Consider the following 57,671-nt stretch of genomic DNA (forward strand, 5'->3'; position numbering starts at 1 on the left):
AAACAATGACGGCATTGGCGATGATGGGATGCTTACTGATGGCGGCAGACGCCGGAAAACCGCTTTTCGACAGCGCGTTGATTTTCGATCCCGCTCAGGAAAGCCATGGCCATGTGCACGCATCGTGTGTCGTGTTGTGTCCCAACGGCGATTTGCTGGCGGCATGGTACGAGAACGGTCCCCGCCTGCCTGAACCGCATTTTTCGGGTGAACAGGACAAAAGCGATGACGTGCGCATTGCCGGCAGTCGTAAAACCGCCGGATCCAGCCATTGGGAAAAGCCGTTCATCATGGCGGATACCTTCGGCGTCTCGGACAACAACCCGTGCATGGTCGTTGATCGCGACGGGCGTTTGTGGCTGTTTCACGCAACCCTGCTCGGCGTGCCGAAAGTCGCATGGGGTAGCGCCCTGATTCAATTTCATGTCTCGTCCGACTACATGAAGGCCGGCCCACCCCAATGGGAGCGTTCAAGCATTCTAGCGCCGCATCCCTTGCCCGTTTCCTCGGACACGGCCCCCGCCGACGGCAAAACCCGGACAGAAAAACGTCCGGGCCTATTGCAGAACTGGTTTGCGGACCCGTACAAGAGCCGGCTGGGCTGGATGCCCCGCGCGCATCCGATCATCCTGCACGACGGCGCCATCCTCCTCCCGCTGGCCAACGAAAATGCGATGGCGGCGGCCATGGCCTTTTCGCGGGACGGCGGCCTTTCATGGAATCTGTCGCAACTCGTCCCCACACTGGGTCTTGAACAGCCCACCGTGGTCGAATATCCCGACGGTGCAATGACGGCCTTCTTCCGAAACGAACATCTCAAGCGCCGTATTCTGCGAAGCGATTCAACGGACGGCGGCCAGACATGGTCCGCCGCCGTGCTGACCGAACTGCCGCATCCCGGCTCGGGCATCGAGGCCATCGTGCTGAAAAACGGAAATCTGGCCATGATCTATAATGACAGCACGAAGAACCGGGACAGCCTTGCCATTTCCTTGTCCGAGGATCGCGGCGCGTCGTGGCGCTGGACCCGCCGTCTTGAAAACGAACCCGGACAGCGGTTCGATTATCCCTCCATCGTCCAATCCGCCGACGAAACGCTGCACGTCACCTATTCCCTCAACACCCAAACAATCAAGTACGTGCATCTGGACGAAGCATGGATCCGCCGGGGAAACTGACAAACGCGCCGCCGCCTGAAAAGGACACGTTGGCGGTCTCGGTGGTCATGCCGTGTTACAATGCGCGCGAAACGGTGTCGCAGGCATTGGATTCGCTTCGGGCGCAGACATTGCCGGATTGGGAACTGATCCTGGTGGATGACGGTTCGGACGACGGAACGCTTGCGGTGTTGCGGGAAGCGGCGTCGCGGGACGATCGCCTCCGCGTGATCGCACGGAACCACGAAGGCATCGTGTCGGCGCTTCAATACGGATGCCAGAACGCGCGCGGATCGTTCATCGCGCGAATGGACGCGGACGACTCGGCGCATCCGGATCGGTTTAGGCGGCAAGTCGAATTCATGCGGGCGCATCCGGACGTTGACCTTTGTGGAACAGGCGTAAAGATGACGGGCGGCCGCATCGGTTACGGACGCAGGCGTTATGAAAAATGGATCAACGCGCTGGTTTCGCACGAGGAAATCGTCCGGGACCTTTTCGTCGAATGTCCACTGGCCCACCCAACATTTTTCATGCGCCGGGATGCTTTCGAAGCGGTTGGCGGATACCAGGATCGCGGCTGGGCCGAGGACTACGATTTGATCATGCGCATGGCCTTGGCGGGCAAGCGGTTCGGAAAGGTGGCCGAACCGTTGCTGGATTGGACCGAGTCACCGAAAAGGCTTTCCATGCGCGATCCCCGGTATAGTCCGGAAAACTTTCGCGCCTTGAAACGGTATTACCTTGGACAGAGCCATCTGCGCGGGCGCAGCGCGTTTCATCAATGGGGCGCCGGCGAAGTCGGCAAGGCATGGCTACGGGAATGGGATGTCATGAAACCGTTGGCGGTTGCGGACATCAACCCACGCAAGGTTGGACGGCGGATTCACGGCATTCCGGTTATCTGGCCGGATGTACTGCCCGGACCGGGCGAGACATTCATCGTGGTCGCAGTCGGCGCCCCCACGGCCCGCGAAGAGATTCGCGCATGGCTGATCCCGCGCGGATACCGGGAACTTCGGGATTTCGTGTTCCTGGCGTGAGATTTAGCGAACAGGGTGTAAACCTTTTGGAAGAAAATCGCGTTTCCCAGATGAGACAGGACGTTCCGATAGACTGGAATTCACTGGACGACCAGACGTTGGCGGAGGCGCTCAAACGCGGCGACGAACGCGCGCTCGAAGCGTTGGTCCGCCGGCATCAGGGCCGGGTCTACGCGGTGGCGTACCGTCTCACCGGCAATCGCGAGGACGCGCTGGATGTCACGCAGGAGTCGTTGCTCAAGGCCTATCGCAAGATACACGCGTGGCAGCCGACGGGCGGCTTTCTCCCGTGGTTGTTGCGGTTGACCGCGAATCAGGCGATTGACGTCGTCCGCAAGCGAAAGCGGCGGCGTCAGGAACGGTTGGAAGAAGCCTATTTGCCGGATTCGGAGCACGCGCCGATCGAACCCGCCGGGCATGATACCGGCGTGGCGGTCCATGCGCGTGAAATTGACGAGCGCGTGCGCGCGGCGCTGACGGTTTTGTCGGAGTCGCAGCGAACGGTGTTTGTGTTGCGGCACTATGAGGGTCTGCAACTTTCGGATATCGCGGCGGAACTGGGATGCACCGTCGGCAGTGTCAAGGTGCATTTGTTCCGGGCGCTGAAGAAACTGCAACGGGAATTGGGCGATTTGCACGATGTGGCGCATTGATACGATTGCCGGACCGAAAGAAAGGGGAATGGCATGTTGACCTGCTGGCGGTTGCGCGGCGCGATGGCCGCATCGGTGTATGGTGAAGCGTCGCCGGACGAACAACGGCGGCTTGATGCGCATTTGAACACATGCCCGCGCTGCCGAGAGCGATGGGCGGCCTTCGCCGCACTGGCGGGCGCACGACCGGTTTCGCCCCCCGAACTGGATCGGGATCTTTCACCGGCAATCCTTGCGACAATCCGGGCGGATCGCCCATCACGGCGAATCCCGATGTTTGGACCGGCATGGGCCAGTGTCGCGGTGGCGGCCGTTGCCTTGGCCGTGGTGGCGATCCCTTACCTTTACCTCCAGCGCGGAGCCGCCGTGGTGGCCATCCCCCCCACCCCAGTCGCACAGAGTCCCGTCGAAAAGGCCATACTCCAGGCCGATTCATTGGCCGATAAACGCGACTTCGCCTCGGCATACCGCATCCTGAAACAGGCCATCGAGGCGCATCCCGACGATCCGGCCGCCGCCGAGGCCCAATCCCGCGGGGCCGACATCGCGTTTTCCGAGTTGCATTGGTACGCCGAAGCCCACGACGATTACGACCGCTTGGCCAAACAGTATCCGAGTCGGTTCCGAGAGGATCCCGGCGCCAGTGCGCGCCGCGATCTGCTGGCCGAAGCCCAAACCAACGATTTCGCGTCTTTGTACGCGCTCGATGCCGCGCGGCGCCATGGTGGGGAGGCTTTTGCGCGTTTGGAGCAGGTCATCGGCCGATACCCCGGCACCTTTGTTGCCTCCCTCGCCGCACACGACATGGCCCGTCTCACGCTCGACACTTCCACAAACGCCGACCGGATTCAAGCCTTCATGGCGGCGCGCGATCGTTGCACGGATCCTGCCGCGCGCGCGCAATTGAGCATGGAACTGGGCCATGTCTATTTGAAAGAACTCAAACAACCCGCCAAGGCCTCCGAACAGTATCGCGAAGCGGCGGCCGCCCCGAATGCCGTGCTGGCCAAACTCGCCGAGGAATGCCTCTCCCGCATAAGTTCGGGAAACTAACCCGAAAATCCGGCGGATCCGACCCATCGGCGAAAGGGCCGGTTGTAGAAACCCTTGGCGGATGGTAACATACCCTTTGGAGACATGGAGTACGCGGCCGTGTTGGCTCGAAAAGCGCTTGAGAAACAATTTATAACCGACGGCATTCTCGACGACGAAAAACTGGAACGTGCCCGGGCGGAAGCCCTGCGGACGGGGACCAGCCTGCTCGAAGTCGTTCCGATGCTGGGATATGCAACGCCGGAAGCCGTGTACCGTTCCTTGGCCAACTACTGCAAACTCCCCTTCGTGCAGCCCTCCAAGATGGACATTCCGGAAACCGTCATCAAGAATGTGCCGGCCCGGTTCGCCACCCATTATGGCTTCGTGCCTATCCAGGAAAAGAACGGCGGGTATGTGGTCGCCGTCTCGGATCCGTTGAATGCACAACTCCTCGACGATATCCGCCTGGTTCTCAAAAAACGAATCGAGCCGGTCGTGACGACGCCGGAAGAAATCGAACGCGCCACTAAAACCTTGTATGGTCTCGGAGCGGACACGGTCGAGCGCATTCTAAGCGAGCAGGACAGCGTCGCGTCGCTGTTGAGCCTGGACACGCAACAGATCGGATCGGATCTGGGTGACGAAAATATTGACGCTTCGATTATCAAATTCGTCAATGAAGTCCTGATGGAGGCTATTCAGTCCGCCGCGACGGATATCCATATCGAACCGTTCGAGGATCAACTCCGCGTGCGTTACCGCATTGACGGCATTCTGCATCAGGTGCCGACGCCGGCCACCATCCGCGGCTTTCAGTCGGCTATCGTCTCGCGGATCAAGATCATGGCGAACATGAATATCGCCGAGAAGCGGCTGCCGCAAGACGGCAAGATCCCCGTTTCGCTGGGGGATGGCCAGTACGATCTGCGCGTAAGCGTGTTGCCGACGGCGTATGGCGAAACGGTCAATATCCGTATTCTAAGCCGGACCTCGATGTTTCTGACGTTGGATCAATTGGGGTTTCTGCCCGACGATTTACGGCAATTCAACGCCTTTCTCGAAAAACCGCACGGGATCATCCTCGTAACGGGCCCGACAGGCAGCGGAAAAACCACGACGCTTTACGCATCCCTAAGCAAATTGAACAAGGTGGACCGGAAGGTCATCACGATCGAAGACCCGATCGAATACCAACTCAAGGGCATTACGCAAATGCAGGTGCAGCCCCGTATCGGCTTCGATTTCTCGATGGGCCTGCGATCCATGCTGCGGCACGACCCGGACATCATGATGGTCGGTGAAATCCGTGACTTCGAGACCGCCGAAATGGCCATTCGATCCAGCCTGACCGGCCATCTTGTGTTCAGCACGCTGCATACCAACGACGCGGCGGGCGCCGTCACGCGGTTGGTGGACATGGGCGTGGAACCGTTTTTGATAGCGAGCACGATGATCGCCTCGATTGCCCAGCGCCTGGTGCGTTGCGTATGCACACAATGCGCGGAACCCTACACACCGGATCCGGCGGCGCTGCGCGAATTCGGCGTGTCCCCCAAGGGAATCGAAACCGCGACATTCCGGCGCGGCCGGGGGTGCGATGCATGCCGCCATACCGGCTACCGGGGTCGAATCGCCATTTATGAAATCCTGACGTTTACTCCCACCATCAAGGAAATGACCTATCACCGTTCGCCTTCCACTGAAATCAAGCGGAAAGGTCGTGAACAGGGCATGCGGACGTTGCGCGAGTCGGGGTGGCAGCAGGTCTGCCTGGGCCGGACGACACTCGAAGAAGTGATGCGTGTCACCTCCGATGCCGATGTACTGGATGCGATCGAGACCGGCGATGCCTCAGTTCAAGTATGAAGTAAAGAAAAGCCCCGGATCCGCCACCGGGGGCATCATCGAAGCGGAAAGCCAGCGCGCCGCGGTGGCCCGGCTGCGCGACATGGGGTATTTTCCCATTTCGATCGAACCCTATGAGGGCGAGGAAACCAAGGACACGCTCAAACAAGCCTTGGCGCGCGTGAAACTGGCCGATCGGAATGTGTTTTTTCGCCAACTCGCCAATCTCTCCGAATCCGGCATGCCGATTACCCGCGCGCTGAACACCCTCGTTGAACAGACGGAAAACGCGAAACTCGCCAAGATCATCGCCGAAATCCGCGACGACGTTCAGAAGGGCGCCTCGTTCGCCGAGGCGCTCGAACGGCATCCGAAGATCTTTCCCGCCATGTTCTGCAACATGATCCATGCGGGCGAAACGGGCGGCATGCTCGAAGACGTGCTGTGGCGCATCGTAGCCTTCGGGGAACAAGAGGAGGAACTACGGGGCAAGGCCGTTTCGGCGATGATTTACCCGGCGTTTCTGCTGCTGATCGGCAGCACGGCCATTTTCATTCTCGTATCTTTTGTGTTTCCGAAGTTCGTAACGATTTTCGAGGATTTCAATGCCGCCCTGCCGTGGCCGACGGTTGTGGTGATGAGCCTCTGCGATTTCATGGGCAAGTTCTGGTGGGCGGTGTTGCTGGGACTCGCCGGAATAGTCGCCGCGTTCGTTTCTTTTGTGAAGACTGAGACGGGGCGCATGCAGTTCGACACATTTCTGCTGCGCATGCCGGTGGTTAGCGGCGTAATCCAGCGTTATGAAATGGCGAAATTCGCGCGGGTTTTGGGCACCCTGCTCGACAACGGCGTGCCGGTGCTGACGGCCATCAAGATCACCGTGGACACGCTGACCAACGCCGCGATCGCCCGGGAAGTGGACGCCGTGCATGCGCGCGTGCTTGAAGGCGACAGCATCAGCGACAGCCTCCGGCACACCAAGCATTTTCCCCCGATGGTCGTCAACATGTTCGCCATCGGCGAGGAAAGCGGCCGTCTCGGCGCGGTGGCCAAACGCATCGCCGATGCCTATGACAACGAAGTGGACCGCGCAGTCAAGGCAATGGCGGCATTGTTCGAACCCATTTTGATTGTCGTGATGGGCATTGTAATCGGATTTCTGGTGATTGCAATGCTGTTGCCCATGTTGACGTTGAGTTCGCATGTCGGATAAGGGAAAAAACGGGCCGGCACGCCTTTTGCATACGCCCGGTCGAGGAGATGGATTATGAGCGACAAAGGCGGGTTTACACTCATCGAGTTGATACTGGTGACGGTCATCATCGGCATTCTGGCCGGGATGGTCACGCTGACGTTTGCGGGACGGGCCGAGGAGGCCCGCCGGCGCGCCGCCAAGGGCGACATCGCAAGTTACGGCACCGCGATCGATCTCTACGCGCTGGATCACAACGACAAATACCCCAGTTCGCTGCAGGATCTAGCCAGCGGCAAGCGCAAATATGTCAAGGAACTGAACAAGGATCCCTGGGGTAACGACTATGTCTACAAGGTGTCCGGGGGCAGTTACACGGTGTCGTCGGCCGGCCCGGACGGCCAGCCGGGCACGGAAGACGACGTCACGCTGACATCGGCCGACAGCGTGGACACGGACACCGGCGGAGCCGCGCCGTAATTCGATGAGACGCCCCGGCTTCACGTTGCTGGAACTAATCGTCGTCCTTTCGATTCTTTCGATTATGTCGGCGGCGGTGGTTCCCCTGTTTCGCGGAACCTTGGAATCCGTCGAAAGCGACCATTCGTTCCGCGACCTGATCGCAACGATCAAATACGCCCAGGAACGCGCCGTGACGGATTGCCGCGAATACCGCCTGTACATCTCCAAGGAAACAAACGAATACTGGCTGATGAGCCTGGCCTGGAGCATGGGCAAGGACAGTAAAAAGTTCATTCCGGTCGAGGAGCGGCAGGGCGACCGGATGACGCTGTCGAAACGGCTTGAAATTCAGCGCCTGAACGCCAAGAAAGACCGCAGGGAAAAGGCTGCCTATATTTCCTTCTATCCGAGCGGCGCCTGCGATCAGGCGTCGCTCACGGTGGGACGCGATAATGGGAAACGCATGAAGATCCAGTTGCGCGGATCGCTGGGGGAAATAAAGGTTGATGCGGAATGACGGCCGGACGCGGAAAAAGTAGCGTGGGGCCGCTGGACATTTCGGCACACTTTGCAATAAGGGGGACGTCCACGGTTTCATCGAAAGAAAATCGGCCTGTACGGAATACGACGCCGGCTCGCCGAGGCCGCTCCGCAATCCGCGGGTATATTCTTTTCGAATCGGTCATGGCCCTGTCGCTGTTGAGCATGAGTCTGATCGTTATACACAATGGATTGAGGCAGACGATATGGGTTCGGGAACAGGCGCGCGACTACACCCATGCCCGTTTCCTGTTGTCGAACGTCATGGCAAAAGTGGAACTCCAGCCCATGCTGACGCAGGCCAGCGATTCAGGACGATTCAAGGGTGAATTTTCGCGGTTCAGTTGGAAGTGGAAAGTTTCCAAGGTGAACATTCCGCTTCCGCCGTTTCCGCCCAATGCGCCCAAGGAACTCGTCGCACGCTTCAAATTGAATGTGCCGTACCTGACGAAAATCGAAGCCACCGTAAGTTGGACACGCCGGGGTCAAACCTATGAGGTGAAAGCGGAAACCCTGTCCAACCCGGAAAAATTGTTCATCCCGCCTGAAGAACGCGCGGCATTGGGACTTCAACCATGACTCCCCGCCCAAAAGACCCGACGCGGGCCGGATTTACGCTGGCCGAGTTGATCGTAGCGACGACCCTCCTGACGCTGGTCATGACGGCGGTGTACACGGCTTTCGGATCGACCTTGCGCGCATGGCGGCGGGGCGAAACCAATCTTGAGGCCTACCAGGACGGACGAACGGCCATGACGATTCTGGCGCGGGAACTGGGCTGCATTTTGGGCGGCAGCGAACATTTATTCGAGGGCAAACCGCACGAACTGGAATTTTTCACAGTGGCGCCGCCCATGGACCTAAAAAAAGGGGAAGACGCACAGGTCTTATGGGTCCGTTACCGGTACAATGCGACCGGTCACACACTGGTCCGCCAGGAAGCCATCGTCGAAAAACCCTTGCCCCTGCAACCGGCGGATGGAAGCGAACTGGACAAGACAAGGGTCAAACTTGGCCGGAAACACTCCTTCGATCTGGTGTCGAAAAACGTGCGGGGGTTCGATATTACCTATTACTGGGTGCCGCCTCTGGAACGCACGAAGGACGAGCCGCCCGAATGGGTCGTGCCCATCGAGATGGAACAGAACCGGCAGGGATGGGGATTGCCGCAGGGACTCCGCGCCTCGCTGACCGTCACGGATCCGAACTCGGAATCGGGCAAGACAACCTTCACGTTTCGCACGGCTTTCCGCGGCCCCACCACCCCCTATGACGAGCAGCGACTCGGTTCGGTGGGAGGACTGTAATCATGACGTCTCCGCGTGGTTTTGTGCTGGTCACGGTATTGTGGGTACTGGCCATCCTGTCGTTGATTACGATTGGCTTCGGACGGCGCGCGATGCTCGATCGCAAAGCGGCCACCTATACGCTGGATCACGACCGGGCCATGTACCGCGCGCGGGGTGCGGTGGAACGCGGCATCGCGGAACTGCGCAACAAGGCCATTATTGACGCGCTGAACATGCAGCAGGGCCGGACCAGTTATGCGCAATCGTGGTCACGGCCGGTGGATATGCTGGCGGAAGGCGTCTATTTCGAGAAAACGGAAGGGGCAGACAACAAAAAAGAAGAGCGGGATGTCTGCCGCTATCGCATTCGCGACGAGGAAAGCCTGATTTGCATCAACGGCGTGGACGATACCTTTCTAACCCGCATCAAGGCGCTTACGCCCGGCGCCGTGCGCAAAATCATGCGGCGGCGCGGCGGCGATCCGGACACCAACGAACCGGGACAAGGCTTTCAGACCATCGAGGAATTACGCACCATCGAAGGCATTGACGACAAGGATTGGTTCGGCGACGACGACAGCCCAGGACTTCGCGATTTAATGACATGCTGGGGCGACGGTAAAATCAATATCAATACCGCTTCCCCGGAAGTGCTCAAGTGCATTCCCGATGTCCACGATAACGTCGTTGAAGGCATCATTGCGTACCGGGCCGGCAGTGACGGTGAACTTTACACGGCGGACGATCAGGATTTCCCCGATTTGGGCGCCGTCGCCAATCTTGCGGGTATATCCGGGCAGGATATGCAGCCCTTGGTTCAGTATTGCAAGGTAGATTCGCAATTCTTTACAATTCATGGCATTGCAACGTTTAGGCAAGGAAAAGTCCGGGCGACCTGCGTTGCAACGGTCGTGATGAACCCACCCTACGCCACGGTGATCAAGTGGCGGGAGGAGTTTCTTGGCTCGTAAGGCAAGTTATATCAGCATCTTACAATTCGACGAGCGCGCTATCTCGCGATTGCGCGTTCATCGTTCATCCAAAGGTGTCGTCGTGGCGTCGTTTGACCAGGAACGAGGGGATTGGTCGGGACGCGACAATTCGCTCGAAGCGGCGTTGCAGGTCTTCGCGCAAAAACACCACTTGGCTGACGATTTACTGTTTACGATTCTGCCCCGTTATGACATGACGGCCCGCATCCTTGAACTGCCCAGCCAAGATTTGGACGAAATCGCGGGGATGATACGGCTAAGCGCGGAAGAATACGTGCCGTTTCCCGCCGAAGAACTGATTACCGATCAGTGTGTGCTCGGCAAGACCGAAGACGGCGGATCGCGCGTGCTGGCGGTTTTTGCCCACCGCGACGTCGTGGACACGCATATCAAAATGCTGCAGGCCGCCAAACTCGAACCGGAACAGGTCTATCTGAGCACCGCGTGTCTGGCCACGGCGGCTTTGGCCGCGCGCGGCAATGCTCCGGGCCGATATGCCTTGATGAACTTGGCTTCGGGCGGCCTCGAAATCGTCGTCATGAATGAACAGACGATAGCCTATGGGCGTGCGGTTTCCTCGCAGCAGGACTGGCGCCTGCGCGAGGATGTCAAACAGGACATCTTGGAGGAATTGGGCGTGGAGTTGCGCGCCTCGGTGTCCGCCTACCGAAGGGAAGCAGAAGAAGGCGAAGACATCGAAGCCGTGTATTTGTGCTCGGAATGGACCGATGTCGCGTCCCATTGCGAGGCATTGTGCCATGAAACCGGCCAAGAATGCGCACCGGCGCCTTTCCTTGAAACATTGGTCGAGAGCGGACGCGACCGCTTGCCATCCATTCCGCTGGCCTCGGTTGGGGCGGCGCTGTTGGCGCAGGAACGCGGCGCCGTTTGTGTGCAGTTACTGCCCGAAGCCGTCAAGAAATCGCGTCAGCGCGCCGGTGTGAAACGCCGGTTCGCCTTGATGAGCGTATTGGCTGCCACGATCGTGCTGGCGCTGGCAGGCGTGTACTGGCAGGAAGTGCGGATGCGCCAAGCCTACATCGCGGAATTGACCCGGCGTGCGGCGGCCATGGCGCCCCGCGCGCGCGGCATCATGTCCAAACAGAAGCAATTGGCCATTTTACAGAACCAGGTCGAGCGTTCTGGAAATGCGATTGAAATGCTGGCGGATCTCTGCGATTTGTTTCCCGGCGCCGACATGAATATCACGCGGTTTTCCTTCAGCCATCGGGAAAAGATCGACCTTTGGGGCCGTGCGCGCAGTCTGCAGGCCATCGAAAAACTCGCGCAGGATTTGGGCGCGGCGGGCAAAAGCACCATCCCCCAATTTATCCGCGCCCAGCAGGTGTACGAGCAGAAGGTCATTGAACGCGGTGAGGAAGTGCTGGATTTCAAAATCAGCATTCCGTTCCCCGAAACCGAAACCCAGGCATCGGACGCCGAAGTGTCGGACGAGGATTTCGGCAATGAATAGCCTGTGGGAACGCCTCAACGAACGTGAACAACGGTTGACGATCGCCACGGCGGGGGTTGTGTGCTTGGCGTTGGCCGTGATGGTGGGCGTGCGGGCCGCGGGGTATCTTCATGAACTGGATCGGACGATAGCCCGGCTTGAACAGGACATCGTCAACTACGCGGAACAGGAGGCCCGGGGCGTCAGCGTGAGCAAAGCCTATGCAGGTGTTGCCGCCCAGCATTCGAGCGCATGGACCGAGGCAGAAATCCACAACCGCTTACGCCAGGAAATCTATCGGTTGGCGCTTGAAGACCCCGAAGGGTCCCCCGATTCGCCGAACAAACTGGTCGAAATCCCCACGTTGCGCCAAGGCGCATTACGCGACACGGGGCACGGTTACCGCGAATACCAACTGAGCATCAAGATTCCGCAGACGGATATTTATTCGTTGGCCTTATTTTTGATCCGTCTTCAGGCCAGCCCGCAGTCGCTTCGGATTGACGGCTTGGATATCGCGCGTTCGCCCGACGGCCCGCTGATCGGCGCCAATATCAATGTTACGCGCACGGTGGTTGCGGGAAGTCCGGACGAGGCAGAGGCCGGATCCCCCGAAATGCCGTCGGGCGATCCCGCGGCGTTGGCGTATGTTGCCAATTGGGATGGAACGGATGCGGCGGGATGGGAAGGCGACTCCTGTGACATGGCCCCCAGTCCGACAGTCGGTTCGCTGGTGGCGGATGGGGGCAGTTGCCTGAAACTGGCAGCGGGCAAACCGGACGCCACCGCCTATATGAGGCAGGAATTGGAGCCAAAAACCACCTATGAACTGTCGGTGCAGGTGGCCGCGGAAAAGCCGGTTCTCATTATGATTGCCGATGCCAAGGGCACCCGCTACGAAGGTACGGTTGACGTGCCGGGCGACGGACGTTGCCGGCGTTACAAGTTGGCATTTACGACTGGGGGCGACAAGGACAAGGTGAAACTAGGCGCTCCCGTGATTTTGTTCAAGGATGGCGGAACAGCCTATGTGGACAACGTGCTTCTGAAAAAGGCGATTGATTAGCCATGGAACGCATAATGACAGCCATCGGCATCGCGATTCTGGCCGGAATCATTGCCTTCGGCGGTTACCGGACGTACTCGAATCCCATGAATGCGCGAAAGGCGGCCCTTGAAAATCATCTTAAAAGCATCAAGGCCATTGACGTCAAATTCGAAAAACCCCCTTGGGACTTCGACAAATGGCAGAGTTCGATTGCCTCCAAGCCGGCTCTCTGGGAAGCATTGGTCGCCCCTCCCTTGCCGCCTCCGCCTCCCCCCAAGCAACCGCCGGACCTCAACGCCATGGTGCAATCACTCTCTTTTGGACGTCAGCAGATCGGCGCGAAGATCAAAATGATGGACGGCAAGGATTCCAAGGGCCGGTTTGTCGCCGAAGGCGACACCGTAAACGGACTCACCATTAAGTCCATCGGCAAGACAAGCGTATTATTGGCGCTTCCTTGGGAAGACCAGGAATTGACCATTGAACTTCCCCGGAAATAATGGACGAAATGCGGATGGCATTATGAACGTGGACAGGGAACCTTGAGGAAAAACAGACGAAACAGACTGCTCCGCAAACGTTCCATTCGCGTTCTGAAACCCGTTTGGCGTCTCGACTGGAATGTCGTCATTGCGCGGACGGCCAGCGTTGTTGATGTGAAGAGTATGGGTGGTATATCGTGCAGGAAGGTCCCATGGCTGTTTGCGTGGTGCGAAGGACAACGAAGAGGCCGTTTGTCAAATCGTTCTTCAATAAAACCAAAGAAACTGTATCGCCACAAGGAAGGGTTCGGACAATCAGCATGATTCCGACTGGAAAAATGACCAAGCGCATTGCCATCGGTCTGGCCGCGTTGGGGTTGGCGGTTGCCGGGATGGCTCATGCCCAGCAATCCCCCACTCAGCCCAAGGCAACCCCGGAATTGAACCGGCTTCGCCAGCAACTTCAACAAAGTTTGCGATCGGCTCAACAGGGAAGCCGGCAGACGGGAACCGCCACGGGTGAGGCCGAGGCGCCGCCCGGTCCGCGGGCCGGCCAGCCTGCCCAGGAACGAACCGTCACCGCAGGCATTTCAGGACCGACACAAGTGGTCCAAGGCGGGCAGCAGGGAGCCGCAAGTGCAGCCAGGGGAACGCTTTCCAGCCAGCAAACCGGCGCAGCGGGCAAAAGCGCCGGACGCCAAGGAGGAGCGGGAGCCGCGGCGCCAATGGTTCGAGTATTGGGCCCCAACACCTATGATCCGATTATTGAAAAACTCCTTGAGTACAAGGATGTCCCGGACGTGGGCGAACCGATGACCCTCAACGGCCCGTTGACCGTCAAGGATTTTCTGGAAACGCTTTCGATGGCCACCAATTGGAATATTTTGGTGACGGAAGAAGCCCAGAAGGTCAACCTCCAATTCTGGATTACCGACACAAAACCGCGCGATGCCTTGGAAATCCTCAAATTTCACGATCTCTATTATGAGTATAACGAAGAGAATAAATATCTTTACGTCACGACGAAAGTCGAGCGCCTGGACAAACAGTACGGGGCGCTTCAGGAGTATGAAATCAGCATACAACATGCGCCGGCTGATCACGTGGAATCGTTGATCGGCAGTCTGATGTCGCCAAAGGGCCGCGCCGTGACGGATCCCCGGACCGGCCACATTTTTGTCTGGGACACGGCCGAAAATATCGCCAAGATGAAGGAGGCGGTGGAACGCTTGGACGTCCCGATGGAGGAGGCCGAGTTCACCATCAAACATGCCGATGCCGCCGATATCGAGCCCATCCTCTCCACCATGCTATCCCCCAGCGGGACGCTCGTGGTCGATCCGCGTACGGGCCACGTGCTCGCGCGCGATTTGCGCGAAAACCTCGACCAGATGGCCGCGGCTGTCGAAAAGTTCGACGTGCCCATCGAGTCCAAGGTTTTCCCGGTCAAATATGTGAGCGTGGACAATCTTGTTGACAGCATCGAGAGCATTCTGAGCGCGCGGGGCAAGGCCATGGTGGATCCGCACACGAACACGCTCATCGTCTCGGACGTTGCCTCCCGGCAGGACATGGTCGCCCGTATGGTCGAGGCGCTCGACCAGAAACTCGACACGCGCACATGGGTGCTGAACTACATCAACGCGGAAGACGTGGCCGACCGGCTCGAACGCCTTGTGCCCGAGGAAATGGGCGACATCATCGTGGACGACGACGTGCACCAATTGACGGTCACGGCGCTCGTCGAACGCCTGGACGAAATTGATCGTCTAATCAAGTCGTGGGACGTCAAGCGACGGCAGGTTCAGATTGAAGCCTATATGGCGCAAATTTCGAGCGAACTGGCGCGCAATCTCAACGTCTCGTGGACCTTCATGGACTCGACGGGCAATGCTCCGCAGGCGCTGCAGTTCGGAGGCGGCGCCAAACCCGATTTCAGCAGTCTTTCCAATACGCTCACCATCGGACAACTGGCCTATCCGATTTATCTGCGCGATGCCGCGGGGGAAATCATCAAGGATGTAAACGGCAAACCGATCATCGAAAAGTTTTCCGGCAATCGGGTGGGCGCCGTCCTCAACTACCTCGACACACGCAACGAAGCCAAGATCATTGCCGCGCCGCGCGTGACCGTGCAGGATGGCGAGGAAGCCATTTTCCAAAGCGGACGCCGCGTGCCCTATGTGACATCCACGACCTACGGATCGTATCCCTACTCCTACGCGGGCAACATAACCGGCACAGCGGGCTCGACGGTCAATCCATACTATAACAGTTATTATGGATACGGATCCCAGCCATACAATCGCATTGATTTCATCGAGGTGGGCACCATCCTCAATGTGTTGCCGCGCATCACGGAAGACAATAGCATCCTGCTCGACATATCGGCCGAGGACAGCGACGCCACGCCGAAGACGGTAATCTCCCAAGGACAGGAAAACACGATCCCCGAAAAAAGCGAAAGCCGCGCCGAAACCCAGGTGCGCGTCAACAACGGCGACACAATCGTCATTGGCGGTTTGCGCAAGGGCACCGACACGCGCAGCCTGTCCAAATCGCTACCCCTTTTGGGCGATATCCCGATTCTGGGACGTCTTTTCAGAAATCCAAGCAAGAGCATTAAAAACGCCATGCTAATGATTTTTATCACGACGACCATCGTAGATGAAAAGACCCATCCGGAAACGGAGCATCTCGCCCAATTCGACGAAGCATTTTCAGCGGATTTGCGAAAAGCCAAGAGAAATGAATTCAAGGACATCGGGCACGCCATTAGGCGCGGACGCAATGAAATCGTTGTCGCGGTCGGCCAGAGCGGCGCGATTCGTTCCAACGGCAAGCGAGCCGGTCTGGACGATTTGGAACGTTCCTTCGCACAGGTTTCCTCACCGGCCACCACGGTGGTGGTCTTGCGCAAACATTTACGGGCGCCCGAGGACGTTATTCGCAAGATAACGGATTTGGCCCTCGAACACCGGCTCAAGGTCGAACTGGATTCGGACACTATGGCGTTCGTCGCCAATCCGCCCGCGCCTCCGTCCGTTGATGCGCCCGCAGACGCCGAACAACCGGGTACGCAATCGCCTCCCCTGGAAGAACAGGCTCCCGAAACACCGGCGGCCCCCGAAACGCAAGACGCCCAGCCTGCCGAACCGTAGCAAAAATAACCCGAAAAAGGCGATCCATCCGTGCTGGACGCGCGGACGGGGCGCACAAAGAAGCACATAACAGAAACGCCAAGGATCAAAACATCCTTGGCGTTTATTGCTGTGAGCAGGGGGTTCTTACGCTTTGGGAATGCGCGCTTTTTTCGTGAACTTGCCCGCTTTGATGTAGCGCGCGCAAACCCGCACGCGGCGGACAGTGCCGTTTTCGTCCACGATGCGAATCCGCTGCAGATTCGGCTTGACCCGGCGCTTGGTAATGCCGGTTACGTTCTGACCGATACCGCCTTCCCGCTTGGCTTTGCCTCGACGGACAACCCGGTTGCCGACTTGCGGCCGTTTCCCGCTGTATTCACAAACTTGCGACATGACATTCTCCTGTTCCCGTGTTGGTTCGGGATGGCAAACTTGATATACTTTCCAAAGAAAGCACGTAATAGTAGCATATGTTCACTTCCGTTTCAAGCATCCAACGCCCGATCCGATGCCTTCCCGCAACGGTGATTTGCCTTCTGGCATGCGCTTGTTCGCGGCTGGGACCGCATGTCGAGCAGGGTGTCCTTCCGCCCGGAGCGCCCCCGATTGCGGCCATCCTTGGGGATTTGGCCGCCAACGATCAGGCAATCCGGAATTTCAAGGCCAAGGGCGCTTTTACGCTGGCCAGCCCCGATCTCGCCGCAGTCAAGAGTTTTGACGACGGTTTCGTGGCGTTCAGACGCCCGGCCGACCTGTGCGTGATTGGCCGGAAATACCTCGGCGCGGCCGTGTTCCGCCTGACGTGCGTGGGTAGCGAATTTTTGATTGAATTCCCCGCGGCGCCGGAAGAACAACCATATTATCGCCTGGAAGGCGAGCAGTTCGACAGCGTCCCGTTCAGCGTGTCGCCATCGGACATCGCGCGGGAAATGTTTCTGCCGGAAGATTGGGCGGAATTGCGCGAGAACGAGGTGCGCATGGCCGCGTACGACGAAACGAAACAACAGGCCACCATCGTCATCGGCCGTGGCAAAACGCCCCGGCGTATCGTGTCGGTCATCGGCCCCCCCTGGGTTGTTTCGCACAGCGAACGCCTCGATGAAGACGGGCGGACGCTCGCCGTCACGCTGAAGAACCAGTATGTGGACGTGGAGGGCATCCGGTTTCCGTCCCGGATGGAAGTCGAGTTTCCCCTTGAGCAGACGCGGATGACGCTCGATCTCCGAAAAGTCTGGCCGAATACCGAATTGGGCGCGGACTGGTTCGATATCAAAGCGCGCGCGCGCATCGCGGGCGTGGACGTGAAGCGATCCGCGCGGGAAAATCGCCCACCGCAAAGCACGGGAGAACGGTGAGACATGTCCCCGCGTATCGCGCTAACGGACTTGTCCGCCGAGGAAATCGCCCGGACTTTCAATTTGCAACCGTACCAGGGCCGGCAAATTTTCGCATGGCTCCACCGGCGGCGGGTGTTCGATTTCGACGCCATGACCGACTTGTCGAAGGATCTCCGCGAACGCCTCCATGCGGAATGCCTCGCCCCGCAGATATCCCTGTTGGACATGGAAACCTCGGCGCGCACCGGCACGCGAAAGGCCTTGTTCCAGCTTTCGGACGGCGAGACGGTCGAGTCGGTGTTTCTGCGCGACGGGGACCGGGTGACCCTGTGCGTTTCATCGCAGGTGGGCTGCGCCTGCCGGTGTGCCTTTTGCGCGACGGGCGATTCCGGATTCCGGCGGCAGTGCACGCCGGGAGAGATAGTCGAGCAGGTTTTGCATCTGCTCGATCTTGAGGATTTGGCCGGCCGGGTTCCCAACATTGTCTACATGGGCATGGGCGAGCCATTTCAGAATTACGACACCGTGGCGAAAAGCATACGCCTGTTGATGGCCAAGGAAGGCTTGGGAATAGGTGCGCGCCGGATTACGGTGTCCACGGCGGGCGATGTGCCCGGAATCGGACGTTTCGCTCAAGAAGGCTGGCAGGTCCGGCTGGCAATATCCCTGCATGCGGCCAATGACCGGCTGCGGTCGCGACTGGTTCCGCTCAATCGCCGGTATCCGCTGGCAGCGATCATGGAAGCCGCGCGACGTTACGCGTCGTCCGCCGATCGGTTGCTAAGTTTCGAATGGGTGCTCATGCAGGGAATCAACGACTCCGAAGACGATGCCGAAGAACTGGCCACGCTCATCGCGGGGGTAAAAAGCGTCGTAAACCTGATCCCCTGCAATCCCGTGGATGGAAAGCCCTACAAAGCCCCTTCGCCTTCTGTCTGCGCGGCGTTTCAGGCGGCGCTGACCGCCCGCGGCGTGGCCGCCACACTGCGCCAGGAACGCGGCCAGGACATCAAGGCCGCCTGTGGACAATTGCGGGCAAGAAAACTCTACGATTCCCGTTGAAGCGTATGTGGCGGACCCGGTGGGCTTCGAGTGGACTACCTTCAAATCGGCCAAACTTCAGAGGCAGGCTGGACAGCCGGTCCCACGCATTCGCACGTGTATCTGTCATGCCGACATTTCATGAGCGACGCTTCGATGCCATTCCTGAACCTATTCAACCCAAAAACACCCTTTCTTTGAGGATTCCATACAGAAACAAGCTACGGGAATTCGCTACTCTCAATAACCATAAATGCAGGTTGAAAACGGGCCCCCGTTGGGGCATAGTGGTGTCGAAAAGTGGCGTGGAACGGGAGAAAGCACATGAAGATGGTTTTTCGGTTCGGAGCGGCGTTTATGGCAATCGCGACAGTTTCTGGAGCGGCTTATGCGGCGGAGGGCAATCCCTTCATCGGACGGTGGGCGCTCGACCTGCCGAACAACGGCGCCGGATGGCTGGAAGTGATTCAGCAAGAAGGGTATTTGGATGGCAGTATCCTGTGGTATGGCGGCAGCGTCGTGCCGGTGGACAGCGTATATCTTGACGGCGACACGCTGTATGTGACACGGCTGCGACCCGTCGAGCGCAAGGACGCCGCGGGCAACGTGCTCCGCAGGCAGACGTACACGGAAATCTTGTCGTGTACGGTTTCCGGCGACACGCTGGCCGGCAACCGGATCAATCCGGCCCCCACCGGAAACGCCGTCGAAAAAAGCGCCTTTACGGGAAAACGCATTCCGCCGTTACCGTTGAAACCGGATTTGGGCGCGTTGAAATTCGGCAAGCCAATAAAACTGTTCAATGGCCGGAATCTCAAGGGCTGGGTGCTGACCGATCCACGCGCGGCCAACGGCTGGCGCGTCGAGAAAGGGCTCCTCGTCAACGATCCGAAACAAGCGGAAGGCCAGCCGAAGAAGCATTACGGCAATCTGCGCACCGAACGAGAATTCGAGGATTTCAACCTGAAACTCGAGGTCAACGTTCCGCCCAACGGCAACAGCGGGATCTATCTGCGCGGCATCTACGAAGTGCAGGTCGCGGACACGTTCGGGAAGCCGCTCGATGCGCACAACATGGGCGGCATCTACAGCCGCATCCGGCCGGCGATCGCCGCCGAAAAACCGGCGGGTGAATGGCAGGCTTTCGACATTACGCTTGCCGACCGGCACGTCACGGTCAAGCTGAACGGCCAGACGATTATTGACAACGCGCCGCTTCAGGGATGCACCGGCGGCGCGCTCTGGTCCGACGAATTCAGACCCGGCCCCGTTTATCTCCAGGGCGATCACACCGGCGTCCAGTACCGAAACATTATCCTGACGCCGATTGTGCGATAGGGCCGACCGGTTCGTTCGCGACGCGACGTTGTATTTTCGGGTGAGTGTACGGTATAATTTCACTTGTACGTGGAAATGCGTTTCGGGAAGAAGCAGAGTCATGCGGAGTGGAATAGAGTCCATTCCAGCGGTGTTTCAATCGAACAGAGTAAAAAACACAGTCGTAACCGATACGGGATCTCCTGGGCGGAGATCCCGGCGCTTTTTGAGGGCGCCATGACCGGACTCCCAACCGGTTCGGTAAAGGACTGAAATACTTGGTTTTACACGCAACGACGCGCATGGGAACGCGGCGGATGGGAGTGGAATTTACTTTATGTCGCGAGGCGACCATATTCGTGTCCGTCGCTTGGGATATTGGCACCACGGAATTGATTGCGGCGATGGAACGGTCATTCATTATTCAGGGGAACTCTTCGACAACAAGCGTCATGCATCAATCCAGCGTACGTCCATGGCCGAATTCACCCGCGGGGGCTGCGTTGAAACCGTTGTCCACGACAAATCCGACAATCCCGATTGCGTCATGATGCGCGCCGAAAGCCGATTGGGCGAATCGGGCTACGGCATTTTCACGAACAACTGCGAGCATTTTGCCCGATGGTGCCAAACGGGCCGCCACGAAAGCCCGCAAGTGCGAAGCCTGCTGCGAACCGCCGCGCTCTGCTGCGCCAGCATGGCCGGCCTAGTCGCAAGCGCGATCATCGTCAACATGCGACGGTCCACCCGCCATCGCCACGCCTGATCCCGTTCGAAAAGACAAAAAAGTCCGGGAATCCAGTCCAGTTTCTCTGCTGTTATCGGTCTCTCTTGGCACGCCAGCGGTTGCCCATGAGACACAAAAGGGGGAGTGTTTGCCTTCTAACCGAACGGCATCAAACTGCGGAAGTCGGTTTAGCATTGAGGGAATCTGAGTGTTCTATCCATACGAAAGTCCACAAGCGCGAAGTCTGCCGTGAACAGCCGTGCTCTGCCGCGTCAACATGGCCGGCCTTGTCGCAAGCTCCACATAATAAAAGACCCGCCTTGAAAATTTCCGAGACGGGTCAAATGTCACCAACGTTTTTTCTTTTTTCTACGGTTGTTGCATTGGAAAAGATAGCCAATTCATTTGGTCATCCGTTAGGGGAGCCACAAGGCCATCCGCCATTTGAATAAGGTCGGCAGAGTCTGCCGTCCCATCTTCGGACACCAAATTCCAAGCCTCGCGATATTCTGGCGTAACCTCAGCCGGAGTTGATGGAACAGGATCATGCGTGTTGCCGGCATAGGTCAAAAAATCAAATTTCAACGCCGTCTTGTAGTCGTCAGGAATAGGCACCACACCCGTGATGGAAGAAAGGGTGTCAGTTTCTTCATTCCAGGTGGCGATTTTCAACTGGCCTGTTGCCTTATACGCTTGCACATTCTCGTTATTGTGACATTTATCGCAAGTCTTGGCCGCGCCTTTGACGACTGTGTGACCGTGAAACGCGCCAATGGCAACAAATTTCTTGCCATTGTATGTGACCGATTGGAACGAGGCAGTCTGTACTTGGTTCTTGGTCAGATTGTTAACCAGGAATGAAAAGCCCGAGATCATCGTGAACGCCCGCTTCTGATGGGCATCGATCTGTGATTCGAGGTGGCAATTATAACAAGAGATCACCGTGGAGACATGGCAGGCCGAGCAATGGAGCTTGCCATTGTGCGGCTCGTGATTTGCTGCAGGCGCGGGAGCTGTTCCTCCTTCCTTATGACAGTCAAGGCAATCGGAACTAGGCGACTCGAGTATTGAGGAATACGCCGTACCGTCGCCGTGAATTTCGTCGAAGTTGTGGCACGACATGCACGTCATCCCTTCATTACGATGCACGTCGTCAAACAACGGATTTCCAGCATTATCCATCTGAATTTCCCGGCCTTGGCGGCTGTGGCACGCAGTACAAACGGCCTGATTCGTCACCGGTCCAGGGTTGGCTGGGTCCACATGGCAATCGCCGCATCCCGGCGCATACGTCGCCGCGTCAATCGGAGTGCCATTTGCGTAGTTGGCGGCATGGCAACCCATGCAGGACAGGTCGTCCATTGGAGTCTGAATCAAACTGAACAATCCCGGTTCGTTTTGAGTGCCCGCGTACCAAGTCATCTTGCCTTCCCGGGTGGCGTGAAGGCTGGTCGCAAATCGCTCGGCGATGGCGGCCAAGTCCTCACCCTCGCCTTCACCTTCTCCCTCGCCCTCGCCTTCACCTTCACCTTCTCCCTCGCCTTCACCTGCGGGCGTTACGGTAACTACGACGGTGTCGCTTTTGCCACTGTGATTGCCGGTTACCGTAATGGTGGCATTGCCGGCGGAAACGCCCATAACCGTTGCCCCTGAAGTATCGCCGACCGCGTTCACCGTGGCTACTGCCTCATTGTCCGACGTCCATACAAAGGCATTATCATTTTGATCCGTCGAAGCCACAGTCACATCGCCGGTATTCCCCACGACAATCGTAAGCGTTTTCGGCGTTACCGTAACCTTGAAATCCCGAGGGCAACCCGTTAGTCCAAAAACAATAAATAAATTGAACAAAACAATTGTAAAACTATAAAAATATCTTATCACCATAACTATATTTCCTTTCCTTTGACTTGACAATAGAACAATTCATACGAACACATGCCGCGCAGGTATTGTTGCGCCTTTATGTGACCGAAAAACAAATGTAATGGTACATTCGAGGCATGGACAATTCAATGGACATATCTACGATTTATTGACTTCTCCTATGTTTTTGCATAAAATTTGAAGTATTTACTTGGATCTTTCTATCGCGTTTGGGCCATCCGCCCAAGTCAGACAAAGCAGGGAAGCACATAAATGCGGAAATGGGATCAAAAAAACAAGGTGCTGGAACGCTTGGTAGCAATGGCGCGTAACTTTACGGACTCTTCAATTGCGATTCTAGCGGAACAGGACGAGGAAATTGTACGGTTTGATATCCGTGGAAAGCCAGACCTACTTCCCCAATTTTGCACGTTGATGCGAAGCAGAGACCCAAATGGCCGATCCTGCCGCGCCTGCCGGCACCTTATTCTTTTTTCAGCCCATTTCCGCGGATTGACGGAGTATACCTGCCACGGGGGTATTCAAATGGTTGTGGCGCCCGTGCCAAGTTGCACGGAGGGAACCATGTCTCCAACAGTGGTGGTCTCCTCCGCGTTTTCCTTGGAAAATCGCGAAAAAGGGTGGAAAGCCGTACGGTCCCATGTGCGAGGCTCGCCTATTGATTTGGAATCACTTCGCAAAGCGTATTTCGCTCTGCCTGTGCTTACAAACGAGCGGGCGGTGTTGCTCCGTGCAATTATAGATCTCGCCGCAGCGGCTCTTACGGAAGCGGCGCGCAGTGGAAATTTTTCCTGCCCGCCCGAATCTTTCACGCACGATTCCTTTCCGGAAGACGGCAGCATGTCAATGGCTCACCTTTTGACGATGTTGAGTGAGCGAGTTGTCGAAGATCCGCTGGCAAACACCGGACACGCCCTCACAGACACGGTCATCGCAATGCTACACCATAACCCATCCTTGCCGTTTACCGTGGCTGAAATCGCACGTGCCGCTCGCATGACGCCAAATCATTTTTCCACCCTGTTTCGCAAGCATGCCGGAAAAACGTTCAGTGAGTTTTTAGCGGAATGCCGTATAAATAAAGCGAAATCGCTATTGCGTGATACCACGCGCAAAGTGCATGAGGTCGCCGTGCAATCCGGTTTCCAAGACTCGGCCTATTTTTCACGGCGTTTCAAGCAGTTGACTGGTCAGTCCGCCACAGCGTGGAGACATCGAAATTGTTCGTAGAAGATATGACGCAGCCCCTGTTGAAAATCCAAAATCATTTCTATCCAAATTACGGTTTACTGGAAACCATTTTGAGCAAATAGACAGCGGTCGTGGTTTTTCAGTCGGTAAGCGACTGAAAAACCATTATTCGTTTTGTAGCGCCGATTTCTAAATCGGCATGTTGTGTTTCAGCAAGCCGATTTGGAAATCGGCGTTACATTCCGAGACCTTCACGATTCCGAGAACACGGTACTCTCAAGAACCAGATGAAAGCGGCATCAAATCAGCCGTGAAATTGGGTCACGCTCTGTTCATGCGCTGCCGGCGCGTCCCCGACTTTGGCAATCCGTCCCGTCATCCGTCATAATGGGCGCGTCTGAAAATGCCAGAAATGAAAGGGATTTGACGCCTTGCCTTTGTTGAGCCGATACGCGCGCGCCCGGAAGACGTCGTTTTTTTTCCGGGATGTGGCGAAAGACAGCCGGATTCTTGAAATCGGGTGCGGCGACGGGTGGCTGGGCGCGTGGTTGCGGGCCAACGGTTGGCGGCATTACACGGGCCTGGATCTCAATCCCCCGGCCGATATCGTCGGCGATGTCCGGAATTGGCGATCGCTCGGTCTCGAACCGGAATCCTTCGACATCGTCGTCGCATTCGAACTTGTGGAGCACGTGGACTGTTTCGCGGCCATGCACGCGTTGTTGAAACCGGGCGGGCGGCTCCTGCTGACATCCCCCGCGCCCGGCATGGATTGGTTTTGCCGGTTGCTCGAGGCAATCCGGTTGACGCAGCGGCGCACCAGCCCGCACAATCACCTGATTGAGTTTGAGGATATTCCCTTATTCATGCCCGTAACCATCCGCCGCGTGGGCTTGGCGGCGCAATGGGGCGTGTTCGAGAAACGGCAATGACGAATGAAGGTCTGAAAAAACCGAAATCGGGAACCGCAATCATCATCGGGGCTGGTCCCGCCGGTATCACGGCGGCCTATGAACTCGCCCACCGTACCGATCTGAGGCCGGTTATTCTCGAATCGTGCGATCAGGTGGGCGGCATTTCCAAAACGGTGCGCTTTCAGGGCAATCGTCTCGACTTGGGCGGGCACCGCTTCTTCACGAAATCGGATCGCGTCCTCGACTGGTGGCTGAACCTGCTCCCGCTCGAACGTAGCGCCGAAACGCCGGACGGCCCCGATCCGGAAACCACCGACGACGTCATGCTGATTCGCCGGCGTTTGTCGCGAATCTACTTCCTGCGTTCTTTCTTCGACTATCCCGTGGCGTTCACGCCGGAAACATTCCGCAAACTGGGCATGGCCAAGGCCGCGCGCATTGCGCTGAGTTACCTCAAGAGCCTCGCGTTTCCCATTCGCGACGTAAGAAACATCGAGGATCTTCTAATCAACCGCTTCGGCTATGAACTCTACGACACCTTTTTCAAGTCCTATACCGAGAAAGTCTGGGGGGTTCCCTGCAAGCAAATCAGCGCGGACTGGGGGCTCCAGCGCATCAAGGACATGTCCATCGCGAAAGCGGTCCTGCATTTTCTTTCCCGGCCATTCCGGAGCAGCGAAAGCCTGCGACAGGAAAACGTCTCGACTTCGATGATCGATCAGTTCATGTATCCGAAATTCGGTCCGGGCCAGTTGTGGGAAAAGGCCGCGGACGCCGTTATCGCACAGGGCGGCGCAATCCTGTTCAACCACACCGTCACGCGCATCCATGCCGCCGGGGGGCGCGTCACCGGCGTCGAAGCCGTGGACACTTCGAGCGGCAAGACCGTCCGGATTTTGGGCGAAGCCGTCTTCTCGACCATGCCGGTCAAGGAGATGATCGCCGGACTGGATTGTGCCGTCCCCCCCGAAGTCCGCGCCGTATCCGACGGCCTGCAATACCGGGACTTCATGGAAGTGGGCGTCCTCGCGAAGAAACTGTGTCCGCTTCCTTCCTCGCTCCCCGCCGGTTCCGGTCCCAATCCGATGAACCTGATCCCCGACACGTGGATCTACATCCAGGAGCGCGAGGTCCGACTCGGACGCCTTCAAATATTCAACAACTGGAGCCGCTATATGCTCCGGGATCCCGACCACACCCTCTGGCTCGGCCTTGAATATTTCTGCAACGAGGGTGATGAACTCTGGCGGCAACCCGATCCGGACATCCTGAAATTCGCGATCGGCGAACTGGCTTCCATTTCGGTGATTGATCCCGCCGACGTGATGGACGGCGTTGTCCTGCGCGTGCCGAAATCCTACCCGGCGTACGTTGGCGCCTACGACCAGTTCCCGACCGTCCGGGCCTTCACGGACACCATTCCCAATCTCTTTCTCATCGGGCGAAACGGCATGCACCGGTACAACAACATGGACCATTCGATGCTGACCGCCATGACCGCCGTGGACAACCTCGTCAACGGTGTCGAATCCAAGGACGCCATCTGGAACGTCAACACCGAACAGGCCTATTTGGAAGGAAAATAGACAAAACCATACCGGTTCGGCTTGCGCGAAAGCGCGGATATGAAGGAGGAAACTTGTAATGGGCGACGACCGGCTCGACGCGATGTTGTACCGGCATCCGGCGCATATTCCCGTCGGCATATCGTTTCTGCCGGCAACGTGGATTCGCCACCGCGAGGCGCTGGACGAACTGCTTGCGCGCCATCCCGCCGTGTTCACTCAAAACGGCGCGCGGGATTACGACGCGGTGGGCGGAACGTACGTCCAAGGCGAACACGTGGATGCCTGGGGTTGTGTGTGGAGCAACGTGCGCCACGGCATGGAATCCATCGTGACGAAACATCCCGTGCCGACGCGCGCGGACGTCCGCCGGCTCAAGGCGCCGGAGAAAGACACGGGATTTCCGCACGGTTTCATGTGGTTGCGCCTGGCGGATCTGCGCGGTTTTGACGAGATCATGATTGATTTCGCGGAAGAACCGCCCGAATTGCAGATGTTGATAGACGTCGTCCTCGAATACAACCTGCGGCAGGTGGATAAACTTTTGAGGGAAACCGATCCCAAGCCGCATCTCATCGGTTTCGGCGACGACCTCGGCGCCCAGCACAGCCTCGCCATCAGCCCGGAAACGTGGCGTAAATATTTAAAGCCATGTTATGCGAAAATCTACGGGCGTTGCCGCGACGCCGGACACTGGGTCTACATGCACACGGACGGCCACATCGTCGAGATCATCCCCGACCTCATGGATTGCGGCGTCAACGTCGTCAACGCCCAGATCCGCGCGAACGGGCTCGACAACCTCGCGGCCGCCTGCAAGGGAAAGGTCTGCGTGGCGCTTGATCTCGACCGGCAACTCTTCCCCTTCTGCACGCCGAAGGACATTGACAATCATATCCGGGAAGCCGTCGAAAAACTCGGCGCACCCGAAGGCGGCCTGTGGTTGTGCGCCGAATGCGGTCCCGATGTACCTCTCGAAAACATCGAGGCCATCTGCAAAGCCCTCGAAAAATACCGGGATTTTTACCGGTAAAGGATGCTTGAAACGCCAAACCCCGCAGGTCCCAAGATTGTTTTTGGGGAGGATTCGTCCTGCTTTACCTCTTTTCGCGATCCGAATCTCCACGGGGGGCTGGCGGCTCATATCGGTCCCGGCCGTCCGTCAGCCATTCAAGGGAAAACCGCACAAAAACGTTTTCCGTGTAATCGTCTTTCTCGAACAGCAGGCCGATTTCGCCATTTTCAAGAATGGTCAACGAGGAATAGGCCGCTTCGCCGGCATAAATGGTCTTCCCGTCAGTCCATGAGACGCCTTCGTCATAACTCACGCGAACCGTCATGTTCCGTCGCGCATTTTTCGCTTTTGCGTTCGAGAAAAGCAACCGGTTCTTGTTGTGTCTGTCGGCGATATGGGTGTACCGGATAAGACTTGCGTTGCACGCGGGGTCCACAAGCGCGGGTTCCGGCCTGCCCTGCCATGTTTTGCCTTTGTCGGCGCTTAAATGAACGTGGCGCATTCCCTTCCCCTTGACGCGGCTGTTTACCATCCAGGAGCCATCGGCCAGTTCAACGATTTTGGACTCGTCCCCCGGTTTCAGCGGGGAATCAACGAGGAACCACGTATCACCGCCGTCGCCGCTTCCGAACACATGCAGGCCCTTGTCCAGATTTACCAGCGTGTGCAGCAACATGCCCGACCTCGTCTGAATGCCATTGCCGGAGGTGATGAACTGAAAGTCGCTCCCCCACTCCGGTTTGGTGATTTGGGACGTGATGTCCTCCGGCTTTTCCCACGAGACTCCATTGTCCCGGCTTCTCGCCACGTGCAAACGATAAATGCCATGAGCCGTGTTGTGGTCCATGTAGTTGTGGAATAGGAACATCACGCCCGTCTTTCGATCCACAATTATCGAAGGGTCGGAAACCGAAATACCGTGGTCATAATCAATCACCGTCTCTATTCCGGACCAAGTCAGCCCATGGTCGGCGCTGCGACGCACGACAATGTTGATATCCCTGTTCGTTCCCAAATCATCGCAGGACGCCACGCGTTCATCCATGGCCGCGACCAGATCGCCGTTCGGCGCTGTCGCCAAGGCCGGGATCCGGTAACAGGCCACGCCCGCCCGCATCGTGCGGTTGAACAAATCCTGGTGCGTGATGAAGCCACCGGGCATTTCGGGGATGTTCTCCATGGCATAGACTCCTTGAACCACCAGAAACGACAACGCGAAAATCAAGCATTTCGTCTGGGATTGCATTTGCTTCCTCTCTCCGATTCCATGAGACAAGGGTTTCGGCCCATTCCCGTGTCCATGTCAGGCCTTTTTCCGTCCGGATATCGCCTGTGGCGCGGGCGCGAGACCCAAGTCCGCCCTTGGTCGTTTTCCATGCGACACTACTCCACGTGCGACCACTTGAGTCCAACGATGCCGGCAATCACCAGGGCAAGCGACAAGAGTCTGGCGGCGCTGATTGATTCCCCGAGAAACAAGATCCCAATGACGGCAACGCCTACCGCGCCTATTCCGGTCCACACGGCATAGGCCGTGCCAACGGGCAACGTCTTGAGCGCCAGCATCAGGAGATAGAAACTTGCCGCGCCGGACATAATCGTAAAAACGCCCGGCCACAGCTTGGTGAAGCCATGGTTGTACTTGAGACTCAAGGCAAACACGATTTCCGCCATGCCGGCGGCAAACAACAGAATCCAGTTCATAGGCCTCCTCGCGATTTCTGCGATCCTACCATCGCCGCGCAAAATATAGAGATGGGCACACGCTTGTCCAAATGGACCTCCAGAAAACGGCGGTTCAGGTTTGTTGAAACGTCTTGTTTCATGTCGAAACAACACGGGATTGCCGTCATCGCGGAAAGGTCTTTTCGGATCATGGGGATCATAGGGGATTTCACTCGCATGCGCGCCTATTTCAACGAAGGCCCTTTCCATTGATCAAGGAGATATCGTCCAATGCCGGCCGCCATGCCCACGGCCCTGGCCATGTCGCGCAAGGCCGCCACAACGATAAAGGCGGCCATGGCGGGATCGCGTGATCGCCTGGCCAGCCGGTAAGGCAGGGGAGCGCGAAGAACAAGATAGAGCCATGCGCCGCCGGCCCAGCACCACCGGATGGAATCGAAAACCATGGCCAAAGGCAGGCCGCCTGCCAATCCAAGCATCAATGGCGGCAGCAGCAGTTCCGCGAGGCCGGCATAGCGATCGCCCCGCCGGACACGCCCCGGATGCTTGGCATAGAGTGGAACGCGCCAGAAACCGTGGCGCATTTGTGTGCGAAGATAGGGCAGCAGACGCTGCGGATGATAGTGCGCCACGCGGGCCTTGGGCATGAACCGCATGCGTCCGCCAAGATCCTGAATGCGATAGGCTAGATCGTTGTCCTCGCCGGAAGCCTCCCGGAATCGCTCGTCGAATCCGTGGAGCGACTCGAAAATCTCGCGGCGGTACGCCACGTTGAACGAACCGAGGAAATCAACATCGGCGGGCAGGCGCGCATGCCGGTCCGCAATTTCCCGGTAAATCATGCGGGCGAGGCGCGATCCGGGGTTTGCGATGCCGTAGGTTCCGCCCACGGCGGCGACATCTTCCTCGAAACCCTTCAGCAATTGTTCGAGCCAGTCCGGTTCAGGTATGCAGTCCGCATCCGTAAAGACAAAGATATCCCCAGCAGCGCACGCCGCGCCGTGGTTGCGCGCCGAGGCGGGTCCCGCGTTGTCCTGCCGCACGCATCGCACGGGAAAAGTGGCTGCAACGCGTGCGGTATCGTCCGTCGAACCGTCGTCCACAACGATAATCTCATGCGCGGGAAGGGTCTGGTTCAGGCACGCGGTTAGACATTGGGCCAATGTTTTTTCGGCGTTATAGGCGGGAATGATGACGCTTGCTCGCACTTCCTCACTCCCTTGCCGCCGCTTCAACGAATTCGCGCACGGCCGCAATCAGGCGATCGCGCGCCGGACGGTAGGCCGCCGGAACGGCCGGGGGCGATGCGCACGCCGCGGGCAGTTCGGCGATATCCAAAATAGCCCTTCCCCATCCGCGCCTTTGAACAGCTTCCGCGATTTCAACCTGATGATCCGACAGATGTTCCTTGAAGCGTTTCAAGCGCGGCACCGCCAAAAAGGGGCGCCGGCATTCCAGCGCATCCGTCACGGCGCCGATGCCCGCGTGGCAGACGATTACGCGGGCCTCCCGCTGAAGCGCGAGAACTTCTTCACGGGACTTGAAATCGAAATGGCGGCAATATCGCGGGATCGTCTTGCCCATGCCGGTTTGAATCACGATGTCCTCGCCCGTTTCATGCGCGATGGCGTCCAAGGCGTGAATCAGTCGCGGGAAATCGAGGAACATCGTGCCGACGGTGGCGTAGATCATGGGCGGCGCTCCTTATGATTCATCAATCAGGCTTCCCCGGTATTGCGCCCGTGGCCCGTAAGCCCGCAACAGTTCCGGCCATTGCACAAAAAAGGCGTCCGCCAGCCAATACAACACGCGCCCCGTAAACGACGGCGTGACCACTTGGGCGCCGCATTCGACATGAATCAGGCGGACGCCGAACGCCTTTCCCGCAAGCGCCACGGGAATGGCTATCTCCGCGCCGGTCGAAACGATGAGCCGCGGCCTTTCGATACGCATGATGCGCGCGGCGCGAAACAAGTTCCTGACAAATTCGATCGGATTGCGCGGCATGTTGGGAACCCGATACGCCCGGTCGAGCCGCCGCGTTGTGTCCGCGTCGTAGCAGAAAAAAAAGGTCTCGCATCCCTCGAACGCCGGCATCAAGGCCAGCATCTCCGCCAGATGGCCGCCATGCGAGCAGACCAGGCATATTCGAAAGGGCAATCCGGTTTTCAACGCAACGCTCCAATTACCAATAGGGAACCTCAGGATACGTCATGCCATAAAAATCCGCAAAACTATCCTGGTTCTCCATGATGTTGACCGATTTTCGGATCGCCCCACGCGGCCCAATCGCAATTGTATTCACCCGCGGAATCGGCCACGAGCGACAATACGACCGGCTGTCCGGCCCAAGACGCCAAATCCGCCTCGATTTCGCACCATGCGCCGGGGCGGATATCCCGGCGAAGCAGGACCCTGCCGTTGACTTCGACGCGGAAAACAACGCCGTCGGATTTGCTTCCGTCGCGCAGGCCGACATGAGCCTGAAACCTGCCCGGCGTTTTCGGTAAACACATGGGAATGTCAACGCATGTGCTCCCGCGATTGGGCGGATGCGTGAAAAGGCCTTGGCGGCTTACGCCACCGACGACTGTTTCGGCGGGTATCGCACAAGCGTGAAGCGGGGATTCAAGCACCGTTCCATCGTCGGCGACATAAGCCACACGGAACGGCGCGGAAGCAATGTCGAAGGGAAATGAAACAGGATCGGGCATCTCATCGAGCAGGCAGATGCCGCCGGGAAAATCGGTTTCAATGCGGCATTCGCCCGTTTCGCGATCGTTGCGGACCATGCGCGTGCCCGACAAGGCCAAACGCCACCGGCCAAACCCCGCAATTGTCATCGGAGCGGTAACGCGCGCGTCGCGCTCGATGCGAGGGGCATACCAGCGCGCCCAATCGCAAGTCGGATCGTGCGCGGGCCCGGCGTCAACGGACATTTCGATTTCCACGGGCGTCCCGGCAAACGATGAAAGATCCAACGCCAAGGGACGTCGTTCCGCGGATGCCGTGTGCAATTCGGTGCGTTCCAAACGGCCGCCAGCACGAACGGACACGCCGAAGGTCACGCCGTCGGTGCGACCGTCCGCGCCCTCGACGGCCACGTCGCCGGCAAAGCGCGCGGCGTCCTTCGGCAGTTCCAGCGCGATGCGAGCAAAGGCGGATCCGCTGCCCCGGTTCCGATAGGGCGGATGTGCGTATACGACATCGCCGCCGCCATGGAACGCCGCCCCGCTCGGCGCATGTAATTCTCCCGGCGCCTCGCTGGGTGGACCGTCGGTCGGACGCTCGCCGCAGATCCCGCCCGCGACAAGCGGCGCAAGCCGGATATCGTGATTGCTGGCCGGCCGCGTCCGCACGAAAAGGAAACCATCACGCGCGACGAACGACGCAATGGTGAATCCTTCCGGAAAAGGCGAGGCAACGTGCGGCACGGTCATGTCGCGCGGCAAAGCCGTCACGGGATGCCAATGCCCCGGATCGAGCCCGCGAATGCACGTTTCATCGTAAACTCGCCAGCCGGGAATGGAACCCGGCGCGCAATGTTCCGCAACGCCGGCGATCATTTGCGTGATCACGCGATCGCCGTGCATCAGGCGCCGGTCCACCGTCCGCACAATCCGCGATCCGTCCGCCGCGCGATACGGAAAGGCGATGTCCGGGGGCCAGTCCGCCTCCATGTCTATTTCCACCCGTTCTTGTTGCCAAAAGGCCATCTCGTCGAACAATTGGGCGTCGAATCCGCCTTGACACGCCAGATCGTCGGATCCGGGTTTCAGTGTGGGTATGACGCCGAAACGGCCGTAGGCCTCGTTCCATGCGCCGTAGAGTTGTCCGGCGGACGGAGGCGCATAGCCGAGGTAGCCGTAAAGAATCGTGTAGGGGCGCAGGAGGTAGGAAGCGATGGGATGAGCCTGCCGCAATTGGTCCACATCGAACGTGCCATCCGCATGATTGAGCCCGCGCGCATGCCGTTGCGCGAACGCTTCATGCCGGTAGGTAATCTCGTCCAGCCCCTCGCCGCTGAGCGCGACATCCGGCAGCGCCTCGCGCAATTCACGGTGCAGCGCGATGTTCCCCTCGATGAACGTCATGCCGTCCACAAGCCCGTTGTGATCGTTGTAGATGCAAAGCGTCTGATCGAGGTGCAGGGCGTCTATCGCATACGTCCTGCAGAGGTCCGCAAGGCGCGACACCAGCATGTCCCGCCATGCCTTGCAAGCGAGATTGATGTAGGCGAATTTAATGGGTGGATCGGCGCGCGTCCACAGCCACCAGTCTTTTTCGTGCGCGCCGAAGGGATTTCGCACCTGGTACGGCTCGAATTGCGCGTAAAGCGGGTTGAGGGGATCGCAGCCGAAATAGTTGACGTGCGGCATCACGCGGAAGCCGAGTTCGTGCGCGCGCCGGACAAACGGCCCGAATGCCGGCACGGGCTTGTCGTAGGCCGGATAGTCGCGGTCGTAGCCCGCCGCGCGCCAATTATAGAGATATAGGAGTGTCTGCGCCGGGTCGGTGCGGCCCGGCAAGGCCTCGAGCATTTTCATGCTCAGGGGCATGATGACACAGGCGCGGATGTCGCGAATCCATTCGGGCCGCTGTTGGGCGATGGGAATTGGCGAAAAGGCCTTTTCGGCCCATGCGCGGTAGCGTTTCGCGGGAACGCGCCAATCGCCCTCATAGACGTTGACATGCCACGGGACCGATTCGCACGTATCGCGCTCCTCAAAAGGGGCCATCGGCATCGTGATGAAGCGCAAGCGCCATCCCTTCGCGCCCCGTTCGAGCATCAAGCGCTTGAACACACCCTTAGCGTCATCGGCCCAAATATAGAATCCGGAACCCCGCCCCTCGACAACGACCAATTGCGCCTCCCACGCCATCGGATAATCGTAGGATTCCGTGCCGATGCGATCGTTGCGCGTCCATTTCATGCCCGAATGCGCGGGAATCAGGATGTTCATGTCCAGCGGAATGTTCTCGATGGTCCACTCGACGCCCCACACGCCCTTTTTCGGCGATTCGGCCTTCTGCGTCACGATCACATCGCCGGACGCATCCAGGCGGTACAAACACGTCACGCGTCCCTCCGGCAAATCCGACAGCGATTCACAGATTTCCCGATTACCCTCTGATCGGGACGTCCCCGCCCAATGATCGCCGTCCAGGCAACGAATGCCCGCGCCTGTTGCCTTTTCCGGCGGCATGACAAAGCCCCGCGAGTCGCGTGTTGTGAGTTCGACAAGCGTTCCGCGATCGAATCGGGCCGAAAAGGCCGCGCCGGACACTGTTTCCACGCCTTGCGCCCATACCGGCAAGATCATCAATATGACACTCGCGACAGACATCCATTTCATTTCAATACCCCTCCAACACGGAGAATATTAGCATAACACAATAAGGATACTTGCTTTTTGGGCGGTTTCGTGTTATACTGGACGCGAAGAAGTATTCCGCAGTGGGGCGGTTTTCCAAGAGGCGTTTGGAATGCGCGAAAAAGTTCTACCCTTGATTATTGTCGCTTTAGTGGGCGCATTGACCGGGTCGGCCATAGCCGCGCCGCCGGAAGCGGACCGCTTGCAGGACGAGGCCGCGCGCCAAGAGGCCATCGCACGCATGGAATCGTTCAGAGCCGCCGCGCCGGATCTCAGCGGCGCGCAAAAATCCCCGCGCGAGGGCCTTCTCGATTTCACCCTCGCGGGACATACGGACGCCGTGCATTCGGTAGCCTATTCGCCCGACGGCACGATGGTATTGACGGGAAGCTGGGACGGCTCGGCGAAACTGTGGAACGCCACAACCGGAGAGGAAATCCGCACACTCAGAAATCCCAATGATCCGTCTGTCTGGTCGGTGGTGTTTTACCCGGACGGATCCACGGCCGTCACGGGAGCATTCAACCGTATCCGGTTCTGGAATCTGGAAACCGGCCAGGAAACTCGTTCCTTCACGGGCACGATGCAGAGCGTCGCCGCGCTGGCGATGTCTCCCAACGGTTCCCGGCTTGCCTCGGGAAGCCCGACGGCCGTGGCGACGGTCTGGGATTTGGAAACCGGCGAACCGATTTACACCTTGGAAGGCCACACAGACTGGGTGGATTCCCTCGCGTTTTCGCCGAACGGGGCCCGTCTTCTGACAGGCAGTTGGGACGGCACGGCGAAACTGTGGGATCTGGAAACGGGCGGGTTGATCCGAACCTTTATTCACGACGCCGGCAAGTCGGCGGATGTGAAAGCCGTGGCCTTTTCACCCGACGGGACCAAAGTATTGACCGTGGGCGCTTTCGCCAAGATTTGGGATTCCGGGACAGGCGCGGAACTTTCCCGGTTTTCGCATTGCGGCGTCTCAGGCATGTTTTCACCGGATGGCACGCGCGTATTGACGGCGGATTTTTTCCCCGGGCCGACCCTCTGGCTGGCCGACACGGGACAAGCCCTGTGCATCCTTCCGGAGTCTTCCGTTGTATGGTCCGCCGTGTTGTCTCCGGACGGGACCAAGGCGCTTACCGGCGACATGAATTCCTCCGCCAAAATCTGGACCCTCATCGAGGGAACGCTCGAAGACGAAGTCATTGGAACGGTCGCCGATGCGCAAACGGGAAGTCCGCTTGGCGGCGCCAAACTGACGCTCTTCGATTTCGCGACGGGCGCACTGCTGAGCGCCGCCCAGTCGCAAAGCGACGGCTCGTTCAATTTCGTGGTCCCGGATATCCAGGCATTCCTGGCGCTGCGCGTCGAACGGTCCGGCTACGAAAGCCTCGATATCCCCTATTTCCGCGCCCCTGCCAATTTGCAGATTCGCCTGAATTCGCAGGCGCCCGCCGCGCCCACAGGGGTCGTGGCGATTCCCGGCGCCAATGGCATCGTCTTGCGCTGGAACGCCTCGTCCAGTGCGAACATCGCGGGATACCGCGTCGAGCGTGCGGATTCGGCCGACGGACCCTACACGATCCTCTTTCAGACGCCGGCATCGCAAACCCGCCATGCCGACACGGATTTGCCGGCGGGAAAGGATTTCTGGTACCGCATCGTGGCGTTGGATGCGCGCGGCAATGCAAGCCGGCCGTCCGCATCCGTCACGGCGCGCGCGGGAACCGTGACGGTATGGATGCCCAACGTGAACGGCGCCGCGGGCGAACGCGTCCGCATCCCCGTCAACGTGACGAACACCTCCGGAATCAGCCCGTCGAATCTGCGTGTCGTGATTGATTACGACGGCGCGCCCATCAATCCCGCCTCGATCGCGGTCGAGCGAACGGCCATCACGGCGGGCGTAACGCTCGGCGTTGACACGGCAACCCCCGGCCGAATCGCCATCACGACGAGCGGCAGCACGGTTTTCGCCGGCGAAGGCCGCATATTCGACGTGTTCGCGGCCATCAGCGCCGACGCCCCGGATGGCGCATGCGGAACGCTGTCGTTCACCGAAGCCGTGTTCGAGGACGCCTTCGGGAGCGCCGTTTCCGCGGACCGGTCGGCCACGGCCCAGTTATGCGTTTCGGGCCAGTGCAAAATGGGCGATCTCGACGGCAACGGCATCGTACAGATGGCGGACGCGACCGTGGCCTTGCAGATTACGGTCCGAAAAGTGTTCCCGCAGGGATGCCAGCCCACTGTGGGCGACATGAACGGCGACGGCTTCATTGACAGCGCCGACGCGGTCATGATCATGCGCATCGCGCAGGATCGCCCGCTGAATCCCGGCGTGGGCGAAACGCCGGTGCGCGGCCGGACCCTGAACATTTATCTTCCCTCCGATTTGCGGGCGCTGCCGGGCGAAACGCTGTCCGTGCCCATCATGATTGACAATCCCGAAGGACTAAGCGGTATTGAATTGCTGGTGACTTATCCGCCGCAACTCACCTCGCTGGTCCTCGACTCGGTCGAAAGGGGATCGGCCACGCAGAACTTCTCGCTCGAATATGTTGCCGGAAACGGATTCGTGCGCATCGCGCTGAGCCGCGACGAAGCCCTTACCGGCAGCAAGTCGCCCCAAAGCCTGGCCATCCTGCATTTCACCGTGTCCGAAACCGCGCCCAACAACACAAACCTGCCCATCGGCATCAACGAAGTAAAACTTGCGGGACAGTACGGCGACGATTTCGTCTGGCAGAACGACGTGCAAGCTAGCGGCGGGATGATTGCCGTCGGGAGTCTCGTTTGCGGCGCGGTTGTCGTGTCCGTGGTGGACAACGCCACCTCGTTGCCCGTGACGAATGCCTCGGTGCAAATCGTTCCCGGTCCGCCCTTCCCCCTGACGCAGAACACGCAAGGAATCTACACGTTCGCCTGCATCGGTCCCGGCTCGCACAAAGTTTCCGTGACCGCGCCGTCCTATCCCGGCACAACCGAACGCAACGTACTGGTCATCGGCGGCGACGTCTCGACGGTCGAGGTCCGCATGAGCGCCGGGGGCGGCGGCAATGACGGTTGTTGCGGAGGCGTTGTCCGGCCGGTTTCGCCATCCGGCGCCATCCCGTACGCGATCCTGGCCGTCATGCTCTCGTTCGATGTCTTCTGGCCGATTCGACGGTGTTTTTCAGCAACATGGCGATGGTCATCGGCCCGACACCGCCGGGCACGGGCGTAATGGCGGCGGCTTTTTTTGAAACTGCCGGAAAATCCACGTCGCCGACGAGCCTGTACCCCTTGGGCGCGGAGGAATCGTCCACCCGGTTGACGCCGACATCAATGACGACCGCCCCGCGGCGAATCATGTCCGCCTTGACGAATTCCGGCACACCGATTGCCGCGACCAGAATATCGGCCATGCGCGTGATGGCCGGCAAATCACGGGTGCGCGAATGGCACACCGTAACCGTGGCATTGGCCCCGGCGGCCTTCTGCATCAAAATGGCGGCAAGCGGCTTTCCGACGATATTCGACCGTCCGACAATGACCACATGTTTTCCGGAAGGATCGAACCCCGAACGCACCAGCAAGGCCTGGCAGCCCGCAGGCGTGCAGGGCAGAAAGCCCGGATCGCCGGAAAGCATGCGCCCCACGTTGACGGGATGAAACCCATCCACGTCTTTCTCAGGATCCATCGCGGCGATCACCTTGGCCTCGGCTATTTGCTTGGGCAGGGGCAACTGCACAAGGATGCCATGCACGCGTGGATCGGCATTGAGTTTCGTTATCAGATTGAGCAGGCGTTTTTCACTGCATTCAGCCGGCAATTCATGCGAAAATGACTGAATGCCCACTTCGGCGCACGCTTTCTTTTTCATGCGCACATAAACTTGGCTGGCGGGATTTTCCCCCACTAACACCACCGCCAGTCCCGGAACAATCCGCCGCTTCGCCAGCGCCGCCACTTCCGCCTTCATCTCCGCCCGCAACTCCGCGGCGATTGCGCCGCCATCAATAATGTAAGCCCTCTTTGCCATCGTTTCACGATCCTTTGGGTTTGCCGCTCAACCTCCGGATGATAACGAACGAATCCGGGCGCATCAAACCGTCGTGCGGCCCCGGCTCAGGGCAGCATCACCGTAAGGGGACGCGAAACGACGTCGAGCGCACGGTTTGTGAACGACATGACACGCGGTTGATCGATGGAAAACCGAATCGTACCGGATGGCTGTGCCGTGCGCCATGCCACAGTGCCGAGCAATCCCCGAAGCGCCGCGCCGGGCTTGTCGGCCAGTATGGCCACCAGCAAATCATTCGTTTGGGTCGTTCGCGTGACGACGCGCACGTCCGGCGCATTGGAAACGGCCGGCTCTTCCCACACGAGGCCGTCGGAAGGTTCGGCCTTCAACAACAGCACCACTTGCCCCGATTGCACCTGTTGCGGCATTTCAAGATGAATACCGATGGTTCCGTGGCGCATTTCGTTTTTCTTTCCGGCCTTGCCGGGGCCGTGCAGAACGATAACCGCCCGACTGAGGGGGGTATAATGAAAGGCCGACGGCAACGCCGCTTCAAGGCCGGAGGACTCTCCGCGCACCCGCACGGCGACATCGCCACCATTGGGCGATGTACAGGGCGGGACTTCGACGAGAATACCCGATCCGCGTAAAACGCGCACCCAACGCGCCTGCGCATCACCGAACCAGACTGCCGCGTCGGGCGGAAAATTTCGGCCCGAAACGACCGCCGGCAAACCACCTTCCGCGGGGCATTCGACGGGACTGACCCCCGTTACGACAGGGGCGCCGGCAACCGGAAGAGGCGCGGGATCGGCGCCATCGGGTATGCCGTTGCTGTTCGAATCCGAATTGAGGGGACTCGTTTCATCCTCGTCGGTCATGCCGTTCAGATTCACATCTTCCAGTCCATCGGGCGCCCCGTCGCCGTCGCTGTCGGGATCGAGATAATCCGTTTCGCCGGGATCCACAAGGCCGTTTCCATTTTTGTCCTCGACGGCATCCGGAACACCATCGCCGTCCATATCCTGCTCGAGGGGATCGATGCCGGCCCGGGCCAGCCAGCCGAACAAATCCTCGGCAAACCGCCGGTGTCCGGCCTCCAGCTGGGACGCGCTCGTCAGGGGACCGGGAGCGGCAAGAATGGCGATCCGCCCGCGACCGTATGAACGCGCGATCAAGGCGGCCTGGCGTGCTTCCCCGGCCACCGGCACGGCGATGGACGCCGGATCATCGGTAAAGACGGCACAGCCGTTCTCCAAACGCACATCCCGCCAATGACTTCCCACACGGGTATCGGTTGTCGAGGGAAAAACGCCTTCAAACGGCGTATGGGTATCAATTTCGACTTGAATGGGCTGAAGCCATGATGCCAGCGCGGACGGATCGGCGTCCGGGAGGTAACGCCCCATGAAAAGCAGCGAACCGCCGTGCAGCACATAATCCAGCAAGGCCTGCCGGGTAACCGCGCCGCGCGCGGCCGCCGCCGCGTCGAGAACCACCACCGTAAACTTTTCGAGCGGTTCCGTGACCGGGACGGTCGTTTCGCGATGGGCGAAAAGATGTGGCGGCGCGGCCAACAGTTCCCCCAGCCGCCGCAGGCCACGCGGATCGGAAATATCGCGAAACGAAATCCCCCCGGCCTCGTCCGGCCAGATCCACAGGATGCGGCGAACATCCGCGCGAGCCGGCGGCAACACCCGCAAACAAATGGGATGGGGCTGCGCATAGTGGGTCATGGACACGGACAACAGACCGGTGTCGGCGTTTTCAGGCGCATACAGGCCGGGATCCACGCCCATGTATACCACGCCGGGCGCAAGACCCTGTATCGGATGAATCACAAGCCAAGGCAGTCTGCCGCGATCGAAAGACACCTGCCACGGCGTGCCGCGCGGCACGTCTTTTCCCACGCGAAACGCTTTTACGGCTTGGCCCGCCGTTTCGGCCCGAAACAGAATCTCGCCCGGCAATGGGGCCGGTGGCTCCGCCTGCACGGAAGGCTGCAGCAGATTTTCCAGAGTCTCCATAAACATGACCCAGCCGCTGCCGAGCGCAACGGAACGGATGGTTTCCGCCGTGTCGGGATTTATCTGGCGAACAAAACGTCCCTCGCCGATCAAAAGGCCGGCCCCGGTCCAGCATGCCGCCACTGGCGCCTGATCAAAGGTTTGGCGCACGTTACCCCGATCATTGCCCTGCCATATTTCAAGCGCATCATCCACTACCACGGCCACACGGCTCCCGTCCGGTTCAGGCGCCATCCGCAGGGGATTTGACACATTGGCCAAGTCCACTTGGATATCTTTTGCCAAGCCACCCTCGGTCCGCGTTACGCGAACGGCATGGGCGAATCCCGATCCCGGTGTGCGGGTCGTCACCCAACAGGATGTCTCCCCCACGGCCAGCAACGGATCCTCTGATCCGTGCGCCATGCCGGGAATTTCTACCGGTTCAACATCTTCAGCCGGCAACGCCGGCCCATCTGGAGAAACACGCAGGACATGCAGCCAGGACAACGGTTCGCCCGAAGGACGATCCACCGCATGGCCGGTCAACAACACAAAAAGGCACGATCCAGATGCATTTGCGGCCAATCCGGCGGGCATGGCGTCAAAAAGGCGGTCGTTTTCAATGATCGTTTCACCCGTAAAACGAATCGTTTCCCCCACATCCACCATGTGCACGACAACTCCCGCGTTCGGCAAAGACCGGCATAAAACGGCCACGCGTCCGGTATCGGCTATCCGCGCCGCCGCGACGGGCGTTGCCGTCAATTCTCCGCGCAGAGGATCCGCCTGGGATTGAAGCGGCCAGGCCTCGACAAATCCCTTTTCGCCGGTTCCAACACGAAGGACAAACGGCGCGGATCCGCCGGACAGTGCAATTATACCCCCCCTTTCACCCGTGGCCGACGCGCCCAACAATGAAAGGCTAAAATTGGAAAGATTGATTCGTGAAAAATAATCCCACGCCATTTGCGACATGGATCGCGGCGGGCCGGACAAGACAAAGGCGGCAAGCCCGTCCGGGGCCACTAGCGGCGGTTTTCCAACGACCGTACCCGGTAAAACCGCCATTGCCTCGACACGCCCCTCCCCCATGTCCACGATTTGCACATAACTGCGCCCCGCCTCGCGCATGACGGACAAGGTGGTCGTAACGGCAAGAAGTCGCTGGGCACTGGCCGGCCAGACGGCGAAAAGGCACGAAACAAGAATAAACAGGTTGCGGGAATAACCGGCGGACAGCCGTCTCTCGGCAGCCGATTCAAGCCACCCATGACCGGGCGCCATCACGCTATGCACAACTCCGGTTTCGTTCATGGAACGTATTGAAAGACCCTTTCACCCGCGCGCCATTGTACAGGCGTGCCGATGGTCGAACGAAACCGCTTGTTCCGAGCACAAACGCTGAAGGAATCCCCTGCGGCTTCCACATCGAAAGATATGCCGTGCAAACGCAGTCCACGCAGGGAAATCCGGCCCGCGAACGAAGGGCGGTGCGGATTGAACACGATATCGCCGTTTGGACGGGCATCCACGCCGAACATTCCGAAAATAACACATTGGGCGGCGGCGGCTCCGTCCAGCGTGCACTGAAGCGGGGAATCTTTCCGGTAATCGATCGCGTTGGCAACCAGCGAATCGCCCCAGTAGGGCATCCGGACGCCCCACCAGAGAATGCGCCGCAGAAGGTCGTCCGCCGCGCCTGCATGACCCGCCTTGTAAAAACGTTCCGCAATCTGCGGCGGGAAACAGGCGCATGCGCCTCCGCCGCCGTTGTCAATGTCCACCTGATCGTAGGCGATATCCGTTTTGGCCATGCTGTGCAAACCGTATTCGGAAAGAAACTCGCGCTCGTTCAAATGCGAGAGCAGTCCCGCTTCTTGTTCCGCGTCCAACACGCCGCTGCCAAAGAGTTTGAATATCTGAATCGTATGGCGCAGATCCGAACGCCCCTGTCCGTCCTCGAAGCGGAACCACCGGGCCTCCGCATCCCAAAGACGCTGCTTCAACAGGGATTTCAACGTCGCCGCGCGTTCCAACAGGTCCGGAGCCGGCTTGCCCGCCCATTCGCACAGTTCGGCGGCCATCCGGTAGTTCCCGTAACGCCGCCCGTTGAGATCCGGCATGACATGGTGGTAGGGATACCCGCGCCGAAGTTCAAGATGGCTGTTCGACGGCCCGTAGTCAATCAGCGCAACGGGCTTTGAGGGGTCATCAAGCACGCGCGCATGATGTTCAGCCCATTCGAGGATCGTTTTACCATCCACGCGATCGTCCAGAAACGCGAGATCGCCGGTGTTCTTTACATAATAATAAATCAGGCCGATGATCTTTTCCTGGTTGACCATGTACCACGGGCCGAACGCCTCGCCGGTCGTCGGGATGAACGCGAAATGGGAAGCGAGGTCCGTGCGCAAGAATTGTTTGATATGTTCGCGCGTCGCGGCGGGATCGAAGAGCGGCAGTATTTCCCACACTTCGCCGAAATTCCACAAATAATTGCAGACGCATCCCCCCTTGACGCTCCCCGTTCCGTAATAAGGATTCAACACGAAATTCGGAAGTGTCCACCGATTGAGAATCAGGTGCGCCAGCGAACGGTTGTAAAACGCCGTCAGGTCCGCATTGTCCGAGTCGAACACCGGAAGTTTGTCAAACAGTTCGCGGACATGCCCGTCCAACGCCGCGCGTGCGTTTTGGATCGTGCGGCCCGGCCGCGCAAAGAGCCGCGCGCATTCCGCAACGGCCTCCCCTGTTTTGCCGATCGCAAAGCCGAGGCATACGCGCCGCCGCTCGCGCGGTTTCAATGCAATCGAAACCATCCCACGCCCGCTGGACGCATCCCATGCAACATCCGCTCGCAACACGATGGCCTGCGAACCCTGCACAAGACGGAGTTCCGGGCCTTGGGCGGACACATTCACGGCGGTCGCGCTCTGGGGTCGCGCAAATTCCCAAACGGTTGTTTCGTCGAGCGTGCCGCGAACGGTCCATGCCACCGACAACGTCCGGGGCGTTTTGCTTGCGTTCGCCACGCCAAGCACAATCAGGCCCGCACGCGAACCGGGGATCAGAACAGCATCCGATACGGCCGTTATTTCGCCCGACCTCCCCGCGCACTCAACTTCACCGTAACGCCACGTGTACCGGTCCGTTCGGACAAGCCGGCCGTCTATCGTCAATTCGACGGAAAAATCGGAACTGACCCATGGCGGCGACCAGATACCCTGAATGCCGCCCACGTGGCGATACGGGATGCCGGCCGTCAGCATGCCGTGCGCCAGGCCGAAATGCTCTTCTTCCATGATGTTTTGTTCACCCGGCAACGCAAAACGGCCGGTGGGCGATCCGGCATGGGACGCCTGCAAGATAACCAAGGCGCATACACAAACCACACAGGCATCCATGTCGCACAATCCTCCGCTTCTTGCCAAAATTCATAAGAGGGCCGATTCCAAGGCAAGATACGCAAGGAACTCCATGGGCGGCAATTCCCGATCAAGATCCTTTGCGTCGTCTAGGTTCTTTATGTTCCTTCGCGCGCCAACCGCGAACCCAACGGTCAACTCCGCAGCGCCCGCTCCCCCATCTCAGGCGTGGCGGCTACAAGCGCACGGGCCGCGGCCGCGAGCGATCGGTAGTCCAGGCCGAGATCCGCCAGTTGCTGGGCGCGGGTGGCATGTTCAACGAATCGGTCCGGCAACCCTACCCGGTGTATGCGGACATCGGCAAGGCGCCCCGTATTTTCGTAATATTCGAGCACGGCCGATCCAAATCCGCCCATCAACGCATTTTCCTCGACGGTAATCAGCGGAACGGACGCCAGGGCGTCCAGCAAAGCCCCGTCCAACGGCTTGATCCACCGCGCATCAGCCACGCCTACCGACAATCCTTCGCATTTGAGCAATTCCGCCGCCTTGATGCATGCGCGAACGAGCGATCCCACCGCCAGAAACACGGCATCCTCGCCGTGTCGCAGAATTTCCCCGCGCGAAATGTCGCGTGGACCCCCATCGCCGATAGTCACGGCCTTGTCGCGCGGATACCGAATCGCCACCGGGCCGGGCCGGGCCAGCGCCCACTCCAGCATCGCCCGCAGATCGCAATCGTCGCGCGGAGCAAGGATCGCCAGATTCGGCAACGCGCGCAGGAAACTGAGATCAAACGCGCCGGCATGGGTCGGCCCGTCCTCGCCGACCACGCCCGCGCGGTCTATGGCAAACACGACGGGCAGATCCTGCAAGCAGACGTCGTGAATGACCTGATCGTATCCCCGTTGCAAAAATGTGGAATAAAGCGCACACACGGGGCGCATGCCCTGCGCGGCAAGGCCCGCCGCAAACGTGACCGCGTGCTGTTCGCAAATCCCCACATCATAAAAGCGCTCCGGAAAGGCCTCCTGAAACCGGTTCAATCCGGTCCCGGTAGGCATGGCCGCCGTGATGCCGACGATCGTGGGGTCGGCCTCCGCCCGTTCAATAAGCGCTTCGGCAAACACATCGGTAAAGGTTAGCGAAGACTCGGCGGGCAATTCTTTTTCGGGTGCGCGCGCTTCACCCTCGTTTTCAATCGAATCGGACTTGGACGGTTTTACGCCATGGTACTTGAGCGGATCGTTTTCGGCCTCCGCAAATCCTTTGCCCTTCTGCGTCGCGCAATGGAAAAGGATCGGCCCGTGCATGTCTTTCAGATTGGAAAACAGCCCCACCAGCGCGGGCAGATCGTGCCCGTCCACCGGTCCTATGTAATTGAATCCCAGTTCCTGAAACACACCGCCCGCCGTAATGAAGCCTTTTACGGATTGTTCGAGGCGGTGGGCGGTCTGGCTGAAACGGGGACCGATGACCGTCTTGACGAAACTGGCCACGTCTTCCTTGGCCCGCTTGTAGCGGCGGCCGGTAATCAGCCGGCTGAAATATTCGGACATCGCGCCGACATTTTCCGCGATGGACATCTTGTTGTCGTTGAGAATCACGAGCAAATCGCTGCCCAGGTGCCCCGCGTGGCTCAAGGCCTCCCACGCCATGCCGCCCGTCATCGCGCCGTCGCCGATAACCGCGATGACGCGGCGATCCTCGTGGAAATAGTCCCGCGCCACCGCCATGCCCAGCGCGGCGGAGATGGACGTCGAACTGTGGCCGGTCCCGAATACATCGTAAGGACTTTCCGCCCGCCGGGGATATCCCGAAAGCCCGCCCTTGACGCGAAGCGTGTCGAAACGGTCCTTGCGTCCGGTCAGAAGTTTATGCGCGTAACTCTGATGGCCGACGTCCCACACAATCCAGTCGCGTTCAAGATCGAAAACATGGTGGAGCGCAATCGTCAATTCGACCACGCCGAGCGACGAGGCCAAGTGCCCCCCGTTGGCCATGATCGTCCCCACAATCCGGCGGCGGATTTCCTGCGCCAGGATTTCCAGTTCCTCGATACTGAACACATGCAGATCGTTCGGGCCGTTTACGCGGTCCAACAGCGACGTATCGTTTGCAGACGTACCTTCGTCCAATGGCATTCCAACGGGGCCTCGGGAAAAATGCGCCGCGCGGCTGTTGTGCCAGACGGCGCATGATATTCTTGGCTGAGTCATTGCGGCCGGGCCGCCTTGAGAAATTATACCACAGGAACGGCAGACTGCAACGTCCCGCTGGCCCCGGCCAAGGGCAAGCGCATCGAAAACATACAAATGGCCCTGATTTTGTGAAATTTCGGGCCGTAACGCCGATTTCCGAATCGGCCGACGAAGACGTTCCATGCCCTTCCGATTTGGAAATCGGCGCTACTTCGTCAGCGTCTTTACGAAGAAGCAAACTAAGCCTTGGGACCCATGCCGGCGATACATTGATCTTCCCGGATCACCTTTCGCGGGCCGCCGTCGAGACTCGACGACCAGTCCTGCGGCGTTGCCAACGCCTCGAACTTGTCCAGAATGCCCAAGGCAACGGCACGGTCATAGATAAGCTGCCAGCCACATTCCAAGTCCTCGCGGACTTCACACTGGCCGTCGCGCGATCCGCCGCACGGTCCGTTGAGGAGTTTCTTAGCGCATCGCGTCAATGGGCAGATTCCGGCGTACTCACCGAGGCGGCACGCGCCACAACCGCCGCACTTCTCGGTCCAGACGCCCTGCGATTCGAGGATGCCGATGAATTGGGTGTTTAGTCCCGGATAGACGGCGGTCTTCGGGAAACGCTCGGCCAGCGCCTGCACGCCCGCGCCGCATCCGAACGAGCATATCGCGTCATATTCGGCCACTTTGGGCGCCAGGACATCTATGAAGGCATCTTCGCATTGCCGCTCGATGACGCACTCGTCCACCACGACATTGCCGCGCCCGGCCAGTTTCAGCGACATGCGCAACGCTGATCCCAGGATGACGGTCTCGCGTTCGCCGCCGGCCAGACACACCGTTACGCACGTGCCGCATCCAACGAGGAGCACACGTTCATGGTTCTTGACCATGTCCCGGATCTCCGGCACTTTTTTTCGATCGGCAACTATCATGATATTTCTCCTGCGGCAACCGCTATTTGCAGGCGGCGCCAGATGCAATCACTTTATCGGCTTCACGTTGAATATCATCGAGATCCTTGGAAACATGTTCCACGCCTTGCCGCAACGGGCTCGGACCCAATTTCGCAATCCGCGCGCTCATCTCGCGGACGATTTCGGCAAAACGCGCGCCTTCGGCGGATGAAAGGTTGAACATTTCGAGGCGTTCGGGTTCAAGCCCGATTTCGGTGAGGAATTGTTTCGCGCGTTCGACACGGCGTCGGGCGCGAAGGTTGCCTTCCTGGAAATGGCAACCGCCTTCCAGACAACCGGCCACGAACACGCCGTCCGCGCCGCGTTCGAAGGCCGCCAGCAGGTAATTCACCTCAATCTTGCCCGTGCAGGGAAGGCGCAACACGCGCACCGTGCCGGGGTACTGAAGCCGCATCGTGCCCGCCAAGTCGGCGGCGGCATACGCGCAGTAGTGGCAGCAAAACGCGACAATCACAGGTTCGTCTTTCATGAAATCAATCGAGTCCTTTATGCCAACGCGGCGGCGCCACGCCCACTTGTTCGAGATAATCCAAATCAACGGATTCCTCCGTGGAATCGCCCACCAGCAGGAAATCGAGCGCGCGTAGAATCTGGTTGTCGAGATAATGGCGCAACTCGATCGCCTTGGCGGGGCACTCGGCGGTGCAACTGCCGCAGCCCATACAGACCACGCCTTGGATTTCCGCCTTGTTGTTGCGCCCGATCATCGGCGCATGGTACGGGCAGATGTGCACGCAGGTCATGCACGAGATGCACTTGTCGGGATCGACCCACGCGATTTGCCCGCCGACCGGCATGGTTTTGCGCGATAAGATCGAAGCGGCGCGGGCCGCGACGGCGTTGGCTTGCGAAAGGGTCTCACCGATGCTCTTGGGGGCATGCGCCGTGCCGCACAGGAACAGACCCTCGCTCGCAAAATCCACGGGCCGCAACTTGACGTGCGCTTCAAGGAAGAAACCGTCCGCATTGAGCGGAACGCGGAGCAACTCGGACAGTTCCTCCCGATCCGCACGCGGGATCATCGGCGCCGCCAGCACAATCATGTCCGGTTTCAATTCCAGTGTCCGGCCAAGACTGGGCTCGTTTACACGAAGGAGGCCGGCGGCATCGAGTTCCGGCGGCTGTTCCACGTCATACCGGATGAACAGCACGCCCTGCTTGCGCGCCTCGCGATAGGCCGCCTCGCGGAATCCGTAGGTGCGCATGTCGCGGTACAGGACCACGATCCGCGCCTGGGGATAGCGCGCGCGCAGGATTAGCGCGTTCTTGACCGCCGTGGCGCAGCAGACCCGGCTGCAATAGGGATGATCGCCGTTGCGCTGCTCGACGCATTGAATCATGACCACCGTGCCCCTATCCGGCAAGCGAATTTCATCGCGGCCCAGGCGTTCGGACAATTCCAGTTGCGTAAGAACCTTGTCGTTCGTTCCGTAACCGTAACTGTGCGGGCGCAATTCGGTCGCGCCGGTCGCCACGACCACGACACCGTGTTTTACGACACGCGACTGGCCGTTTGAAGCGATAGTCGAGGAAAACGCGCCGATATGGCCTTCCACCTTGGAAGCTTTGGCATTCAAATGGACTGTAATCCGATTATCGGCATTGACTTTTTCGATGGTCGTGTCGAGGAACGCCTGCACGTCCGATCCGTCAAGGGTACGGTAAATGCGGCGCGCCGTGCCGCCCAGCGTGTCCGACTTTTCAACGAGGTGGACGGAAAAGCCCTGACTCGCGATGGCCAGCGCCGCCGTCATGCCGGCAATGCCGCCGCCGACGATCAGCGCCGCCTTTTCAACCGGCGCCGTCTCGTCTTTGAGCGGAACGAGTTCCGCGGCCCGCGCAACGATCATGCGAACAATTTCGATGGCCTTTTGCGTGGCGGCCTCGTGGTCGCCCGCATGCACCCACGAACATTGCTCCCGAATATTGGCCATTTCAAGCAGGTACGGGTTCAGGCCAGCGTCGCGCAAGGTATCGCGGAAAATCGGCTCATGCGTGCGCGGCGTACACGACGCGACAACCACCCGGTTGAGGCGATGCTCGGCGATATGCTGCTTGATTCGTGCCTGGCTGTCGTCCGCGCAGGTGTAGACGGTGTGCTCGGCATACACCACATGGGGCAGCGTCTTGATGCGCTCGACGACACGCTCGACATCAACGACGGACGCGATATTGCTTCCGCAGTGACAGACGAACACGCCGATGCGCGGCGGTTCGTCGGTGACGTCGCGCTGTGGCGGATATTGCTTGACGCGCACTTGCGTGCCGCGCGCGGGCGAGAGCAACGCCATGGCGCGCGCCGCGGCGGCGCTGGCTTGCATGACGGTGTCCGGGATGTCTTTTGGTTCCTGGAACGCGCCGCCCACGAACACGCCGGGGCGCGACGTGTCAACTGGACTTAGTTCGGATGTTTCCGCGAATCCCCATTTGTTGAGCGCAATACCCATCGCGCCGGCCTGATTGAGGAGCGCCTCGCTCGGCTCGAATCCGACCGACAACACCACCATGTCGAATTCTTCCTCGACTTGCCTGCGATCCGGTCCGAAATACGCGAGCGCAAGATTCTTCGTGTCCGGCATTTCGAACGTGCGCGAGATGAAGGATCGCACGTAGCGGATGCCCATGTTGCGCGCGCGTTCATAGTAACGGTCGAAATCCTTGCCGAATGCGCGAAGATCAAGGAAGAATATCGTGATGTCAAGATCCGGCTCGTGTTCTTTCGCCAGGATGGCCTCCTTCGTGGCGGCCATGCAGCACACGGACGAACAATATTCGTTGTCGCAACCCGTGTCGCGCGACCCGACGCATTGGATGAAGGCCAGACGCTTGGGCGTTTTGCCGTCAGAGGGACGGACAACATGGCCTTGGGTCGGCCCCGATGCGGACAGGATTCGCTCAAATTGAACGTTGGTGACGACATTCTGCGCGTGTCCGAATCCGAATTCGCCGCGCCGGCCGCCGTCGAACGCCTCGAATCCCGGCGCAAGCACGACGGCGCCCACTTCGAGTTCGATGGTCCGCGCGGTTTGTTCGTGCATGATGGCGCCGGCCTTGCACGCCTCGACGCACCGCAGACACTCGCAGCAGACGCCGCAATTGAGGCAGCGCCGCGCCTCGCGTTGGGCCTCTTCGGCGGTGTAGGTATGCTCGACTTCGCGAAAGTCCCTGATACGCTCGGATACGTCCCGTTCGGCCGGGGCCACACGATCCGCTTCCTCGATCTTTTTCTTGAGTTTCTTGAGATCGTCCGGACACAGCGGGTTCGGACGTTCGGAGGGCCTTGCAATCCCCGTATCCAACGGCCTGCCGGAAAGATAGTTGTCAATGCCCTTCGCGGCGCGCTTGCCGTGCGCGATGGCGTCAATCACGCTCGACGGTCCCATGACCACGTCGCCGCCCGCGAAGAACCCCTTGCGCGACGCCGCCATCGTCACTTCGTCGGTCACGATAGTTCCCCACCGCGAGACATCGAGTCCGAAGAGTTCCGCCAGTTTGCGGTCAACCGACTGGCTGACCGCCGGAATCAACGTGTCGAGTTGGATCTCAAATTCGGAACCTTCTATGGGAACGGGACGGCGGCGGCCGCTCTCGTCCGGTTCGCCGAGTTGCATCCGTTTGCACCGGAGCATCGTCAACGTGCCGTTTTCCGCCACGGCCCGGATCGGCGCGGCCAAGTACTGGATCTCGACGCCTTCCGCGATGGCGGCATCAATTTCGAGCGGGTCGGCCGGCATTTCGTCGCGCGTGCGGCGATAAAGGATCATGACTTTCTGTGCGCCCAGACGTACGGCGGTGCGAGCGGCGTCTATGGCGGTGTTACCGCCGCCGACCACCACCACGCGCTTCCCGATTGGAGGTTTTTCACCGAGGGCATACTGGCGCAGGAAATCGGCGCCGTGCATGACGCCCTTGGCATTCTCGCCGGGGATGTCGAGTTTCTGGCTTTCATGCGCGCCCGTGGCAATGAACACCGCATCGAAATCGTTTGTAATCGAATCGGCGGACACGTCCCTACCCGCCGCCGTGCGCGTTTTGAATTCGACGCCCAAGGATCGGATTCCCGCCAAGTCCCGTTCTAGAATATCCGGCGGGAGCCGGTAATCGGGAATTCCAACCGACAACATGCCGCCCAGCACCGGCAATGCCTCGAATACGGTCACTTGATGTCCCGCCAGCGCCAGAAAATGCGCGGCGGAAAGGCCCGCCGGTCCCGACCCAATAATCGCGACTGACTTGCCCGTCGCTGGGATGTCCGCGGGCGGCGTCATCGAAGGGAATTGATCCATGGCGAACCGCTTGAGGCCGCGGATATTGACGGGTTCATCAACCGCGCCCCGGTTGCATTTCAGTTCGCACGGATGAAAGCATACACGCCCGCAAATCGAGGGCAGCGGGTTTTCACGCCGGATGACGTCGGCGGCTTCCTGAAAACGGCCCGCCGCAATCAGCGCGACATACGCCTGCACGCTCGAATCAATCGGACAGCCGGAACTGCACACCGCGCGCCCGCGTTTCTGAATGACGAACGCATTCGGCGCGGCTTGCGCATAAACGCGATCGATGGCTTTGCGCGTGCCAAGTTGCGCATCGAACGCACTCGGAACTTCAATGGGGCATACCGCGGAACAGTCGCCGCACATCGTGCATTTGTCTATGTCCACATAACGCGGCCGCTGAAGCACCGTCGCCTTGAAATGCCCCGGTTCTCCATCGAGTTTGACGACATCGGCCATGGTGAGCACTTCAATGTTCGGATCGCGCATGCACTCGACGAGTTTCGGCGAAATGATGCACGTCGCGCAATCACCCGTCGGAAACGTCTTGTCCAACCGCGCCATGCCACCGCCCACAGCCGCCTTGTCTTCCACAAGGTAAACGTGGAAACCGGCGGCGGACAAGTCGAGCGAGGCCTGAATGCCGGCCACGCCCGCACCGCATACCAGAACCGCACCCGTTGGAATCGAATTGCCATCCATGCTCATGACCTTCCCGCGGCGGCGCATCGCGCGGACAAATGGTCGGCGCTGATGGTAAGTGCGTCGAGGCCCAGTGCGCCCTTGGGTATGCCCAACGCAAGCCCCAGCAATTGCGTGATATAGACAACCGGAATATCGGGAACGTCCGCGTGGCCCTTGCGGGCTTCGGGTTGCCTGAAATCCAAGTTCAACTGGCAAAGCGGACAGGCCACGACCATGCACTCCGCTCCGGCCCGGTGGGCCATGGACAACAACCGATAACCAAGGCGATTGACGACATCCGTTTTGGAGATCGAAAGACTCGCGCCGCAACATTCGGTTTTCAGCGGCCAATCCACGGCCTGCGCGCCGGACGCCTTGACCAGATCGTCCATGCAGGACGGATGCTCGGCGTCGTCGAACGCGACAACCTCCGGAGGACGCGACAATAGACAACCGTAATAGGACGCAACGCGAAGTCCGCTCAACGGCTTTTGAATGCGCCCGCGGATTTCACGCACGCCGAAATCATTGACGAGCACGTCGAGAATGTGGCGCACCTTCACGCCGCCGTCATAGGGTTTACCGGTGATCCGTTCCGCGCGTTCACGCTCGCCGGCATCGGCATTCACCTTGTGATTGGCTGTCCGCAGCCGCGCGTAACACGAGGCGCAGGCGGTCAGCACGTCCGAATATCCCGCGGCCCGCGCCTTCTGCAGATTCATGACCGGCAACGCCACGGCCAGCGAGGCATTGCTGGAATGCGCGGGCGTCGAACCACAGCACACCCACTCGGGAATGTCGGCCAACTCGATGCCCAGCGCCTTGCACACGGCGCGGGTGGATTTGTCGAAATCCCACGCGGTGGATTCGAGGCTGCAGCCGGGGAAAAAGGCGTACTTCACCGTTTCTTCTCCTCCTCTTCGGCCCGCTTGAAGACTTTGCGCACATCCTTGGCGCTCCTCGTGAAATGGGGCAGCATGGCCAGTTTGCGCTTTTGCAGCATCCGGGGAATTTTGTCCATGTCGGAAAAGAAGTCCCGGCTTAGAAGTTTATAGAGGGTCATCATGCCGGCCTCGAACACGCGCCCGTGCCAACGCACGCTGGCAAGAAACGCCTTGTTGAAACTTCGGGTGCGCGCATCGCTTGCGGATGCCTTGTCCTCGACGGCCATCATCCGCAGCGTGTCCATGACGGCGGCAATGTCAATGCCCATCGGACAACGCGTGGTGCAAGCCTCGCAGGAAGCGCAAACCCAGATGGCCCCGGAATCGAGGATCTCGTTCTTCGCGCCCAGATGAATCAGGCGCATGATCTGGCTCGACAACAAATCCATCTCGGGCGCGACAGGACATCCCGAAGAGCATTTGTGACACTGAAAACACGTGCCGACAGCCGCGCCGCTCCGGCGTTCCACCTCGGATAAAAGCGTGCTGTCCGTCCATTCCAGCGACGATGGAATCGTTGCGTTGATTTGCATGGCGTTCATGATGATTACTCGCCCACCTCGTCCGTTATTTCGGCGGCCTTTATCATTTCCTTCTTAAAAGGCGCCACTTTCTGGTAAACCTGCTCCGGGCGCCTGATCACGCCATCCACGGTCAGCAGGTCCCGATCGACACGAATGCCGAACAGGCGCTCGTTCTCCTGGAGATAGGGCAGAATAAGCCGCCAATCTTCAGGCGTCAGCGGAAGATACATGCCGCCGTTCAGTTGTTCCACAACCAATGTCCGATGCGGATCGCGCACGTAAATCGCGCCGCCCGACGCCAACGAAAGCAAATTGCCGCCCGCATAGGGAAGATCCAGCGGAACCACATGCCCGTCCTGATCAAAACGGACGCCGTTCACAATGACGAATCCGCCACCGTCAAGCGGATCGCCCGCCATGAACGATTCCGCGAGGAAATCCAGCGCAGTGCCGTTGATGACGACGCGCGGCTTGCCCACGGCATTGATCAGCGGACGTCCCGCGAGGTTGCCCTGCACGAAGATCGTGCCGCCCTTGGCGCCGTACAGGAAGGTCTGGCCGGCGTCGCCATAGACGACCATCTTGCCGCGCTTGGCGATCTGGCCAACTTGGTCTTGGGCATTACAGTGGACGTAGACTTCAAGTCCGTCCATGCCGGATCCCAGATAGTCGCCGGGATTGTCGTAGCAATCAATGCGCAGGCCGTCGGTGGCCGGACCGAAACCCGACGCATGGAAGCGGGTCCCGCGCGAATTATAATGAACAATATGACGCCATCCGAGATTATAGGCATCCACCGCGACGCGCGCGTCGCAATCCGCGCCTTGCGGGGCGAATCCGCGCGCGTCTATGAGAAGCGTCCGCTCATTGGATTGCGGCGCGCGAAGCCGATCGCGCGTGGCCAGGGTAACCCGCCGATAGACGCTCTCGCGCGGATCGTCGAGCAAGGGCTGTTGCGCGAAGATCTTTTCGAGTCCATCGCGCAAAATCGTGTAGACGGAACCGCGCTTCTTCTCTCCCGTGGGATAGCGGCGATCGATACACAATGTCAACGCCTCGATGCCGACGCGCGGAGCGCGGAGCGCCGTCTGGGCGGCCAGTTCGCTTACCGCATTACGGAGCCGATCGTAATCCATGCCCGCTATTGCATCGCGCAGATACCCGAAAAGCCCGGCGGCATCGTTGTCGTGTATGGCGCGTTCGATGGCCGATGAATCTTCCTCGGCGGACGTCGAAACACTTGGTGCAATCGAGAGATCGCAATGGACTTGGCCGCGCGGGGTTGAAACCGGCACGCCGAACTTGTCGGTGGCGTTCAAACGATAATGTCCGTTTTCGCCCTTTTCAGGCACGATGTTGAAGAGGAACGCGCCGCCGTCCGTAAAACTGCCTCCGCGGGCGTTCCAATATTGGTCGGCCACGGGCAGGAACCGCGGATCTTCCTTGTTGAGGCTGGCGAGCGTCGCATCAATGGCCTGCTTTTCCGAGCAAATCAGCCCGATGGAAACGTCCTTTCCTTCCTGCAGCGCAAAGACCTGCGGGCGCAGCATGGCCGTGTCCGTGATGCCGAGAAGTTGGAATCCCTTCATCTCGCTCAATGTCCGGGCGATGATGAAGAACCACGGGCCGTCGGGCGATCCGTGAATATGCGACGCCTGAATCTGCCGGTAAATACGCTGGCGTTCCGGAGAAAGCCGGTCGAAATCGAGTTCCGTCGTCGGCGCAAGCGCCTCGATGATGTACTCGACGGGATACTTGTACACGCGGTGCATCAGGTCGAACAACATGACGGAAACCTCGGTGTCCGTCAGGAATCGCGGAAAAAGGTTGCGCTGCGCCAAGTACTCGCACACCGAGACGTAATTCGCGAAGTCGCCGTTGTGCACCAGCGCCTCGTTCATACCGATGAACGGATGCGCGCCGCCCGGATGCCAGACCCGGCCGCGGGTCGGATAGCGCTGGTGGGCGATCCACACATGTGCCCGCACGTTCTCCATCTTGTAGTACTGGACGGACGCTTCGGCGTACCCGACGATTTTCATAATGATGAGATTGCGGGCGTGCGACACGACGAACGCGCGTTTCTCGCCGAGCGATGCGTAAAACTCGTCGTTCAACTTGACGGAATTCTGAAAAACGAACTCGTCCTCGATTTCGCGTTCGCGCAAATCCGCAAGGTTCTTCTCCGTTGCGAAACGTTCTAATGCGTCCTTCTTGACGCGCACGAAGTAGCGTGCGACATCGGGCGGGCGCATGTCGAGCAGGGGCACATCGCGATAATCGTCAACAGTCGAGATCAGCCCGCCGTGGCTGACGTCAAAGAACGGTTCGATGTACTTCTTCTCGACCTCTTCCCGCGCATTCGGATCGAGCAGGGCGATTTGCAGGATGTAACTCTCGTCGAGCGTGTCGCGCGACACGCCCAAATCCTCCGGCGCAAGACCGCACGCCGCGATGCCGCCGCCCTTGCCGTTGCCGCGATTGCGCATCTGGATGGACGGTTCGTAGATGTGCTTGCCGCGCACGGGAATGGTGCAGGCAAAACCCGTGACGCCGCAGCCACCTTCCGCTTCCGGAGACCGCTGATACCAGTCGCCATTCGGACGCAACCCGGCCCGGGCACGGATCAGGCGGGTCGCAACATCCATTTTGTTCATGAAGGAATGCGGCGTCATGCTTCGGTTCCATTCTCGTAATCGAGGTGCATCAACAGGTCGGTGCGGCCCCGCAGCGCGGCCACAGAATCCAACCCCAGCCGGTACAGAATGTCTATCAACATCTCGCGCCATGCGGTGTACATGTTGACAAGCCGTTGCGTCGCCCACTCGATTGAAATCAGTTCAAGCAGACCGGAGTCCGTGGTACAAATCCCACGGGGACATCCGCGCCCGCTCTCGCAGCAGCCGCACCGGATGCATTCGAGCGCGACCAGTTCCGCCGTGCCGATTACGCATCCGTCGGCGCCCAGGGCGATGGCCTTCGCGACGTCCGCCGGCGTGCGGATGCCGCCGCTGGCGATCAACGTGATCTCGTCGCGCACGCCTTCGGCGGTAAGGAACTGGTGGCACTGGTTGATGGCGTATTCGATGGGCAACGCGATGTTCTTCTTGGCGATGTTCGGCGCGGCGCCGGTGCCGCCGTAACTGCCGTCAATATGGACGATGTGCGCGCCCGCGCAATACACGCCCACGGCCACCATGTCCACGTCCGCCGGCGTCGAGACCTTGGCCGACAACAACGCGCGCGGATTCACATGGGCAATCCAGTCGAGATGCTTCTTGTGATCTTCGATCGAATAGACGCTATGGAATGGGAACGGCGAAAAGAGCGAAGTGCCGACCACCGCTTCGCGCATGGCGGCCACTTCCGGTGTATTTTTATCGCCGAGCAGATGGCCGCCCAAGCCTGGTTTCGCGCCTTGGGCATATTTGAACTCGACAATCCGCGCGCGCTTGATGGTTTCTTCGCGGACGCCGAACAGGCCCGTGGCCACTTGCGTAATGACATGATCCGCGTAGGGTATGAAACGCTCCGGATAGCCACCCTCGCCGGTGCATGTAAACGAATTCCATGCCTTGGCGACACGCGCCTTGCCGAGCAGCGCGCGGATATTCGTCGAGCCGAACGACATACCGCCGCCATACCAGGGCACATCTATCTTGATCTTGGGACGCGAGTCGTTCCGCCGGTTGAGCAGCAACTCGGTCGAGATGTCCTCGCGCCGAATCCCTGTTTTTTCGGGATACCGAAACCGCAGTTTGTCGAATCCGCCGCCCGAAGCGCCCGTCTCGCATTCGAGATGGGCGGGGGGGCGTTGCCCGGTCTCGGCCATGGCCCATGTGCTTGCCAGCAAGTCAGGCGTCCAGCGGTAATCGCCCAGCGTGGCAAACGCCGGGTTGTCGGACAACGACAATGATCCGACCGGACACGCGGCAATGCAATAATGCCCGGTTTGCTCGCATTCAAAACCGATGCAACGATAGTCGAGGGGTCGAATCGGCGCGCGATAGCCTTCGGGGCGTTTGTGAACGCCATAGGGACACAATTCGACGCATTTTCCGCAGGCCGTGCAGCGCGAGTCGCGATAGACGCGGAATTTGCCGAGTTCGTTGCGATACCTCGGCGACGCCACGCGCACTTCGCGGCGAACCTCGTTGGAAAAATCGGTTGATGCCATCGCGCTCATAGCCGGCTATGCTCCCGCTTTCCGTTTGCCGAACAGGCGGCCGAAATGCGTCGCCTCGAGATCCTCGAAAAACATTGCGCGCCCTGTTTCACCGCGCAGACGGCGCATTTCGCGAATGCCCATCGC

Annotated in this window: 44 protein-coding genes (1 of these 44 cut by a window edge); 24 read left to right on the forward strand and 20 right to left on the reverse strand. The window is 59.4% G+C overall.

Annotated elements, in window-relative coordinates:
- The first annotated feature begins 5 nt into the window (after nucleotides 1–5).
- The 15 genes from P5540_05210 (at nucleotide 6) to P5540_05280 (ending at nucleotide 16,352) form a co-directional block, all read left to right on the forward strand.
- The gene (locus P5540_05210) at nucleotides 6–1,178 is read left to right on the forward strand and encodes an exo-alpha-sialidase (GenBank protein ID HRT64206.1); all 1,173 of its coding nucleotides are present in this window, start codon (nucleotides 6–8) and stop codon (nucleotides 1,176–1,178) included.
- Nucleotides 1,157–2,200 (forward strand): glycosyltransferase, encoded by a 1,044-nt coding sequence (locus P5540_05215; GenBank protein ID HRT64207.1) that lies wholly within the window; start codon nucleotides 1,157–1,159, stop codon nucleotides 2,198–2,200. The genes P5540_05210 and P5540_05215 overlap by 22 nt, the downstream gene beginning before the upstream one ends.
- A gap of 50 nt (nucleotides 2,201–2,250) precedes the next feature.
- On the forward strand, nucleotides 2,251–2,853 hold the full coding sequence (locus P5540_05220) for an RNA polymerase sigma factor (protein HRT64208.1): 603 nt from the start codon (nucleotides 2,251–2,253) through the stop codon (nucleotides 2,851–2,853).
- A 33-nt stretch (nucleotides 2,854–2,886) separates the two neighbouring features.
- Nucleotides 2,887–3,906, forward strand: a complete 1,020-nt coding sequence (locus P5540_05225) for a zf-HC2 domain-containing protein (protein ID HRT64209.1) — start codon at nucleotides 2,887–2,889, stop codon at nucleotides 3,904–3,906.
- A gap of 99 nt (nucleotides 3,907–4,005) precedes the next feature.
- Nucleotides 4,006–5,754: an ATPase, T2SS/T4P/T4SS family gene (locus P5540_05230; GenBank protein HRT64210.1), complete on the forward strand. Its 1,749-nt coding sequence runs from the start codon at nucleotides 4,006–4,008 to the stop codon at nucleotides 5,752–5,754.
- Nucleotides 5,735–6,946 (forward strand): type II secretion system F family protein, encoded by a 1,212-nt coding sequence (locus tag P5540_05235; protein ID HRT64211.1) that lies wholly within the window; start codon nucleotides 5,735–5,737, stop codon nucleotides 6,944–6,946. Before P5540_05230 ends, P5540_05235 begins: the two co-directional genes overlap by 20 nt.
- Before the next feature lie 54 nt (nucleotides 6,947–7,000).
- Nucleotides 7,001–7,405, forward strand: coding sequence for a type II secretion system protein GspG (locus P5540_05240; GenBank protein HRT64212.1), 405 nt, complete (start codon nucleotides 7,001–7,003; stop codon nucleotides 7,403–7,405).
- A gap of 4 nt (nucleotides 7,406–7,409) precedes the next feature.
- Nucleotides 7,410–7,904, forward strand: a complete 495-nt coding sequence (locus P5540_05245; protein HRT64213.1) for a type II secretion system protein — start codon at nucleotides 7,410–7,412, stop codon at nucleotides 7,902–7,904.
- Nucleotides 7,905–8,071: 167 nt separating this feature from the next.
- Nucleotides 8,072–8,506: a hypothetical protein gene (locus P5540_05250; protein HRT64214.1), complete on the forward strand. Its 435-nt coding sequence runs from the start codon at nucleotides 8,072–8,074 to the stop codon at nucleotides 8,504–8,506.
- The gene (locus P5540_05255) at nucleotides 8,503–9,234 is read left to right on the forward strand and encodes a prepilin-type N-terminal cleavage/methylation domain-containing protein (protein HRT64215.1); all 732 of its coding nucleotides are present in this window, start codon (nucleotides 8,503–8,505) and stop codon (nucleotides 9,232–9,234) included. Before P5540_05250 ends, P5540_05255 begins: the two co-directional genes overlap by 4 nt.
- A gap of 2 nt (nucleotides 9,235–9,236) precedes the next feature.
- The gene (locus P5540_05260; GenBank protein HRT64216.1) at nucleotides 9,237–10,187 is read left to right on the forward strand and encodes a type II secretion system protein GspK; all 951 of its coding nucleotides are present in this window, start codon (nucleotides 9,237–9,239) and stop codon (nucleotides 10,185–10,187) included.
- Nucleotides 10,188–10,269: 82 nt separating this feature from the next.
- Nucleotides 10,270–11,682, forward strand: a complete 1,413-nt coding sequence (pilM, locus tag P5540_05265) for a pilus assembly protein PilM (protein ID HRT64217.1) — start codon at nucleotides 10,270–10,272, stop codon at nucleotides 11,680–11,682.
- Nucleotides 11,675–12,727, forward strand: a complete 1,053-nt coding sequence (locus tag P5540_05270; GenBank protein HRT64218.1) for a hypothetical protein — start codon at nucleotides 11,675–11,677, stop codon at nucleotides 12,725–12,727. The genes pilM and P5540_05270 overlap by 8 nt, the downstream gene beginning before the upstream one ends.
- Nucleotides 12,728–12,729: 2 nt before the next feature.
- Complete coding sequence (locus P5540_05275) at nucleotides 12,730–13,209, forward strand: hypothetical protein (GenBank protein ID HRT64219.1); 480 nt, start codon at nucleotides 12,730–12,732, stop codon at nucleotides 13,207–13,209.
- A gap of 302 nt (nucleotides 13,210–13,511) precedes the next feature.
- A complete protein-coding gene (locus P5540_05280; protein ID HRT64220.1) occupies nucleotides 13,512–16,352 on the forward strand; it encodes a secretin N-terminal domain-containing protein in 2,841 nt (946 codons plus the stop codon).
- 126 nt (nucleotides 16,353–16,478) lie between these two features.
- On the opposite strand, the gene rpmB is transcribed toward P5540_05280, so the two are convergent.
- Nucleotides 16,479–16,727 (reverse strand): 50S ribosomal protein L28, encoded by a 249-nt coding sequence (gene rpmB, locus P5540_05285; GenBank protein ID HRT64221.1) that lies wholly within the window; start codon nucleotides 16,725–16,727, stop codon nucleotides 16,479–16,481.
- A gap of 77 nt (nucleotides 16,728–16,804) precedes the next feature.
- Here rpmB and P5540_05290 point away from each other — a divergent pair, with 77 nt between their 5' ends.
- The 4 genes from P5540_05290 (at nucleotide 16,805) to P5540_05305 (ending at nucleotide 20,795) form a co-directional block, all read left to right on the forward strand.
- The gene (locus tag P5540_05290; GenBank protein ID HRT64222.1) at nucleotides 16,805–17,689 is read left to right on the forward strand and encodes a hypothetical protein; all 885 of its coding nucleotides are present in this window, start codon (nucleotides 16,805–16,807) and stop codon (nucleotides 17,687–17,689) included.
- 3 nt (nucleotides 17,690–17,692) lie between these two features.
- The gene (gene rlmN, locus P5540_05295) at nucleotides 17,693–18,733 is read left to right on the forward strand and encodes a 23S rRNA (adenine(2503)-C(2))-methyltransferase RlmN (protein HRT64223.1); all 1,041 of its coding nucleotides are present in this window, start codon (nucleotides 17,693–17,695) and stop codon (nucleotides 18,731–18,733) included.
- Nucleotides 18,734–19,036: 303 nt separating this feature from the next.
- On the forward strand, nucleotides 19,037–20,050 hold the full coding sequence (locus P5540_05300) for a DUF1080 domain-containing protein (protein ID HRT64224.1): 1,014 nt from the start codon (nucleotides 19,037–19,039) through the stop codon (nucleotides 20,048–20,050).
- A 316-nt stretch (nucleotides 20,051–20,366) separates the two neighbouring features.
- The gene (locus P5540_05305; protein HRT64225.1) at nucleotides 20,367–20,795 is read left to right on the forward strand and encodes a lecithin retinol acyltransferase family protein; all 429 of its coding nucleotides are present in this window, start codon (nucleotides 20,367–20,369) and stop codon (nucleotides 20,793–20,795) included.
- Nucleotides 20,796–21,125: 330 nt separating this feature from the next.
- Here the strand turns inward: P5540_05305 and P5540_05310 are convergent, their stop codons facing one another.
- Nucleotides 21,126–22,643 carry an Ig-like domain-containing protein gene (locus P5540_05310; protein ID HRT64226.1) on the reverse strand — a complete coding sequence of 506 codons (1,518 nt, stop codon included), beginning with the start codon at nucleotides 22,641–22,643 and terminating at the stop codon, nucleotides 21,126–21,128.
- A gap of 252 nt (nucleotides 22,644–22,895) precedes the next feature.
- On the opposite strand from P5540_05310, the gene P5540_05315 reads away from it, so the two are divergent.
- From P5540_05315 to P5540_05330, 4 genes are all read left to right on the forward strand, one after another.
- Complete coding sequence (locus tag P5540_05315; protein HRT64227.1) at nucleotides 22,896–23,873, forward strand: helix-turn-helix domain-containing protein; 978 nt, start codon at nucleotides 22,896–22,898, stop codon at nucleotides 23,871–23,873.
- A 392-nt stretch (nucleotides 23,874–24,265) separates the two neighbouring features.
- Nucleotides 24,266–24,766 (forward strand): class I SAM-dependent methyltransferase, encoded by a 501-nt coding sequence (locus P5540_05320; protein HRT64228.1) that lies wholly within the window; start codon nucleotides 24,266–24,268, stop codon nucleotides 24,764–24,766.
- Nucleotides 24,763–26,334, forward strand: coding sequence for an NAD(P)/FAD-dependent oxidoreductase (locus tag P5540_05325; protein ID HRT64229.1), 1,572 nt, complete (start codon nucleotides 24,763–24,765; stop codon nucleotides 26,332–26,334). Before P5540_05320 ends, P5540_05325 begins: the two co-directional genes overlap by 4 nt.
- A gap of 58 nt (nucleotides 26,335–26,392) precedes the next feature.
- A complete protein-coding gene (locus P5540_05330; protein ID HRT64230.1) occupies nucleotides 26,393–27,346 on the forward strand; it encodes a uroporphyrinogen decarboxylase family protein in 954 nt (317 codons plus the stop codon).
- Between the two features lie 64 nt (nucleotides 27,347–27,410).
- Here the strand turns inward: P5540_05330 and P5540_05335 are convergent, their stop codons facing one another.
- From P5540_05335 to P5540_05360, 6 genes are all read right to left on the reverse strand, one after another.
- Nucleotides 27,411–28,508: a sialidase family protein gene (locus P5540_05335; protein ID HRT64231.1), complete on the reverse strand. Its 1,098-nt coding sequence runs from the start codon at nucleotides 28,506–28,508 to the stop codon at nucleotides 27,411–27,413.
- 203 nt (nucleotides 28,509–28,711) lie between these two features.
- Nucleotides 28,712–29,032 (reverse strand): quaternary ammonium compound efflux SMR transporter SugE, encoded by a 321-nt coding sequence (gene sugE, locus P5540_05340; GenBank protein ID HRT64232.1) that lies wholly within the window; start codon nucleotides 29,030–29,032, stop codon nucleotides 28,712–28,714.
- A gap of 206 nt (nucleotides 29,033–29,238) precedes the next feature.
- Nucleotides 29,239–30,222 (reverse strand): glycosyltransferase, encoded by a 984-nt coding sequence (locus P5540_05345; GenBank protein ID HRT64233.1) that lies wholly within the window; start codon nucleotides 30,220–30,222, stop codon nucleotides 29,239–29,241.
- Between the two features lie 4 nt (nucleotides 30,223–30,226).
- Nucleotides 30,227–30,706, reverse strand: a complete 480-nt coding sequence (locus P5540_05350; GenBank protein HRT64234.1) for a glycosyltransferase — start codon at nucleotides 30,704–30,706, stop codon at nucleotides 30,227–30,229.
- 12 nt (nucleotides 30,707–30,718) lie between these two features.
- Nucleotides 30,719–31,186 (reverse strand): PssD/Cps14F family polysaccharide biosynthesis glycosyltransferase, encoded by a 468-nt coding sequence (pssD, locus tag P5540_05355; GenBank protein ID HRT64235.1) that lies wholly within the window; start codon nucleotides 31,184–31,186, stop codon nucleotides 30,719–30,721.
- A 62-nt stretch (nucleotides 31,187–31,248) separates the two neighbouring features.
- Complete coding sequence (locus P5540_05360) at nucleotides 31,249–34,371, reverse strand: DUF6259 domain-containing protein (GenBank protein HRT64236.1); 3,123 nt, start codon at nucleotides 34,369–34,371, stop codon at nucleotides 31,249–31,251.
- A 130-nt stretch (nucleotides 34,372–34,501) separates the two neighbouring features.
- Here P5540_05360 and P5540_05365 point away from each other — a divergent pair, with 130 nt between their 5' ends.
- The gene (locus tag P5540_05365) at nucleotides 34,502–37,603 is read left to right on the forward strand and encodes a cohesin domain-containing protein (protein ID HRT64237.1); all 3,102 of its coding nucleotides are present in this window, start codon (nucleotides 34,502–34,504) and stop codon (nucleotides 37,601–37,603) included.
- On the opposite strand, the gene folD is transcribed toward P5540_05365, so the two are convergent.
- The 12 genes from folD to P5540_05425 all read right to left on the reverse strand — a co-directional run.
- Nucleotides 37,509–38,402, reverse strand: coding sequence for a bifunctional methylenetetrahydrofolate dehydrogenase/methenyltetrahydrofolate cyclohydrolase FolD (gene folD / locus P5540_05370; GenBank protein ID HRT64238.1), 894 nt, complete (start codon nucleotides 38,400–38,402; stop codon nucleotides 37,509–37,511). The two genes, P5540_05365 and folD, sit on opposite strands and share 95 nt — an antisense overlap.
- An 86-nt stretch (nucleotides 38,403–38,488) precedes the next feature.
- The gene (locus tag P5540_05375; protein ID HRT64239.1) at nucleotides 38,489–41,689 is read right to left on the reverse strand and encodes an IPT/TIG domain-containing protein; all 3,201 of its coding nucleotides are present in this window, start codon (nucleotides 41,687–41,689) and stop codon (nucleotides 38,489–38,491) included.
- Nucleotides 41,690–41,703: 14 nt separating this feature from the next.
- Nucleotides 41,704–43,797: a hypothetical protein gene (locus P5540_05380; protein HRT64240.1), complete on the reverse strand. Its 2,094-nt coding sequence runs from the start codon at nucleotides 43,795–43,797 to the stop codon at nucleotides 41,704–41,706.
- Between the two features lie 155 nt (nucleotides 43,798–43,952).
- Nucleotides 43,953–45,902: a 1-deoxy-D-xylulose-5-phosphate synthase gene (dxs, locus tag P5540_05385; protein HRT64241.1), complete on the reverse strand. Its 1,950-nt coding sequence runs from the start codon at nucleotides 45,900–45,902 to the stop codon at nucleotides 43,953–43,955.
- A 296-nt stretch (nucleotides 45,903–46,198) separates the two neighbouring features.
- On the reverse strand, nucleotides 46,199–46,891 hold the full coding sequence (locus P5540_05390; protein HRT64242.1) for a methylenetetrahydrofolate reductase C-terminal domain-containing protein: 693 nt from the start codon (nucleotides 46,889–46,891) through the stop codon (nucleotides 46,199–46,201).
- Between the two features lie 22 nt (nucleotides 46,892–46,913).
- Nucleotides 46,914–47,402: a hydrogenase iron-sulfur subunit gene (locus P5540_05395; protein ID HRT64243.1), complete on the reverse strand. Its 489-nt coding sequence runs from the start codon at nucleotides 47,400–47,402 to the stop codon at nucleotides 46,914–46,916.
- Nucleotides 47,403–47,406: 4 nt separating this feature from the next.
- Entirely contained in the window at nucleotides 47,407–51,909 is a 4,503-nt protein-coding gene (locus P5540_05400; protein ID HRT64244.1) for an NAD(P)-binding protein, read from the reverse strand.
- A gap of 2 nt (nucleotides 51,910–51,911) precedes the next feature.
- Entirely contained in the window at nucleotides 51,912–52,793 is an 882-nt protein-coding gene (locus P5540_05405) for a CoB--CoM heterodisulfide reductase iron-sulfur subunit B family protein (protein ID HRT64245.1), read from the reverse strand.
- Nucleotides 52,790–53,377 (reverse strand): 4Fe-4S dicluster domain-containing protein, encoded by a 588-nt coding sequence (locus P5540_05410; protein HRT64246.1) that lies wholly within the window; start codon nucleotides 53,375–53,377, stop codon nucleotides 52,790–52,792. The genes P5540_05405 and P5540_05410 overlap by 4 nt, the downstream gene beginning before the upstream one ends.
- A 5-nt stretch (nucleotides 53,378–53,382) precedes the next feature.
- The gene (locus P5540_05415; protein HRT64247.1) at nucleotides 53,383–56,034 is read right to left on the reverse strand and encodes a glutamate synthase; all 2,652 of its coding nucleotides are present in this window, start codon (nucleotides 56,032–56,034) and stop codon (nucleotides 53,383–53,385) included.
- On the reverse strand, nucleotides 56,031–57,545 hold the full coding sequence (locus P5540_05420) for a glutamate synthase-related protein (protein ID HRT64248.1): 1,515 nt from the start codon (nucleotides 57,543–57,545) through the stop codon (nucleotides 56,031–56,033). Before P5540_05420 ends, P5540_05415 begins: the two co-directional genes overlap by 4 nt.
- A 6-nt stretch (nucleotides 57,546–57,551) precedes the next feature.
- A protein-coding gene (locus tag P5540_05425; protein ID HRT64249.1) for a glutamate synthase-related protein crosses the window boundary here: on the reverse strand, nucleotides 57,552–57,671 show its 3' portion. The gene runs 1,269 nt beyond the window's last position; only the last 120 of its 1,389 coding nucleotides appear in the window; the start codon falls outside the window, past its right edge — the gene reads right to left on this strand; it ends in the stop codon at nucleotides 57,552–57,554.

This window comes from Candidatus Hydrogenedentota bacterium, from assembly GCA_035450225.1.
Lineage (GTDB): Bacteria > Hydrogenedentota > Hydrogenedentia > Hydrogenedentales > SLHB01 > DSVR01.

Excerpts from the sequence above, each read along its gene's own strand:
- P5540_05210 (HRT64206.1), top strand. The coding sequence starts at position 6 with ATGACGGCATTGGCGATGATGGGATGCTTACTGATGGCGGCAGACGCC.
- P5540_05215 (HRT64207.1), top strand. The coding sequence starts at position 1,157 with ATGGATCCGCCGGGGAAACTGACAAACGCGCCGCCGCCTGAAAAGGAC.
- P5540_05220 (HRT64208.1), top strand. The coding sequence starts at position 2,251 with ATGAGACAGGACGTTCCGATAGACTGGAATTCACTGGACGACCAGACG.
- P5540_05225 (HRT64209.1), top strand. The coding sequence starts at position 2,887 with ATGTTGACCTGCTGGCGGTTGCGCGGCGCGATGGCCGCATCGGTGTAT.
- P5540_05235 (HRT64211.1), top strand. The coding sequence starts at position 5,735 with ATGCCTCAGTTCAAGTATGAAGTAAAGAAAAGCCCCGGATCCGCCACC.
- P5540_05240 (HRT64212.1), top strand. The coding sequence starts at position 7,001 with ATGAGCGACAAAGGCGGGTTTACACTCATCGAGTTGATACTGGTGACG.
- P5540_05245 (HRT64213.1), top strand. The coding sequence starts at position 7,410 with ATGAGACGCCCCGGCTTCACGTTGCTGGAACTAATCGTCGTCCTTTCG.
- P5540_05250 (HRT64214.1), top strand. The coding sequence starts at position 8,072 with ATGGCCCTGTCGCTGTTGAGCATGAGTCTGATCGTTATACACAATGGA.
- P5540_05255 (HRT64215.1), top strand. The coding sequence starts at position 8,503 with ATGACTCCCCGCCCAAAAGACCCGACGCGGGCCGGATTTACGCTGGCC.
- P5540_05260 (HRT64216.1), top strand. The coding sequence starts at position 9,237 with ATGACGTCTCCGCGTGGTTTTGTGCTGGTCACGGTATTGTGGGTACTG.
- P5540_05270 (HRT64218.1), top strand. The coding sequence starts at position 11,675 with ATGAATAGCCTGTGGGAACGCCTCAACGAACGTGAACAACGGTTGACG.
- P5540_05275 (HRT64219.1), top strand. The coding sequence starts at position 12,730 with ATGGAACGCATAATGACAGCCATCGGCATCGCGATTCTGGCCGGAATC.
- P5540_05280 (HRT64220.1), top strand. The coding sequence starts at position 13,512 with ATGATTCCGACTGGAAAAATGACCAAGCGCATTGCCATCGGTCTGGCC.
- rpmB (HRT64221.1), bottom strand. The coding sequence starts at position 16,727 with ATGTCGCAAGTTTGTGAATACAGCGGGAAACGGCCGCAAGTCGGCAAC.
- P5540_05290 (HRT64222.1), top strand. The coding sequence starts at position 16,805 with ATGTTCACTTCCGTTTCAAGCATCCAACGCCCGATCCGATGCCTTCCC.
- rlmN (HRT64223.1), top strand. The coding sequence starts at position 17,693 with ATGTCCCCGCGTATCGCGCTAACGGACTTGTCCGCCGAGGAAATCGCC.
- P5540_05300 (HRT64224.1), top strand. The coding sequence starts at position 19,037 with ATGAAGATGGTTTTTCGGTTCGGAGCGGCGTTTATGGCAATCGCGACA.
- P5540_05305 (HRT64225.1), top strand. The coding sequence starts at position 20,367 with ATGTCGCGAGGCGACCATATTCGTGTCCGTCGCTTGGGATATTGGCAC.
- P5540_05310 (HRT64226.1), bottom strand. The coding sequence starts at position 22,643 with ATGGTGATAAGATATTTTTATAGTTTTACAATTGTTTTGTTCAATTTA.
- P5540_05315 (HRT64227.1), top strand. The coding sequence starts at position 22,896 with ATGCGGAAATGGGATCAAAAAAACAAGGTGCTGGAACGCTTGGTAGCA.
- P5540_05325 (HRT64229.1), top strand. The coding sequence starts at position 24,763 with ATGACGAATGAAGGTCTGAAAAAACCGAAATCGGGAACCGCAATCATC.
- P5540_05330 (HRT64230.1), top strand. The coding sequence starts at position 26,393 with ATGGGCGACGACCGGCTCGACGCGATGTTGTACCGGCATCCGGCGCAT.
- P5540_05335 (HRT64231.1), bottom strand. The coding sequence starts at position 28,508 with ATGGAGAACATCCCCGAAATGCCCGGTGGCTTCATCACGCACCAGGAT.
- sugE (HRT64232.1), bottom strand. The coding sequence starts at position 29,032 with ATGAACTGGATTCTGTTGTTTGCCGCCGGCATGGCGGAAATCGTGTTT.
- P5540_05350 (HRT64234.1), bottom strand. The coding sequence starts at position 30,706 with ATGATCTACGCCACCGTCGGCACGATGTTCCTCGATTTCCCGCGACTG.
- P5540_05360 (HRT64236.1), bottom strand. The coding sequence starts at position 34,371 with ATGAAATGGATGTCTGTCGCGAGTGTCATATTGATGATCTTGCCGGTA.
- P5540_05365 (HRT64237.1), top strand. The coding sequence starts at position 34,502 with ATGCGCGAAAAAGTTCTACCCTTGATTATTGTCGCTTTAGTGGGCGCA.
- folD (HRT64238.1), bottom strand. The coding sequence starts at position 38,402 with ATGGCAAAGAGGGCTTACATTATTGATGGCGGCGCAATCGCCGCGGAG.
- P5540_05380 (HRT64240.1), bottom strand. The coding sequence starts at position 43,797 with ATGGATGCCTGTGTGGTTTGTGTATGCGCCTTGGTTATCTTGCAGGCG.
- dxs (HRT64241.1), bottom strand. The coding sequence starts at position 45,902 with ATGCCATTGGACGAAGGTACGTCTGCAAACGATACGTCGCTGTTGGAC.
- P5540_05390 (HRT64242.1), bottom strand. The coding sequence starts at position 46,891 with ATGATAGTTGCCGATCGAAAAAAAGTGCCGGAGATCCGGGACATGGTC.
- P5540_05395 (HRT64243.1), bottom strand. The coding sequence starts at position 47,402 with ATGAAAGACGAACCTGTGATTGTCGCGTTTTGCTGCCACTACTGCGCG.
- P5540_05400 (HRT64244.1), bottom strand. The coding sequence starts at position 51,909 with ATGGATGGCAATTCGATTCCAACGGGTGCGGTTCTGGTATGCGGTGCG.
- P5540_05410 (HRT64246.1), bottom strand. The coding sequence starts at position 53,377 with ATGAACGCCATGCAAATCAACGCAACGATTCCATCGTCGCTGGAATGG.
- P5540_05415 (HRT64247.1), bottom strand. The coding sequence starts at position 56,034 with ATGACGCCGCATTCCTTCATGAACAAAATGGATGTTGCGACCCGCCTG.
- P5540_05420 (HRT64248.1), bottom strand. The coding sequence starts at position 57,545 with ATGAGCGCGATGGCATCAACCGATTTTTCCAACGAGGTTCGCCGCGAA.